Genomic DNA, 57,118 nt, shown 5'->3' on the forward strand with positions numbered 1-57,118 from the left:
AAATAGGATGGTTAACAGAAGAAATGAATAAAGGACTATTTAAAAATATTTTTGAAAGAAAAAAAATAGACTTTGATACAATTATCTCAAACAAAGAGTTTTTCTTGTTAAAAGATGATGGAAAAAAGAAAGGTCTTATAATACAATCTTTTGAAGATAAATATTTTTATTATGGAAAATATTCAAGAGCATTAATAAGAGAAGATAAAATTAGTAAAGACAGGAAAAAGTTGGCATTAACGAAAATTAATAGCCTTCATAGTGTTGATAAAATTAAAAATGAAATAATGTTCCCGCTACTTTACTCAAAAATAAATAATCACTTATTTTATTCTCTAGATTATGATATCAATGCAGTAAGACAAGAAGTTAATTTAATATCAAATCATTGTAGACGCTATGATCCAACATCTGCATCAAAAATAAAAAGCCATAATCAATCCTTATCACATTTAGTGAATAACCTAAATATCAAAGTAAGGAAATATAATGAACTTAATCAAGTTACAGAACATTTGAAACATAAAGATTCTTATTATAATTTAAAATCATATAGCACTCTTCCTTTAGGATGGTTAAATATTGATGGATGCCCTCTCTGTTTAAAATATCATTATAGCATAGTACCTCGAAATAAAATTCAATTGGTTAGTACTAGAGAACTACTAATTTCAAAAGAAAGTGCCTCCAAAGTACTAATTATTCGGAGCTTTGATGATGATGATCACCTCAAAGATATTATGGAAAAAACTTTAAATAAAGTTACATCCTTAAATAAAAAATATAATTTAGATAATATAGGCTCTATAGATGAAGATATAAAAAATGAAGTATTAAATCACAAAAACTCAGATTTATATGCACAATATAGATTTGTTGATGTTAAGTCTGAAGAAGATCTAATTAATACACTAAATAATTCAGACGAAAGTATTGTTATATTTGACTGCCATGGTACTGCTCTAGATGATAAAGGAAATTATGGCCTATATTTGTACGGTGAAAAAGTCAGCTTTGATTCATTAAAAACTAAAATAAATAAATTACCGCCAATTGTCATATTCAGTAGTTGTGATAGCTTACCAATAAACGCCAATCAAGATAATTCCTCTGCTCAAACCGCTATTGATTTAGGCGCTCGGGTAGTAATTGGTACTTATTTACCTATCGATGGATTTCTAGCAAGTATTGCAATATCAAGACTAATGAACAGATTAAAACAATATGTTGATATTGCTCTTAATCATGTTGAAAAATTAAGTTTTAGTAATATATTCCAAGGATGGATGTTGATGGGCTATACTCTTGAAGTCTTGCAATTAATGAATAATGATAAGTTAATAGAAGATGGTCATTTCCATAAAATTCATTTAGAGGTTAATTGCATTATCAACCCATTAGATCCCAATTGGTTTGAAAGATTTTTAGAAATATTAAAGAAAAACATAAAAATTTTCTCAAATCGTGATGATGTTCTCAATTATTTATGGAGTAATATTGCTGTAACAGATTCTATGAAATATGTTTGTTTAGGTTTTCCTGAAAAAGTTTTTATAGTAAATAATACTAAAGATTTTGATTCTGACTTTCATGACATAATAGAGTAATATTTATATATGAAACTTCACTATGGATTTTCTCAAACCTAATTAATATTAGTAAAATAAATATTCATCTCTATCATTTAAATACCTCATGTTAATGTTATTGGATAGGGATGGATATTCAAATTAAGTAGTGTATAGAATTATAATGAAATCCAAGAACTATTGATAATCTTTAGTAAATTAAGTGCATATTTAATTTCATAAAGATACATCTAAAACAAATATATCAATACGACCTTTTAAGTCACTTGGTAGTTCGTTCTCTAAAATGACTTTCAATTCTTGAGCTGAACTAACACCATGATTAGTTATATTCGCTACTTTTTCATCAGGTCCAAACCAAAGGACAAAATATATTCCTTGCTGTTCAGCATGCGGATGTATTGAATACCTTTGGGATAATTGTGCTGAAGCAGCAGTGTGGAGTTCAGAATGCCATTGGCCTTTTGATTCTAATACTAAGAGCTTTCTTTGATTATCAATTATTTTAGAGAAAGTTATATCACAACGATTGGCATTTTGAAGTTGATGCTCGGGTGTGATGGTAATCCCTTTTGGCTCTAGCCTTAATCGCAATCTATCTGCGACACGCAATGTAGCATCAACCTCACCCAGTCGTTTAAATTCAATCTTTCTAGCAGTTATATATTGCTGATTATAAAAAATATCTTTGGAGGTTGTTTCACTACCATTCAAGTCAGCTTGAAATATTCTTAGTTCTTCAAGAATTAATGCTCTTAAACTCTCCACTGTAATCACGCCATCATTATCTAAAAAGTTAACGACTTCTTCTGAAGATGGAGCCTTAAAATTTACTAGAGCAAGGTTTCGAATAAGGGTCGAACGTATACTCTTTAAATCTAATCGCATGCCTTCAAATCGTGGATCTGCAATTAAGTTATTCACAATTGATAACGTTGATTCAGAAATATGCTTGGTAAAGTTCCAAATTAAATTACTTAAAAACCTGTAAGCTGTTTCATTTGGGGGATCTCCTGTTCCCCAAGAATCAGGTAAATCAACTTTTGGCCATTTACCTATAAACTCATCTAAAATCCACCATATTTTAGTAGGGGTTAATGCTGGCCAAAATGGATGATCACCGTCACGAATACCTTCAGCTCTATCACTTAAAATAAATATAATTTTTTCTTGTTCTTTTAAATGCTCCCAATAAGGCTCTGCCTCTTGTTCATCAAGAAAGAAAAATGCTCTGATGAACCAAAATACTAGTACCGAGTTTTGATGTTCAAAATTGCTTGTAGTTTTTTTTAGCTGTTTATTTAATTCATCACATCGTTCTACAATTAGATCTTTCAATTTATTTTTATCACAAAATTGAGCACTTAGATCAAATAGTGTTTTTGTCGTATCTAAACTGATATTAGAATATTTAGATAACCATTCTAATGGTAGCGAAGTTTGAAACTCTTTGAATGTATCATCATAACGCAACCAACTTACTTGTGTGTATTTACAGTCATTATAAGTCAATTGAGGTTCAATATAATCTTTTATAAATTGTAGTCGACTCTTAGAATCTGGAAAAATAATTCGATCGACCTCAATTTTTAGTACATCTCGTTCTTCATTAGAGACCGCACGATGATGCATGTCAATTCCAGTACGTAATGCCTGTAGCAGTTCTAATTTAATACCTTCAAGACTTCCATGTTCTCTAAATATTTGAACACATGCAGCATATAATATAACCTCTGAATGGTAACTAGTAGAAGAGCATTGAGCCTTGGCAAGCTCACTTAAACTTGGCACATGAGGTTCTATAAATGGTAAACAATTTTTGAGAGCATTCGTTACTAACTTCCCATCACCAAACTCAACTTCTATTCTTTCAGGCTTATTTAAAATATGTGTTGCAAACCCAATCAAGCAACTCCAATGATTTCCACTTTCTACTAATGCACGATTTTGTTGTATATACAGAATATTTTCATTTCTAATCTTTTGTCTTTGGAACTTTCCATTTTTCACACGACGACTATTAACTATTCTTTGTGTTTCCAAATAGCTTTTTTTAGCAGCTAAATTTTTTTTAGTCCATGCCTTTAAAAATTCATTCTTTTCTCTGGCCTGAACCTTTGCATATCTGCGTAACTCATATATAGATTCATTTCTATTTGATGCATGAAAATGATGAGTCTGAACAAAATAAGACCATAAATTTGTATTATTATTTTCAAAAGCCCAATCTAGAATGAAGTAATAGTCTTGTAACTTTAAACTCAAACCAGAATGGGTATAAGATGATAACGTTTTCCAACTTACTTGATGTACATCTTCAATTGAAGTAATACCATCAAATGCTAACCTGATAAGGTTTTGGCGAAGATTATCATCGTTTTTTAATACTTTTACAGCAATGCTATCTTCTTCACGCTTTCCATTATGGAAATTTAGATTTTTTAACCAAAACCATATTTTTTGAGGATCATAAGAATTTGTTTCTAGTTCAAAATAACGATCAAGAAGCACTCCGATAATTTTACTTATTCCATTTCGACAATAACAATCATATTGTTCTTTCTTACATGTACAATAAAGATCATGAGATAATTTATCTAGAAGATTTACAACTAACTCATAATCAAGATTGATAATGAAATTTTTAATAAAATAACGTTCACCTATAGTTATCTCTCGTCCAACATTTTTATTTGGATATAAGAAAGTACATTTTTCTAAAAATCTTAAAATTACTTCAAAAGAAAAGGATTTGATATTAATTCTTTCTATCAAACGCGCAACAATATTTAAGGATGATTTTGTACCTTGTTCTATAAGCCGATTAATGGTCTGTGCTGCTTCATAATTAACTATTTCCGTTAATCTTATTCCTGCTAATTCTCTTATATATTTATCAATGGCCTCGTTCATTAGAATTTCTTCCAACTCAGGTAACAAAGATTCAAGAATTATGGATTTTTCCATTAATTCTAAAACTAACCCACGCAATAATCCTTTATCTGATTCTGCTAATATGTATTTAACAGTGGTTACGGAATCATTGTCAAAAAATCCTGAAATAGAAAAAGTTCTCCACATATCACTTCTACGGAAATAAGGATCTTCTTCAACAAGACATATTAATTTTTCTAATACATATTTTTTTGATGATGGTAGAAGCTGAGAGGGATCTCCGTTGGCTAATACGGCATAAGGATCAATATTGATTAATGTCTCTTGTATAAACTTATCACCTAAAGCAGCCATCCATGCAACAAGTCCTCTCAACTCATCACGTACAATTCCATTTGGCGCAATTATTGATAAACATTGATGAAGTGAAATATGATTACGATCCGCATTAATTTTTTTTACTAAATAATTAGCAGCTGTAAATTCAGCAATAATTTTATGACTTGGCTGATGTATGCTCTCATTTTCTGCTAACTGAAAAAGTCTGCTAGATAATACTGATGAATATAAATCTATATTATCCAATCTAATTAATGTATCTATTCGAGGGTACAATGTATCTGAACCATCTACATTAGTACTTACACCCTCAGATCCAGATAACAGTAATTTCGCAAATATTTCTTCAGTACTTTCTATTTTTTTTAGTAATGGTAAATCATTTCTTACATTGAAAGCATTGTTTGTCTCTTTTGCCAAAGCCTTAACTGCTTGACTAAATATGGATTTTCGATCAGAAAACACTCTACTGCTTTCAATATAGGCATCTGCAAAAATCTTTAAAAACTGTGGGTTTGAGAGTAGCTGTTCTAAATTATATTTCTTTACTTCAGATACAAATATTTGGAAATTTTCCTCAGCTTTATAATTTTCAAATATTTTCTGCTGTTCATATTCGTTAAAGGGATATAAACGGAAAACTCTAGGTTCGATTTCAAAAATGTCTCTAACTAAACTAGTATAAGACTCCTCCCATTCACTTGATCTACTAGAAATAATTAATTGCCTTGGCTCTAAATCGGCAACTTTACCAAGTAAATTACTTACAGCAGATTGATCTACTCTTACCAACTCATCTAGAGCATCAATAATTAAAATTGAATTTTTATCATGATTGTTTCTACTGTTAAATATATTAGCTGTTTTCTTTTTTATACTTAAGAGACTCGAAAAACTTTCCAAAAGAGATGATTTACCTGCACCCGGCTCGGCTAAAATAATGATTATTTGAAAAGATTCTATAACTTCATATTCAGTATATTCTTTTTCATGATCATAAATCTTTCTCGGTAGATAGAAGTTAGTAGTCATATCAGATTTAAAATATTCATTGGTTAAAGATAGCAGGGATAATCGTTTTCACTTTTACATATTACTCTGTGAGTTTTCTTCTTCGGTCGATTTTAGGGTTATTTTTTTCTAAATTCGACCAGATTTCAGCTTCTATAAAAATATCCATAATATATCTGGGATTAGTAGTAGTTTCTTCATAATTCTCGAACAATAAATGAAACTTAGTCACATATTGATTCCAATTTATTATTTGAGTCAAATCTTCATTAGGGAATACTTTTTGGAGTGCATCAATCCAAGAATCACCAAATTTTTGCCATTGTTCATATGTAACAAACTCTACCTCAGATTGAGAGTTGTGTAATTCATAAGAAATTCGTTCAGCATGGATTTGATTTATATATTGTCGATCTACTTCTGAAAGTAATTTTGCTCTACTTTTAGCTTCTCTATATATTTTATCATTAGATGAGTTGTGTATCCTACATGTTAAATTGTATTTTTTCTTTGTATATTCAACTTGGGAATATCTTTGTGGTCTTTTATTAGATGAGCGTCTGAAGCAATATGAACACCAATTAATTGGTTGATTATCATTAATAGTGATTTTTTTTCCATTATCATCACTACTATAAAAAATATTTGTGTCTTTAACGTTAGATAAAGTGAAAGTGATGTCTGAAAGCAATTTTAAAAATGAAACGGCTTGTTTCCATTTGTTCAAGTCAAATGGACTGACGTTTTTATTGCCAAATTCTTTATTGAATTGGTTTAATGATTGCTGTAAAGCATAGTCTATTTCTAATAATGAATCATATTTTTTATATAATTTTATAACAACATTTGAAAATTCATAACAAGCTTTCTTATCTATTAGCTCCGCGTCTAACTTTAAAGAGATTCCAGCATTCTCTAAATCTCTTTTGATTTCTTCAAACTCCTTGCCATAGAGTTGAAATTTGGCAACAAAAAGCTCAGAAATTTTTCCCAAAATATCTAAATTTCCGAAGGATTTTTCACCTTTTCCTGAGCGACCTACATAGACAAAATTTTCATTCAAATAGTTTAGAAATTCAGCAAACTCAATTTCACAGTCAGCAGCTTTTGCATCATTTTTAAATTCTTCATTATTAAAATATGAAAAAAAAATATTTTTAGATTCAATCAATTATGTATTTCCCGAATTTTTCCCATGAAAGGAAAACTCTAAATTATTAACTTCATATCGTTATTTACAAAGGAGTAATAACAATGAAGACAAACTTAAATTTCCAGATTCAAAACTATTTGAATATTTCCTACACCAGACCCCCATGAGGGGGATGGGCCCCGTAAATCCTAGCTCTAATCGTAATCATTTTACACAGTTAACTTGTCAATTCAATGCTTTACAGAATGTTACAGCATTACACCGTGGTGAAGAAAATGAAAACTAAGCCAATTGCAGTACGAGTGCCACTTGCACTAGCAACATCTCTAGAGAGACAAGCAGAGCGTGAATCAGTAACAGTTGCAGATGTTATACGTCACATATTAGCCAAAAGCCAACAAAGTGAACAAGACAAAGTAATTGATGCACTTACATCTCTAGCATCTCAGATGAAATTACTCCGTCAAGGGCAAACCCAAATTATCTTCAAACTTAATGAGTTTGAAATTGAAAATGGAGAAGAAAAGTGAACCGATTGAATAAAAAACCAGAGTGGCGCGTTGAAGATGGTGCTGCAGTTGCAGGTATTACTTTTTTAATAATTTCCATAGTACTTGAATACTTTTCATGGAATGTGCAGATACCATTCACCCGTGATATTGCTTGGTCTGCATGGCCTCATCTTCCAGCAGCAATTTGGGGATGTACTTTATCTACACTTGGGATACAGACAAAATCATGGCTGGATATTGCGACAATGCTAAATATTTATGGGCATAAGACCATGTTCCTTTGGCATTTTTATCTACCACTAGTATTGGCATTACCTATCTCTTGTTTTTTAGGCTTTCTATGTGCAAAGCCACGCGATCAATATCATGCAAGAGGAAGTGTTCTGTTAACTGGCACAGAAGCTATTAGTTATGCCCAACGCGTAGTAAATGCTACTGATAAGAAATATCAAAGTTCTGATTTACCTACAGGTATGTTGATTCACCCACAATTTCGTCTACCTGAAGAAAGTGAAACAAAAGGTATAGCTTTTATCGGTGCACCGAGTGCGGGTAAAACACAGATCATGAAAAAGATGTTGATTGATACATTAGAGCAACAGCCATATGCAAAAGTATGCTTGCTCGATAATAAAGGAGATTTTACAGAGTTATTTGATGACGAGAATTCGCTTATCTTAGCACCTTGGGATAATCGTGGTGTTGCATGGGATATCGGGCAAGATATTCGAACAGAGTTGGAGGCTGGATTATTAGCTCAATCATTGGTTCCAGCTGCCGAGGGTGATAATGCTGTTTTTAGTGATGCTAGTCGCGTTGCTCTCACAGGATATATCGTCTGTTTACAACATACACATGGTGTGAATTGGGGCTGGGAGCATCTAGCTGAATGTATTGAGTGGACACTTGAGCAAACTATTGAAGAATTTCGACGCTTTTACCGAATTGGTCTTAAAATTTTTAAAGAAGGTAGTAGATCCAGCGATAGTGTTCATTTCAGCCTAATTGCAAACTTATCCTTTTTGCGCCAACTTGCACAAGCATGGCCTACAACAACTGATGGATTTAGCTTACGAAAATGGATTTGTGATGATTCAGAAGAAAAACCAATCTTATTGTTACAGGCAAGTAAAGCATTTCCAACGATCAGCGATGCTTATATATGTGCCGTGCTAAATGTATTAAGCAAGTTGATTCTATCGCCAACTTTTGCTGATTCATCTACTCGAAGAATCCATTTTATTCTCGATGAAATTGCTCAAGTTCCATATATTGAACAACTTAAGAATCTTGTTGCTCTTGGTCGATCAAAAGGCGCTTGCATTTGGTTGGGTATTCAAGACTTTGATCTGCTAGTAGACCAGTATGGTCAGTACGAAGTTAACTCACTGATTGGCATGATGCAAACTAAGATTATTTTGTCAATGGGATCAGGCACAGGAGCCGACTTCTCTTCTAAGCTAATAGGGGATCGTGAAATTTTCACTGAAAATTTTGATGAAAATGGTCATCGAATTCCACTTACCCAATGTCAACGCCTTGTTGCACCATCCGAAATTTCGCAACTACCATCTCCTACTCTAAAGCACGGTATACAAGGTTGGATGACAGTGACAGGTTGGAATGCTGTACTACGTCTTACATGGCCAATTACAAATTTCCAGAAAATTCGTGAAGGTATTGAACTAGCAGACTGGATTGATCGACCACCAGTTGAAGATGCATCAAATCATGTTTTACAAATTGATGTAAATACAGGAAAAAAACGCTTGATCAAAAAGTCGATACCTCAAGGTTGAGATAAGCAATGATGACTTTTAAACCTCTCTCTAATACTGCGCAAACTGCACAGTATTATGAGAACTCAGCAGTCGATGACTATTATGAACTTGGCAGTGAACCTAATGGCTACTGGCTTGGGCAACTTAAATCAGCATTATATTTGGATGGTCACTTGCGTTCTGGTGAGCTAGGAAAATTATTACAAGGTTTTCACCCAACTACGGGTGAGGCTTTGGCCTCAAATGCTGGAATTGATCATAAAGGTGGCTGGGATATGACATTTTCCGCACCAAAAAGTGTCTCAGTCGCCTGGGCCTTGGCCGATCAAGAGACCCGTTTTGCTATTGAATATGCGCAAAAAAAGGCAGTTGAACAAGGGGCTAAATTCCTTGAGCAACATGCATTTAGCAATCGAGACCGTGGTAATTTGACTAACTCAAACCATCAAATCATTGCAGCTGCATATGAACATAGTACGAGTCGTGCGCAAGATCCTCAATTACATACGCATGTCCTTGTTGCAAATCTCGGCTTACGTAATGATGGCTCAGTATGTGCAATTGATTTTGATTCGCGCTGGAAATTAGCAGCTGGTGCAGTATATCGTGCTGAATTAGCACATGAGTTACAGCAACTCGGTTTTCAGATTGAACAAGATATTAAAAGGTCTTTCTCAATTAATGGAATACCCCCAAAATTATGTGATGCTTTTTCTAAACGACGACAAGCAATCGTAGAGCAAGCAGAAAAATACGGTGTGACAAGTGTCCAAGGTATGCAGATTGCCACTTTTGCTACCCGTGAAAGCAAGAGAGGTGAAATTTCACGATCTGTATTGTTCCAACAATGGCAAGCCAAGGCAACAGCATTGGGTTATCAACCTGATCTAGTTCAACAATGCCAAATTTATCAACCGATTCAAAGCAAGATGCTAACACCAATGGAGATTTTTACTAATCTTCATCAGCAGATGTCAACTTTTACATCACAGCAATTACATCATGCTATCGCTGTGGCTGGTCAAGGTCATCTGAATGGCGATGGTATTCACCAGTATATTGGTGAAATATTGCAGCATCCTGAATTAGTTCGGTTGCAATCCATTAACCATAAATTGGATCGAGGTCTTGATCAAACCGAATTGCGTTTTACTACTCAGACACAATTGATTTTAGAACAAAAATTGCTAGATCAGTCTAGAAATCGCCAACATGAAACTATGCATCAAATTCAGGTTGATCCAATCTTAATAGAACAATCAAAGCTGACGGTAGAACAACAACGGGCATTTGAGTATATCACTAGCAAATCTGGTGGCGTCAAAATCATTCAAGGTATGGCCGGCACAGGGAAAGGCTACTTGCTCGGTGTTGCACATCTAGCGTGGGAACATGGAGGTTTAGATGTACGAGGTGCAACTCTTGCAGCGAAAGCAGCCAAAGGCTTACAAGAATCCACACTAATTCCATCTCAGACTTTGCATTCATTGATTCATGAACTAAATACTGAAAGCACAAAACTGACTAGTAAAACCGTATTGGTGATTGATGAAGCTGGCATGGTTGGGTCAAGACAATTGGCACAAATACTTGATTATGCAGATCAAGCAAAGGCAAAAGTTGTTTTGATTGGTGATTCACAACAACTACAGCCAATTGATGCCGGTGGGGCTTTTCGTTTACTTACACAAAATCTAGGTTATGCATCCCTGCAAAATATTCAGAGGCAAAAAATGCTAGAAGACCGAAAAATTGTGATGCAGCTCGCCACAGGTCAAAGTGAGCAAGCATTAGCAGCCATGCGTAAGCACGGCAGCTTGCACGTACAATCTACACAGGAAAAAACTATAGAAAATTTAGTTGAGGACTGGTGGCAAGCCAAAATTGAACAGCCATCCGCATCTGCTTTGATGCTCGCAGGAACACGCAGTGATTTATACCAACTAAACCAAGCTGCACGTTTAAAAATGCATAAATCAGGACAGTTGGGTGCAAGCTGTGAAGTTGAAACCATTCTCAATAATGTACATTCCTTTCGTGAATTTGCAGTAGGTGATCAAATCATATTTTGCAAAAACCAACGCAGGTTGGGAATAACTAATGGTGATGTCGGGACTCTGAAAAAGATTCAGATGAATCAAGATGGTCATTGGCAATTTCAGGTTGAACGAGAAGATAGCAAAATAGTTGAATTCAGTTTAACTGATGATGCAAACATAAAATCAGCTTATACCGCAATTGACCATGCCTATGCAATTTCGGTGCATAAAGCACAAGGGATGACTGTAGACCATGCATTTGTACTCTCTTCAGATGCAATGATGGATCGAGAATGGAGTTATGTTGCAGCTAGTCGTGCCAGAGAGAAAACCCATTTTTATTGTTCAGCAGAAATTGAAACACTGATGGAAGTGAATATGAGACGATCAAGACAAAAAGATACGAGTCTAGATTATACCGTAAGCTCTGAAGCTCAGCATCAGCTCGAACTATAAAAATAGGTAAAGCACATGCAAACGCTCAGTCTAATTGAGGCAGCTAAATTTCTTCGTATGCATCCTGAAGAATTACGCAGGAGAGCAAAAATTGGTCAAATTCCAGCAGCTAAACCTGCAAAATCATGGGTTTTTATCGAAGATGATCTTGCTGAATATTTACGCTCGTTTTATGCTAATTCAAGGCAAGCGTTGCAAGTGACTTTACCAATGGAGTTAAAACAATGTCACTTATCAAACGCAACAACATATGGTGGGTCGACTTCACCACACCGAGCGGTAAGCGAATTAGACGTACTACTGCAACGGAAAATAAAGTCGAAGCGCAAGAATTCCATGATCGATTAAAAGCTGAATTTTGGCGAGTACAAAAGTTAGGTGATAGACCTACTTATACTTGGGATCAAGCTGGTATACGTTGGTTAGATGAAACTCAGCATAAGAATACCCACCAAGATGATGTCAGTAAATTAACTTGGTTACAGCAGTTTCTTCGTGGGAAAATCCTAATGGACATTTCTCGCGATGAAATTATTTCGATAGGTGAAGTTAAAAAACGAGAATCGAGTGCTGCAACTGCAAATCGATACCTTGCCTTAGTTCGAGCAATCCTTAATAAAGCTTGTAACGAATGGGAATGGATTGATAAAGCACCGAAAGTAAGAATGTATAAAGAAATCAAACGCCGTGTTAGATGGATTACAGCTGAGCAAGTTAAGATTTTACTTGATGAGCTACCTCCCCATCAGAAAATAGTAACGGTATTTGCTCTTTCAACTGGACTCAGACAAGCCAATATTTTAAATCTTACTTGGCAACAAGTTGATTTAAAGCGAAAAACGGCATGGATTTACGGTGATCAAGCAAAAGGTAAAGAAGATATCCATGTTTCGTTAAGTGAACATGTAGTTAATTTACTTAAAACTCAGCTTGGGAATCATCCAGAATATGTTTTTACATACCGTAAAAAGCCTATTGCAAATATAAATACACGGGCTTGGCGGAAAGCTTTAGAACGAGCTGGAATAGTCAACTTTCGTTGGCATGATCTAAGACATACTTGGGCGAGCTGGTTAGTGCAAAATGGCACACCCTTATATGATCTTCAGGAGATGGGTGGTTGGCAAAGTTCTGAGATGGTCAGAAGGTATGCTCACTTAGCTCCAGCAAATTTAAGTAGACATGCTGAAGTCGTAAGTTCCATACTTTATGGCACAAATGTGCCGCAGCATGAAATTAAAAAGGACTTACAGTTACTGTAAGTCCTTGAAAAATATGGTGGGCCCAGACAGACTTGAACTGTCGACCAACGGATTATGAGTCCGCTGCTCTAACCAACTGAGCTATAGGCCCTGATAAGCTGAATTTGTTATATATCAACAAGTTCAAGCGAGGCAATACTAACGAAGATTTTTTCAAAAAACAAGCATTTTTACTTTCACTTGCACAGTAACACAACAATTACTGAGCATATTTTAAAGGAGGATTATTTTTCCTTAGACTCCACCCCACCCTCCTGTGAACAGATTGTAAGTTTTATAGCTAAAAACCTTTATAGTAAGTGTTTGAAAGATTCAAATGAGAGCTAATATTTCACTCCTATAAATTAAGAAGAGTAAAACTTAAAAAACAGAATGATTAATACACAATTTTAAATATTCAACACCTTTTAAATGAATGATTGTGGACTATAATTTTTTAAAAATGCAAAAATTAAATCCTCATCCACTCACGTTTTTGAAATTCAAATCATGTGAAAAAGATGAAAATCTTATACCTAAAAAGTATTACTTTAATTTTTATTTAGATTGGGAAGAAATATTTTTTAAAATCCAACTATAAAGATTTTTCCAGCTTCGACTGCAAATCACTGCTAAAGACTGCGTTCTTTTTGCTCTTCAATGCGAATTTCGATTAAAGACCATACAACAACCAGCATAAACAAACAAAATGCTAATAGAAAAGTCGAAACATACATCATTCTTTTCAATCCTCATTAAACCTAGGCCACATCGCGCCCTGTGTTTAAAAAATTTTATCTTCGACAAAAGTCTAATAGGTATTTTTTCATCTGAATAGTCACTATTTAGTCTTATTTTATATAACTTGATACATATTAAATCTTTAAGCTTAAGATTTAATATATAAAAGCAATTAATACACATATTTCATCCATCATATAATGCGTATCCATTTGGTTATTTTTAATTCATTAACACTTGACTACATACAAGAACAGGCAGAAATTAGCCAACTTTCATATAGTCAAATATCCCCTACATTCATGTTAAAAAAATTTATCGGTGAATCTGCATTTAAACTTGCAGGATGGAAATATCATGTTGAACCAGATGTACTTGAAGATAAGCAGGTTATTGTTGGATTTGAACATACATCCATGATGGATGCCGTGCTTTCACTGGCACTATTCCAGATTTATGATATAAAAATTCATACCCTGATTAAAAAAGAATTATTTAAAGGTCCCATGAAGCCTTTATTAGAAGCTATTGGGGGAATTTCTGTTGATCGAAAAGCAAATCAGGATATTGTTTCACTTATGGTTGAGCATTTTCAGCAGAATGAAAAATTCAATCTGGTGATTGCACCTGAAGCGACCCGTGCCAAAACGGGTGAATCTAGAAAGCCCATCCGTACAGGTTTTTGGTATATTGCCAAAGCCGCTGGTGTACCTATTGTTTTAATGTATGCCAATTCGCAAACCAAAGAAGGTGGTATTTTAGGCAAGATTTATCCAACAGAAATTAATCACGACCTGGCTTTGTTAAAACAGCTTTACAGAGAAAAAGTTGGACTGGATATTGTGATCCCTGAACCTAAAAACTAGTTGCTATTTGTTTAAAAACTCAAAATCTAGCTCTTTCTAAGAAAAAAGGGCTTATGGTAGAATTTGCATAATCTGATAGGCATAAGGCCAATCTACAAGGAGCATATTTCGCATGGCGGGTCATTCCAAGTGGGCTAATACTAAGCATCGTAAAGCAAAACAAGATGCGAGCCGCGCTAAAGTATTCACAAAATTCATTCGTGAAATTGTTACAGCTGCCCGTTTAGGCGGCGGTGATGTTGCGTCTAACCCACGTTTACGTGCTGTCGTTGAAAAAGCATTAGTCGCAAATATGACACGTGATACCATCAACCGTGCAATCCAGCGCGGTGTTGGCGGTGAAGAAAATGCCGATTTAAAAGAAATCACTTATGAAGGTTATGGTGTAGGAGGTGTTGCAGTTATTATTGAAACAATGACTGATAACTTAAACCGTACTGTGCCTGATGTTCGTCACTGTTTCTCTAAAACTGATGGTAACTTAGGTACTGCTGGCTCAGTTGCTTATATGTTTACTAAACGCGGTGAGATTACTTTTGAAGATGTTTCTTTAGAAGATCAAATCATGGATGTGGCTTTAGAAGCAGGTGCTGAAGATATTGAAGTTGATGAAGATGAAATCTTGGTCATTACCACTCCGGAAAGTTTTGGTACAGTTCAAGATGCTTTAGCCGCTGCCGGTCTTAAATCTGACAATGCTGAAGTTGTGATGAACCCTTCAACTAAAGCCTTAATTTCAGATATCGATCAAGCGAAAAAAATCGTCAAAATGATTGATATGTTTGAAGATCTGGATGATGTTCAAAACGTTTATACCAACGTTGAATTCACAGAAGAAGTGTTAGCTCAATTAGATGATTAATTCTTTTTCCACATAAAAAAACGCACCTGATGGTGCGTTTTTTATGTGCTTTAAAGGCATTTTTATATAAAACTGCTACCTAAACTATAATTTCAAACCCGGTTCAGTAAGCCACTACAATTCAATACCTTGTATTCCTTAATCACAAAACTGGAATGTAATGCAACCACATGCTCAATTTTACCGATGCGTTTTAACAGAATTTCACTATAATTTTCCATATCTTTAGCCACCACTTCGACAATAAAGTCGGCGGATTGCCCGGTCACTAAAAAAGCCTTAATGACTTCAGGAATGCTTTCCAGTTCTTCTAAAAACTTGGCAAAAGTATCCGTATCATGTTTATTTAAAGACACCTGCAAGAGCACATGTAAACTGAAACCCAGCTTGGCATAGTTAATATCACGCTTTAAATGGGTCATGATATTGGCTTCAATCAGATGCTTGATCCGTCGATGAACCGAACTCACTGAGAGGTTAATACGCTCAGAAAGCTCATTCAAATTGACATCTTCATGACTCAATATTTCAAGAATCTGTTTATCAAAACGATCTAGTTCCATTTTGTACTCTTTTCAATAATCGATAGCTACGCAAAATATTACATTAGCTTTGTGATATAGCAATTATTTATTTTTCACAAAATTTTAAGATTATGAAAATATTTTCCATAAGCCTTCCAGCTCATAAAGAAAGATCTTGACGCCTACTTAAAGTACCCTGAGCCACTCAAAAATAAAAAACACTCAATGTTAATTTTAATTATATATTAAAGACTTATATCGAATTTAACACTCATTCAGTCAAGTGTCCTGCTCCGGATCATCACTCATCTTTTATATTTGAATAGAAATAGATTAAAAGGAAGATGTTCGACCAAAACAAAAAAATACAGTCATTTGATTTGCAATAATACGCGCTATAGAGTGCGTATTATTATCGCTGGCTTTTAAACTCCACGCCAATCGACCCGTGCATTCCGTTCAGTGTGATAGATACGCAGCACATATTGTCCCAAGGGTAATGCCATTAAATGTTCTTTATACTGTCGAAATTCTTCAGATAAAGTTTCGCCCTGTTCTTTTTCCCAAGGTGTCCCGGGAATTTCCAGAATAGGTGCAAGCATCGAACAGACCGCAATATCAGCAAGGCCAAGACGTTCACCGACAAAATAACGCCCATGATTCTCTATCAATCTTGCATTTAAATTCTGGATGATGCTATCCATCTGCTGTTTAGATTCGGCCACCTTGTCTGCATTTAGTTGATAGCCTTTGGAAAGTAAGGCTTTGATAAGGGGTTTGGAATATTTTTCAAACTGGCGTAGATATCCCTTTTCACCAATTAAAATATCTAAGGATTCTTCACTTTCCGACAAGGTATGGGCAAGCCCCCAACGGCGCACATGTCTACCCAGTTCGTTAGCAAGCCCATTGATTTCCAAAGCCAAGTGACGTTGTTGTGGATCGGCACGCAATAAAGAGTGTTCCGGATATACCTCATCCAGATATAAAGCTATTTCAGTCGAGTCGGCAATCCAAAGATCTTGATCACGTAAAATAGGCAATTTGTTCTGCCCTGTTTTTAGCTGTGCAAAAGCACGATGTACACCTGGCACCAAATTTTGTGCGACATAATCCAATTCTTTATGATCGAGCAACCAGCGCGCTTTTTCACAAAAATGAGATAAAGGAAACTGGTATAAAATTCGCATAAAAACTCCGCTTTTATTTTTTTAGTTCTGCCAAGTCAAAACCATCTAATTCAGTCGGATACTTTAGTCACCCTATCCCGGAATTACAATGTGCTTTTTATCCAAAATATCATCTTGGTACTATTAGTCATACGCTTTTTATTTTTATACATTTTTTTGTCTTGATTATCTTTAAAGCAGATATAAACCCATAAACTTCAAAAAATAAATGTTTAAAAAAATTCAAATCATGTTGTTTTTTAAACACTTAATATATGCAAAATAAATAAAAATCTTGCAGTTTTTATCTTAAACAGGATTTTTCATAAGCTTTGCAAAAGCAATTGCTTAATTTTGAACTGAATTACTTGTAGCGTTCTGATATCGATTTAAGGTGTCATTATGTTTCGTTTAATTTCTGAAAATGTTCATGTAATTGAAAACGATCTTGAAGCTATTCATGCTGCGTATCATGTCGCAGATTTTGCTTTGGAAGGTCGCAATGAACGTGATCAACAGCGTTTATTGCCTTTTGCTGAAATTGATCTATTCAGCCAGAAAGGCTTAGGTGGTATTCGTATTCCAAAGCAATTTGGTGGTGCTTTCGTTTCCAATAAAACATTGGCACATGTATTCCGCATTCTGAATAAGGCCGATTCCAGTGTAGGACAAATCCCACAAAATCAGATTGCGCTGTTGAATATGATCCAAATGATGGGTACAGAGCAGCAAAAACAGTTTATTTATCAAGAAATTTTACAAGGTAAACGCTTAGCCAATGGTGGGCCGGAACGTAATACCAAAGATACCAAAACCCTGGCAACCACATTAACTTTTGAAAATGGGCGTTATTTTGTCGACGGCGAAAAATTCTATTCAACGGGCAGCAGTTTTGCTCACTGGCTCGCGATTAAAGCTATTCATCCAGAAGGTTATGTAGTACTGACTATCGTCAATGCTCAGGCCAAAGGCGTGAAAGTGATTGATAACTGGAATGGCTTTGGGCAGCGTACCACTTCAAGTGGCACAGTTAGACTTGAGCATGTTGAAGTTGATCCGCTACTGATTTTTGATGAACGCCTGCTTTCCAGTCAGCCCAATTACCGCGGCGCGTATTCACAGTTATTACAGGTTGCCATTGATGTCGGTATTGCTGAAGCGGCCTTTGCTGATACCGTGACGGCGGTGCATAAAGCACGCCCGATTGTCGATGCACAAGTGGAAAAAGCCAGCTTTGAACACTATACCTTGCAGGAAGTCGGCAAGTCTGCGGTGCTATTGGATGCTGCCATTTTGCTGCTTGATGAAGCAGCTGAATATCTGGATGAACTGGATCGGCTTGAATCAGTCACTGATGAACAGGCGGCCAAAGCCTCTATTTTAGTCGCTGAAGCCAAGATTTATGCCAATGATGCTGCACTGCATATCTCGGAAAAATTACTGGAACTTGGCGGTAGCCGTTCCAGTCTGAGTCAGCACAACCTGGACCAGCACTGGCGCAATGCCCGTGTGCATACCCTGCATGATCCGGTGCGCTGGAAATTGCATGCGCTTGGGGATTATTACCTCAATCACACCCTCCCTGCCCGCCACGCCTGGATTTAAGGATATTTGTCATGACTTCATATCAAAACATTATTTCATTTCATCCCGAGCAATTGGCGCATGCACATATTATTCAATCCGATGCAGAAGCGCTGGAAATTGCACGCAATCTAGCGCAACAGTTCAAAGCTGGAGCCATTCAGCGCGATGCCGAGCGCATTCTGCCTTTTGAAGAAATCGAAGCCTATAGCCAGTCTGGGCTCTGGGCCATTACCGTCCCAAAACAGTATGGTGGTGCAGAGGTCTCTAGCTATACCGTAGCGCAAGTGATTGCACTGATGAGTGGTGTAGATGGTTCCATTGGCCAGATTCCGCAAAATCATTTTTATGGCCTGGAGATCCTGCGCAATAGCGGCACCGAACAGCAAAAACAAAAACTCTATAGCGAAGTGCTAAAAGGTGCGCGTTTTGGCAATGCCCTGGCCGAGTTTAAAACCAAAACTGCTGCACAGCGTCAAACCGCGATACGCAAAACTGATCAGGGCTATGTGATTAATGGCGAAAAGTTTTATTGCACCGGCAGTTTATTTGCCCATCGCATTCCAACACTGGTGGTCGATGAACAAGATCAGCAGTTCCTAGCTTTTGTTCCGCGTAATAGCCAAGGTTTGACTTTAATCGATGACTGGAGTGGTTTCGGGCAACGTACCACAGGCAGCGGCACAGTGAAATTCAATAATGTGCAAGTGCTGGCTGAAGATGTAGTGCCATTTGATATTGCCTATTCAGAGCCAACCATCTCCGGCCCGTTTGCGCAATTGCTGCATGCCTCTATTGAAACCGGTATTGCCCGTGCCGCCTTTGAAGAAACTTTAAACCGTGTGCGTCAGGCCCGTCCGTGGATTGATTCTGGCGTAGATCAAGCCACCGATGACCCACTGACAAAGTTCGAACTGGGACGGATTGTCGCCGATGTACGTGCCTCTGAAGTTTTACTGAAACAGGCCGCCCGTTCAATTGATGCCGCCAGACCCGCACCGACCGCAGAAAATATCGCCAAAGCATCATTAGATGTGGCCAAAGTACGTGCACACAGTACCGAAACTGCCTTAAAAGCATCATCCAAACTGATTGAACTGGCCGGTAGCCGTGGTAGCCAACGCGAAGATGGTCTGGACCGCTTCTGGCGCAATGCCCGCGTGCACACGCTGCATGATGCTTCGCGCTGGAAATATTATTTCATAGCCAATCATATTTTAAATGGCGTATTGCCACCGCGCCGAGGGACATTGTAATGACAACAGCATCACAATCTGTACCCAAGAAAATCTTGTTAAATGCTTTTGATATGAACTGTGTCGGCCATATCAATCACGGATTATGGACCCATCCGCGTGATGAGTCGCAGCGTTTTAATGAGCTGAGCTACTGGACAGATTTAGCCCAAACCCTGGAACACGGCCTGTTTGACGGCCTGTTCATTGCCGACATTACCGGGGTGTATGATGTCTATCAAAACAATATTGACCTGACTTTAAAAGAATCAATTCAGTTGCCGAGTCATGACCCCAGTACTCTGGTTTCTGCCATGGCAGCGGTGACCCAGCATCTCGGCTTTGGGGTCACAGTCAATTTAAGTTATGAGTCGCCTTATCAGTTTGCCCGCCGTTTCGCCAGTCTGGACCACCTGACTCAGGGCCGTATTGGCTGGAATATTGTCACTGGGTATCTGGACAGCGCACAGCGATTAATTGGTGAAAAAGGCTTAAAAGACCATGACCTGCGCTATGAGCAAGCCGAAGAGTTTGTACAACTTTGCTATAAATTCTGGGAAGGTTCCTGGGAAGATGAAGCCGTTGTAAAAGACAAGAAAAACCGGATATTTACCGACCCTGCCAAAGTACATCAGGTCAATCATCAGGGACAGTTTTACCAAAGCCAGGGCGTGTTTCAAGTTTCCCCTTCCATTCAGCGCACCCCGGTGTTATTTCAGGCAGGTGCTTCACCGCGTGGAATAGCATTTGCCACCCAACATGCGGAAGGCATGTTTATTGGCGGTGATCAGCCTGCAAAAATCAAAAAGCAGGTCGATCAGATTCGTCAGCAAGCTGCCGATCAAGGACGTCATCCTGAAGATATTAAAATCTTTGTCGGCATTACCGTGGTGACTGCGGAAACTGATGAACTGGCACAGCAAAAGCTGGATGAATATCGCGCTTATGCCAGTCCTGAAGCAGGTTTGGCGCACTTCTCCAGTTCTGTCGGCATTGACCTGTCCAAATTTGACGATGATGAAGCGATCCCTTACCAAAAGACCAACAGCATTGCATCAGTCAACAATAAATTTAAAGAACAGCACATCAGCAAAAATGATTTAAAAGCTCAGCATGTATTAGGTGGTCGTTATCCCCTGATTGTCGGGAGTGGTGCAACTGTGGCTGAAAAACTGATTCAGCTGATCGATGAAACCGGTATTGATGGCTTTAACCTGACCCGCACCGTTGCCCCTGAGTCACACCATGACTTTATCCGTCTGGTGATTCCTGAATTGCAGCAGCGTGGCCGTTATAAAACAGCCTACGAACACGGCAGTTTAAGACACAAACTGTTTAATCAAGGCAACCGACTGTCGACCTCACACCCAGTTCAGCAATTTCGATGTCCAAGCTCCGCCTCAACTTCGAACTCTAACTTAAAGCAAAAACAATCCGCATAAATTTTGAGGTGCAACATGGCACAAACAGCAAAAACCAAACTGACCATTATCGGGGTGATTATTGCCGCAGTCATTATTGGACTGGTGGTCTGGAATCAACAAAAAAAAGCCGCTTCGGATGAACTGGTGATTGGCATTAGCCCTTCATTTGCCAAGCCTTTACAGGTGGCAGCAGTCGAGGCCAAACAGCAAGGCCTGAATGTGAAACTGGTGGAATTTTCCGACTGGAATACGCCCAACATTACCCTGAATCACGGTGATATTGATGCCAATTTCTTCCAGCATCACCCCTTTTTGGATAATGCCAAAAAAGAAACCGACTTTAAAATCAAAGCCTTTGCCAAAGGTGCAGCCACGCATGTGGGTTTGTATTCCAAAAAAATCAAAAGCTTTGATGAGTTAAAAGATGGCGCGAAAGTTGTGGTTCCAAACGACCCTGTAAACCAAGGCCGTGCTCTACTTTTATTGCAACAGGCAAAACTGATCACCCTGAAAGACCCTAAAAACCATCTGTCTAACCTGAAAGACATCGCAAGCAATCCGAAAAACTTGCAGTTTGTTGAAGTCGAAGGTCCACAAACCGCACGTGCAATTGATGAGGTCGACCTGGCTTTTGGTTATCCGCACTACTTGCGTTTAGCCAAAACCGCTGATCCCGAACAGGCACTATTATTTGACTCTAACAAGGACAACCGTTATGCCATCCTGTTTGCCGTGCGTGAGGATTACCAAGATAAAAACGACAAGCTGAAAAAATTTGTCGAGATCTATCAAAACTCGCCAAAAGTGAAACAGGCTTTGGATGCAGATTTCGGTGCCAAACTCTGGTTCCCGGGCTGGAAATAAGGAGAATACGATGGTGAGTTTTGGTTCACAGGTGGACTTCTCTGTTCCCCATATCAAGATCAGAAACCTGAACAAATATTATGAAGTACAGGGTCAATCGGTACATGCCTTGAAAAACATCAACCTGGATATTCCGGAAGGCAAAATTTTTGGCATTATCGGCAAAAGTGGCGCAGGTAAATCTTCATTGCTCCGAACTTTAAATGGTCTGGAACAGATCAGTGAAGGTCATATTCACATTCACCAGCAAGATCTGGCTGAACTAAAACATGCTGAACTGATCCGGTTGCGTCAGCGTATTGGCATGATCTTCCAGCACTTTAATTTAATGTCGGCCAAGACCGTATGGGAAAATGTTGCCCTACCCCTCAAAGTCGCCAACTATAACAAAGATGAGATTGAAGCTCGGGTCAATGAAGTCTTGCAACTGGTCGGTTTGAGTGAAAAAGCACACAACTATCCGTCCCAATTATCGGGCGGACAAAAGCAGCGTGTCGGGATTGCCCGGGCGCTGGTTCACCATCCGGAAATTTTGCTGTGTGACGAAGCTACTTCGGCCTTGGACCCGGAAAGTACTTCTGTGGTGCTGTCCCTGCTCAAGGAAATCAATCAGAAACTCGGCATCACCATTGTGCTGATTACTCATGAAATGCAGGTCATTCGTGAAATTTGCGATCAGGTGGTGGTGATTGAACATGGTGAAATTGTTGAAGCGGGTGAAGTGTGGTCGGTCTTTTCTAATCCACAGCAGCAGATTACTCAGGAATTGCTAAATCTGGAACAGCTGGAATTGCCTTTTTCGCTAACGCCAGAGATTATTGCCGACAGTTCACATAGCATTTTAAAACTGCGTTATGCCTCCAGTGTTCAGCATTCACCAGATTTGAAAGTGATTTTCGAGCAGTTCGATCATCCAGTTCATCTCTATCAAAGTCATATCGATAGCATACAGAACCATCTGGTCGGCAGTTTTATTGTGGCAATCCCCGATCTGCATATAAATACCACACTACTCCAGCAGAAATTAAAACAGTACATTGCACAGATTGAGGTCATTGGCTATGCACGACCAGCTCATTGATTTATTACTTAGCGGCACTATTGACACTTTGTTGATGGTGGGAGTATCTGCCCTGGTTGCCTTTTTTATTGGCTTGCCCATCGCTGTCATTTTAGTCAGTACTGCCGAACATGGCATCTATCCTTCCAAAAGCGTCAATCACGCTTTAGGCTGGGTAGTTAACATTACCCGTTCAGTACCGTTTTTAATTTTAATGGTAGCACTCATTCCATTGACCCGCTGGATTGTCGGCACCAGTTATGGGGTCTGGGCTGCGGTAGTGCCTTTAACCTTGGCAGCCACACCTTTCTTTGCCCGCATTGCAGAAGTCAGTTTACGCGAGGTCGATCAGGGTCTGATTGAAGCCGCCCAAGCGATTGGCTGTAACCGCAAGCAGATCATCTGGCATGTGCTGCTACCTGAAGCGCTGCCCGGGATTGTGGCAGGCTTTACCGTGACTTTGGTGACCATGATCAACTCATCGGCGATTGCTGGTGCCATTGGCGCAGGTGGTTTAGGCGATATTGCCTACCGATATGGTTATCAGCGTTTTGATATGCAGATTATGCTTGCCGTGATTGTCGTGCTGGTGATTCTGGTCATGCTGGTTCAGGCCACGGGCGATTCCATCTCCAGCCAACTGGATAAACGCAAAATTTAAATCCCTATCCATTTTATGAGTTTTCAACAAAGCATCCAGCCATGACCTGACTTTGTCATGGCTTTCATGTAAAATCAGCGGCAATTTTTAAATAACACGTTGTGAGTCATTTCATGGGTTTTAATTGCGGTATTGTCGGCTTGCCGAACGTTGGTAAATCTACACTTTTCAATGCATTGACTAAAGCTGCTATTGCTGCAGAAAATTTCCCGTTCTGTACCATCGAACCAAACACCGGTATTGTTCCTGTACCTGACCTGCGCATGGACAAACTTGCGGAAATCGTTAAACCACAACGCGTGCTTCCAACCACGATGGAATTTGTGGATATTGCCGGTCTGGTTGCAGGTGCATCTAAAGGTGAAGGTTTGGGTAACCAGTTCCTCGCAAACATCCGTGAAACTGATGCGATTGCACACGTGGTTCGTTGTTTTGAAGATGAAAACGTGATTCATGTAAACGGTAAGATTGATCCTCTGGATGATATTGCAACCATCAATACCGAACTTGCACTGGCTGATCTGGAAACTGTGACCAAAGCCGTAACGCGTTTGGCTAAATCTGCAAAAGGGGGCGACAAAGATGCTGTTGCCACTAAAGCGGTACTAGACAAAATTTTGCCTTTACTGGATGAAGGTAAACCTGCCCGTGCAGCCAATCTGGATGATGATGAACGCAAACTGGTACGTGGTTTCGGTTTAATGACTTTAAAACCAACCATGTATATTGCCAACGTGGCTGAAGATGGTTTTGAAAACAACCCTCATCTGGAAGCGGTTAAAAAATTGGCCGCTGAAGAAAATGCCATTGTGGTTCCGCTGTGCAACCAGATTGAAGCTGAAATTTCATTGCTTGAAGATGAAGACCGCGCTGAATTTTTAGAAGCAATGGGCATGGAAGAACCAGGCCTGAACATCGTGATTCGTGCCGGTTACAGCCTGCTTGGCTTACAGACTTACTTTACTGCGGGTGTGCAGGAAGTTCGTGCCTGGACCGTCAAAGTCGGTGCTACTGCGCCTCAAGCAGCGGGTGTGATTCATACTGACTTCGAAAAAGGCTTTATCCGCGCTGAATGTATTGCTTATGATGACTTCGTGCAATACAACGGCGAAGCTGGCGCGAAAGAAGCCGGTAAATGGCGTTTGGAAGGTAAGACTTATGTGGTTCAGGACGGTGACGTGCTGCACTTCCGTTTTAACGTTTAAACCATTCTGACGTTTCAAAACAGTTTAAAGCCAGCATGATGCTGGCTTTTTTATTTAGAGCTGTTTTCAGTTCAGATTCACGGTCTTGGCATCCATTACAGCGCGTTGCTTACGAGCTTCTGCCAGCATACGTTGCTCCAGCTCTTTCCGAAACCCGAACATAAACACCATTTCAGCCAAGACAAATAAAGGGCCGATCGCCAGACCAATCACATCATCCATAAAAGCCGGTTTTTTCTTTTCATAAAAATGGCCCACAAACTGGAATACCCATCCCACCACAAAAATGCCAATACTCAAGCTTAACCAGACCGTCGTATCCAGCTGCGCAATCCTGTAAGCAGATGGATAAGCAAGCGCATAGATGAGCAACATGATCAGGCCAAAGATACGGTCCAGACTGAGATAATACACTATACTTGCCAGTAGTAATCCTAAAGCCAAAGTCAGCTCGACACCTGAAATGACCACACCGGCATGTGCAGTCAGACACATGATTGAAAATACAATCAATGGAATACCCACAAAATGGGTATAAATATTTTTCTGGTCCAGATGATAGGCGGCATACTGGCTCAGTAATTGTTCTAATTTGGTCATGACCGTCTTCCTTGTTAGACTTATATTTTCATTTCACTATATAAAAAAATACCAGGACAAGTTGTCAGCTAGCCGACAACTCAGATTAAAAAGGAATAAAAATGCTCGAACCCATTTATATTAAACATTTAGAGCAGAATATCTGGTTTGCACAATTGCCTGCGGTATTTAAGGATTTTATTGTGAACTGTGCTGTGCAGCAGCGTTTTGACAAGGAACAAAGCATCTTCCGTTCAGGAGATATATTTAATGGGATCTATGCCGTTTTAGAAGGTGCGGTTCGCCTAGGTTATATTGACATTCATGGCAAGGAATCGGTGGCTGCCATTGTTGAACCGGTTATGTGGTTTGGCGAAATCTCGCTGGTGGATGCCCAGCCCCGTTCGCACGATGCGATTGCAACGCAAAAAAGCCTGCTCCTGCATATACCGAGTACCGCACTACAATCCCTGCTGCAACAACATCCAGTTTTTTGGTATCACATTGCGCAACTGACCAGTCAAAAATTGCGCTTTGCTTTTTTAGAACTGATTTCCATTCAAACGCAAAGCATCAGCCAGCGTTTGGCACAACGCCTGATGTTTATTTTAAATGGCTATGGCAATCATTTAAGTATTGAAAACAATGTCATTCATTTATCCCAGGAACAACTGGCACAAATGCTGACCTGCTCCCGACAAACCATCAATCAGGAACTACAAGCGTTGGAACAGCAAAATATTTTGTGCGTATCTTTTAAGAAAATTGAAATTTTGGATGTAGCGGAACTGCATCGCATCGCGCATGCCTTTCCCAATACTTAAATCGGAAGATGAATGAAATTTTAAACTATGAAAATAATTCAGAGATGTATACCGTTGCAGCATAAGCCATTTTATGGCCAAGCATGACAGGTGAATAACTTGCCTGATGATGGATTTATTTTACACATCGTGCTTATGAACGTAATTGGCACACATTGACATCATCAAAACCATTGGTGCATGGCGCAACTTCATATTCATTGTCCGATGATGACTGGATGGCTTGTAGCGGCTCTGCAGCTGTGGCAACACTACTCAAAGCACTTATAACGACAGCTATACTTATAGATAAAAACACTTTATTTAACATCATTATTACTCCTGATCGTTACTAAAGTTAAATACATTTAGAATTAAATTGAATTTTTCATCATAAAAACACAAATTATTATACATAATTTATCATTTTAAGATAATTCTATATATTTATCAGATTATCGTTTTATTCTCTTACTCATTCTTTAAAACTATAACAAAAAGAAAATACCATGACATTTAAGGCATAAAAAAACGAGGCCTTTGCCCCGTTTTTATTTTTTAAACTCCGACCTTTTTCGGATCGGTATTGCCCAGCTGCGGATGCTCAATCGCATCCTTACATTGCTGTTTATCACGTTCGTAATCGGCCTGTTTCTGGGCCACTGAGCTAGATTGATCCATCGTCTCACGCGCCCAGATTTCCAGACTGGTCAGGGCTTTACGGCAGAGCGCATATTTACCTTCAGTCACGGAATCAGTCATTTTGACATTAATGCGCCAATCCGTGCTGAGCTTGCGTGCAGGTTTACGGACCTGTTCTTCCAATACATCCAGTTTTTTGGCATAGACCAAACCATCCACCTGATTAATGAATTTCCAGGCTTCGTTGGCATAAGTGGTGGCATCATTGGTCAGCTTGGGTGCCGGCTTAATTTCAGGTTTTTCAGTATTCTTACTGTCATTTCCACAAGCCTGTAGCAAAACACTACTGCATAATAAAGAAACAATCAGCATTCCACGCGTCTTCAACATCCTCATATCAGGCTCGCTTAGATAAACAATTCGGCACTATGCTAGTGAATTCGAGTACAATACTCAATCATCATTTGACCTGTTGTTCAACTCTCCCGCAAAGGTGTGTCGTGTCTGAGCACAAAATCCCTCCAGTTCAAGCTGCCGGCTTTTGGCAAGGTGCTAAAGACAGCCAAGCCATTATTTTTACTTATCTTCCTGTTTCATTTGCTTTTGGTGTTTCGGCCAGCCAGTTCGGTTTTAGCTCTTGGGAAGCACTATTTCTATCCTGCTCCATGTATGCCGGTGCCAGCCAGTTTCTGGTCGTGGCTTTACTGGGTAGTGGTACATCTATATGGATGACTGCCCTCACCGTGATTGCGTTAGATATTCGTCATGTACTTTACGGTCCGGCCTTGCAAAACCTGATTCAGGACAAGCTGAATTTAAAGAAAACTGCCGTCTGGGCTTGGGGCCTGACCGATGAAGTGTTTGCCTCGGGCATGATTAAACTGTCACAACGCCGTCAGGAATGGTCAGAGTCCTGGATGCTGGGCTTGAGCCTGTTTAGCTGGATGTCCTGGGCTTTAGGTTCTTTCCTGGGTGGATTGTTTGCCGACCAGGTCAGTGCCTTACCGCAGTTTTTACAAGCCGCGCTGGATTTCTTGCTGCCAGCCTTATTCCTCAGCTTCCTGCTCGCTGCCTTTGAAAAGAAACATACCTTTATTGTCACGGTCTGTTTAATTGTTTCCGCGATTGCCTGCTATTTCATTAATTTGTCAGCAGCCATTTTTATTGGCATCTTATCCGGTATTTTGGCTGGCCTATTTAAACACTATGTTTTAAAACAGCATGATGATGCATTGGGAGAAGCCCATGAATCTTGAAATTATTCTGGTCGGGATCATTGTCGGCATTGCCAATTTTGCTTCGCGTTTTGGTCCTTTTTATGTCATTCAAAAACATCAGCAAAATTCTCAAAAGCGTGGCTCAGTCTGGATCAGAATAGCTTTAGGCAGTATTGGCATTGCCGCGATCAGTTCCATGCTGGTGGTGGCAACTCTCCCCCCCTTGATGGAAAGCCCCAATAAAAGCTTCGCCATGCTTGTAGGTTTCCTGACCTTAACCGGGCTCTATTTTAAGTTTAAGAAGATTGTCCCGGCGACTTTAACCGCCGCCTTGACCTATGGTTTGATTTACACTTATCTGCCCGTTTCCTTCTAAGTGTTTTAAAAGTCTCCTCTTTTTAAAGGGGCGACTTAGCGGGAGTTAAAATTAAGGCTAGAGATCACTTTATAAATAAAATTGTTGGACAATATCATTATTTTATGTGAATCCGGGCTTAATTCACCAATCAGTTCTGCTATGCTAAAAGTCCATAAAATCAAGCATGGATGATTTACATGAGCGTGACTATTGGTACTCCCCTTCAAGCTTCTGCCTTTAAAGTTTTGTTATTAGGTTCAGGAGAGCTTGGTAAAGAAGTGGTGATTTCTCTGCAACGTTTAGGTGTAGAAGTTCATGCAGCAGACCGTTATGACCATGCTCCTGCCATGCAAGTTGCACATTATGCTTATACCTTGAATATGGCAGATGCCGAAGAACTCAAACAACTGATTGAAAAAATCAAACCCAATCTGATTGTGCCCGAAATTGAAGCCATCGCAACTCAGGTTCTGGTTGAAATCGAACAACAAAATATTGCCACCGTGATTCCTTCAGCAAAAGCCGTCAACCTGACCATGAACCGCGAAGGCATTCGCCGTCTGGCAGCAGAAGAACTGGGCTTGCCGAGCTCAGCTTACCGTTTTGCCGACTCGATTGAATCATTCCGTGCAGCCTGTGATGACATTGGCTATCCCAACTTTGTTAAACCGGTAATGTCTTCTTCCGGCAAGGGACAATCACGAGTTAAGAACTTTGATGAAGTCGATGAGGCCTGGGAATATGCGCAAACCGGTGGCCGGGTCAATCAGGGTAAAGTGATTGTGGAATCACAAATCGATTTTGACTTTGAAATTACCTTGCTCACAGTTCGTGCCAAAAATGCTGAAACAGGTGAAATCGAAACCCAATACTGCGACGCGATTGGACACCGTCAGGACTCTGGCGATTATGTCGAAAGCTGGCAACCTCAGGCCATGACTCCAGTGGCTTTAGAAGAAGCTAAGCGCATTGCACATAAAGTCACGGCTGCTTTAGGCGGCTGCGGTATTTTCGGCGTGGAACTGTTTGTCAAAGGCGATAAAGTATGGTTTAGTGAAGTATCTCCACGTCCGCATGACACAGGGCTTGTTACCCTTGCATCGCAATTCCAGAGCGAATTTGAATTACATGCACGTGCCATTTTAGGTCTGCCGGTAAATACATCTCGTCATAGTGTTGCAGCCAGTGCCGTCATTTATGCAGGCGTTGATGATCGCAATTTGTCTTTTTCTGGCTTAAATCTTGCTTTAGCCAACCCAAACACCGATTTACGCCTTTTTGGTAAACCCGAAGGTTTTAAACGTCGTCGTATGGGGGTCGCAACTGCACGTGCTGAAACAACAGATCAGGCACGTAAACTTGCACTAGAGACTGCGTCTCAAGTCAGTGTTCAACAAAACTAAACTTGTAACCTTATTAACGGACCACTGTTCATGATCAATACTTCTCCACTGCTGAATTACGTTAAAAGTAACCATGACATTCAGGCGATCAATCAATGGCGCACCGATGTTGAAAATCAGCTTCAGGAAAGTTTTGAAAATGGACAGTCAATCCGGGAAATTATCCTGGCCCGCTCCCATTTGATTGATGAAGCCCTGGAGTTTCTCTGGAGACATGCTGAACTTGACCAGACCGATCTGGGCCTGTTTGCCGTGGGTGGTTATGGCCGTCGGGAAATGCTGCCTTATTCCGATGTCGATATCATGATTTTATCGGAAAATGATATTACTGCCGAGCAGGAAAAACTGATTTCTACTTTTATCTCCTCGCTTTGGGATGTCGGTAATTTCAAACCCGGTATTAGTGTACGCACCATTTACGAATGTGTGGAACAGGCCACCAATGATTTGACCGTCGCGACTGCGCTGATTGAATCGCGTTTAATTAGTGGTAACCGGCATTTGGCCAAATGGCCACGCCGTATTGTTTCGCAAACCTGGACCGATAAAACCTTTTTTGATGCCAAAATGGATGAGCAGGCAAAGCGCTATGCTCAGCACAACAATACCGAAAGCAATCTGGAACCGGACATTAAAAATGCGCCGGGAGGCATCCGCGATATCAACCAGATTGGCTGGATTGCCAAACGTCACTTCCGGGTCAACCGTATTTATGACCTAGTGCATTTAGGCTTTATTTCAGAGTTCGAACTGGGTGTGCTAGAAGAAGCTGAAAGCTTTTTATGGGAAATCCGTCATCATCTGCACCGCCTCACCAAACGCGATGAAAACCGCTTATTGTTCGATTATCAGCGTGATATTGCGGCCCTGTTTGGCTATACACGTGAAGAAGATAAATCGCCGAATTATCCGATTGAACAATTCATGAAGCGTTATTATCGTAGCGCACAGCAGGTATCCACCTTAAATGAAATGCTGCTGGCTTACTTTAATGAATCTGTGATTACCCCACGTTTGCCCAACTACGAACGTAAAATTGAAGAAATTAACGAAAATTTCAAACTGGTCGATGGCAAACTAGCGGTACAGCATCATAAAATTTTCTCGGAACGTCCCAGTGCAATCCTGGAAATCTTCTATTTATTGGCAAATCGCCCTGAAATTGAAGGCATCCGTGCCCGCACTTTACGTCTGCTCACCCTTGCAGCCAAACGCATTAATCAAGATTATCGCGATAATCCCGAACACCAAGCCCTGTTTATGGCGATCATCCGTTCACCGCATCGCCTGTATGATACGCTGGTGGCGATGAAACGTTATGGCGTGCTCGGCAATTATATTCCGGCCTTTGGGCAAATTATGGGGCTGATGCAATATGACCTGTTCCACATCTATACCGTAGATGCCCATACCCTGTTATTGCTGCGTAATTTAAACCGCTTTAAAGAACCTGAATTTGCCAAAGATTTCCCGGTGGTCAGTTCAGTGTTCCAACGTCTTCGCCGTCGCGACATTGTTTATCTGGCGGCCTTGTTCCATGACATTGCCAAAGGCCGTGGCGGTGACCATAGTGAACTGGGTGCAGAAGATGCGATTGCATTCTGCCGGAAACATGGCTTTACCGAACGTGAATGCAATCTGGTGGCCTGGCTGATTCAAAGTCATTTACTGATGTCGATGACTGCACAGAAAAAAGATATTTCCGATCCGGATGTAGTTCAAGATTTTGCTGAAAAACTCGGTGATATGGAGCATCTGGATTATCTGTATACCTTAACTGTTGCAGATATTAACGCGACCAATCCCAAACTCTGGAATACCTGGCGTGCTTCCTTAATGCGTCAGCTTTATACCCATGCACGGGATGTGATTCGTACCGGTCTTGGACATCCGGTGGATTATCAAATGCTGATTGAAGACACCAAATTTGCTGCCAGTGAATTATTGGTCAATGACTTCTCTCTGGCCAATGTCGAAAAAGTCTGGCAAGAACTGGGCGATGAATATTTTATTAAAGAATCAGCCGATGAAATTGCCTGGCATACCCGTGCCATATTGCAGCATGGCAACAACACCGAACCTCTGGTCTTGATGCGTGCCCATCGCCAGTCGGCACAAGATGCGGTACAGATCTTTATTTACACTCAGGATCAACCGAATCTATTTGCCACCACCGTTGCCATTTTGGACCGGATGAATCTGGACGTTCAGGATGCACGGATTATCACCGCATCAACGGCCTTTAGTCTGGACACCTATGTGGTGTTAGATCGTTTTGGTACCTTGCTGACCGACCCTGAGCGTGAACAGACGGTTATTGATGCTTTGGTCAAGGCGTTAAGCGAGTCAGATAAATACCCGGGCTTAATGCAACGTCGTATTCCACGCCAATTACGCCATTTTGATATTGAAAATACCGTGGATATCACCCTGAATGCCGCTTTACAGCAAAACATGGTTGAAATTGCAACGCTCGACCATCCGGGTTTACTTGCTAAAGTAGGTGGTTTATTTATGATGCAGGGTTTAGATATTCATTCTGCTAGAATTGCTACCTTGGGTGAGCGTGCAGAAGATATTTTCTTTGTCACCAAAAAAGATGGTAAGCCAATGACTGATTCAGAAGCTGAAATTTTTGCTGCCCAATTGAAGTCAGCTCTGGATGAAGCCTCAAGTCTAGTCTCTGGTCACCACTAACTTAAATTTACGCGGTATCGATTTCATGAACTCAAGTTTGTCATTATTGCATCCTTATCCTTTTGAAAAGTTAAATAAGCTTTTTCAGGATATCCAAACTGCAGATTTACCCCTTATTGCCTTATCAATTGGTGAGCCAAAGCATCCGGCACCCGAGTTTGTAAAACAGGCCATTATTGACAACTTCCAGCATTTATCGACTTACCCGAACAGCAAAGGCTTACCTGAATTACGTCAAAGCATTGCCAACTGGCTCACACGTCGCTTCAAGCTCAATAGCATCAGTGCAGAGAGCAATGTATTGCCAGTTTCTGGAACTCGTGAAGCCATTTTTTCTTTTGTTCAGGCTTTAGTGAACCGTGAAGATACCCCTTATGTGGTGATGCCAAATCCTTTCTATCAAATTTATGAAGGTGCAACCTTGCTTGCGGGTGCCAAACCTTACTTCATTAATTGCACAGAAGAAAATAACTATCTGGGTGATTTTGATGCGGTTCCTGCAGAAGTGTGGGAAAAAACTGCATTGCTATTTGTCTGTACCCCAGGCAACCCGACTGGTGCAGTATTGTCAAAAGAGCAATTTAAAAAACTGATCGCACTTTCAGACCAGTACAATTTTGTCATTGCCTCAGATGAATGCTATTCAGAACTCTGGTTTGATGAGGCACCAGTAGGCTTGCTTGAAGTCTGTGCTGAAATCGGCCGTGATGATTACAAAAACTGTGTGGTGTTCCACTCCCTGTCTAAGCGTTCAAACCTGCCGGGTATGCGTTCCGGCTTTGTTGCCGGTGATGCCACTTTACTGAAACCATATTTACAATACCGTACCTATCATGGTGCTGCCATGCCGGTTCAGCACCAGCTGGCGTCAATCGCGGCATGGGATGATGAAGTGCATGTAGAAGAAAACCGTAAGTTGTACCGTGCCAAATTTGAATTATTCCAAAATGAACTGGGGCATTTACTGCCACTGAAAAAACCGGATGCAGGTTTCTATTACTGGTTAAAAGTAGACAATGATGAAAATTTTGCCAAAATGTTGATGGAAAAAGCCCATATTAAAGTCCTGCCTGGCCGTTATCTGTCACGTGATACTGAGCAAGGCAATCCAGGTGAAAATCATGTTCGTATGGCATTGGTCGCCGATATCGCACAATGTGAACAAGCCATTCAGCGTCTTAAAGCCATTCTTTAATGAATTAAAGGGACAATAAGATCAAGCATCATCCACTGTTTCACCAGTGGATGATTGGCTTATAGCGTATGGATTAAATGACCTGTTGATTGCATTTGTGAAAATGAAATAGATTTCTAAGTCTGTAAAATAAAATAGGGCGATTCATGAATCGCCCTATTTTATTTATTTTCTATTATTCCAGCTTACTGCGCTAAAGCTGCTTCAATTTCACTTTCCAGCTCTTCAGGTTTAGTGGTGGGTGCGAAACGATTGAGCACCTTGCCATCTTTGCCAATCAAGAATTTGGTAAAATTCCATTTAATGCCATTGCCTAAAATTCCTTTACTGTTATTGGTCAAATAGCGAAATAAAATGTGCGCTTCAGGCCCTTTTACATCCACTTTGGCAAACATCGGGAAACTCACGCCGTAATTTTTTTGGCAGAATGCACCAATCTGTTCATTGGAACCCGGATCTTGCCCACCAAACTGATTACAGGGAAATCCCAATACCTCAAACCCCTGATCTTTGTATTTTGCATACAACTTTTCAAGACCAGCAAACTGGGGAGTAAAACCGCATTTACTTGCGGTATTTACAATTAATAAAACTTTACCTTGATAATCGGTAAATGATTTATTTTTTCCATCTAACAACTCAGCCTCAAACTGATAAATGTTGGTCATGGATAGGTTTCCTCGTCACTTTTTTCTTGTGTTTTTAATTCTAAAGAAGCTGAATTTACGCAATAGCGCAATCCTGTAGGTTGTGGACCATCTTCAAAAACATGGCCTAAATGTGCGCCACAATGATGGCAAACAATTTCAGTTCTGACCATACCATGCGTCGAATCCTGATGTTCTTCAATGACCGAACTATTTACAGGGCGATAAAAACTTGGCCAGCCACTACCACTGTCATATTTAGTTTCGGAAGAGAATAATTCTGTCCCACAGCAACGGCAAAGATAAGTCCCTGCCTGCTTGGTATTCCAGTATTTACCGGTAAATGCTGGCTCCGTCCCCTTTTGTCGCGTAATGCGAAACTCTTCTGGTGATAACTCTCTTTGCCATTCTCTTTCTGTTTTATTGAGTTTTCCCATGATGACGTCCCTTTATATCGTGCTATTTAAAATAGGATAATCGTATATTTACGTCATTCAATCTTAAATTTCTAGTCTTTATTCAACAATTTACAAAATCAATATAATGACTCAAAAAGCAAAAAGTAAGCAAATATAAAATCATGGTAAGCAATTCTGAAAATTAAATGCTTTTTTGTAAGCAAATTTAGTGTTAGGCTTAATCCTACTCTTGCTCAGGATTAAAAAATGTCGCAGAAAAAGAGCGTAATTTTTAAAAATCTGCTGCCTGTGATTAAACAATATCAACAGACAGGTTTTACGCATGAAAAAATTGTTGCTTTACTCAGAGATGAACATCATCTCGATCTGGTAACAACCGAGACATTTAAAAGCTATTTATACCGTTATGCAAAAGTGACCTCCACTCTTTCCGAGAACATAAAAATGCCGAACACTTTCCACACCCCACGCGAAATTAAAAAATCGTCTAAGCTCGAGCATGTATGCTACGACATTCGCGGACCTGTGTTACGAGCGGCCAACGAAATGGAAGAAGCCGGGCATAAGATTATTAAACTGAATATCGGTAACCCTGCCCCATTCGGTTTCGAAGCGCCGCAAGAAATTATTAATGATGTCGCTTTAAACCTGCCCAATGCGGTAGGTTATACCGATTCAAAAGGGATTTTCCCTGCGCGTAAGGCAATCTGCCAGTATTACCAGCAAAAAGGCATTCTCAACATGCATGTGAATGATGTGTATGTAGGTAATGGGGTGTCTGAACTGATCGTAATGGCGATGCAGGGCTTGCTGGATGACGGCGATGAAATGCTGGTGCCTATGCCGGATTATCCATTATGGACAGCTGCCGTAAACCTGTCTGGTGGTACCGCAATTCACTATAAATGTGATGAGGAAAACTTCTGGTATCCAGACATTGCGGATATGGAAAGTAAAATCACACCCAATACCCGTGGTATTGTGATTATCAATCCAAACAACCCGACGGGTGCAGTATATCCACGTCATGTATTGCAACAAATTGTTGATCTGGCAAAAAAATATGACCTGATTTTGTTCGCTGACGAAATTTACGACAAAATTATTTATGATGGCATTGAGCATGTTGCTGTTGCTGCACTTGCCGGTGACCAGCTCTGCATCTCGTTTAATGGTCTGTCTAAAGCGTATCGTATTGCAGGTTTCCGTTCAGGCTGGATGGCCATTACCGGTGATAAATCACGTGCCTTAGACTATATTGAAGGCTTGGACATGTTGGCATCGATGCGCCTATGTGCCAACCATCAGGCGCAATATGCCATTCAAACTGCTTTAGGCGGTTATCAGTCGATTAATGACCTGATCCGTCCGGGTGGCCGTTTATATGAGCAACGCAATATTGCCTGGGAAATGCTAAATGACATTCCGGGTGTCTCTTGCGTAAAACCGGAAGGTGCCATGTACTGTTTTCCTAAACTGGATCCGGAAATTTACCCAATTGAAGATGATGAAAAATTCATGCTCGACTTATTGCGTGCGGAAAAAGTGTTACTGGTTCAAGGAACCGGTTTTAACTGGCCGACTCCAGACCATTTCCGCGTGGTATTCTTGCCGGCCGAAAATGAATTACGTGAAGCGATTACCCGTTTAGGTCGCTTCCTGTCAAAAATGCGCTAATGTCCTGATTTCGGAGATTGCTAAAAAAACCGCGTTTGATCACGCGGTTTTTTTTGTGCCTGCTGTTAGCCAGTGCTAGTCTTTGAGCGGATTGCCAAACTGTTTTAAATATTCAGCACCTAATTCTCTAGAACCCTGATTATTAATATGATTACTGTCTTTATTCCGATATAAAGGCACATGATTAATCATAATTTTACACGCCTGCTGATCACACATTGCCTTGGTTGGATCAATAATTTTCAGGTCAGGGTATTGCCGTTTTGCCTCTGCAACAATTCGGTTAAATTGTAGTAACTGTGTCTCATAATTCTTTCTTGAGATACTACATGGCGCATGGGTATGTAAAATTTCATTGCGAAGGTTACAGTCTGCCGGCACCCCGTCTCTATCTAGCCGAGGGACATCATTCAGCAGAATGACCTGATCACTGGACTGAGAAGCAATCCTCAAGGCTTTCATAAAACCGGTTTTAAATATCTCTGCATTGGAATGATGAACACCATCTTGCAGTTTCACTTCACCATCAAAATATGGCACATAAGAACCGGCTAAAATAATGGTGCGGTAATGTGTTTTTGCAAGATGGGCAGTAATCGCATCATTTCTTAATTTAAATTCGCTCAGCTCTTCCCAGCGATTAAAATTAGATTCAAAACGCCGCACTCCAGGTAAATAGAAGGTTGAACTTTGTGTGACATCATAACCGCGTAAATTGGCATCTTTGGCCCAGACATCCAGCATTGCGCTATAAGCGTTGGCATGCGAATCACCAATCAACAAAAAATCGATAGCCGTTTTCCGCTTGCCCAATACACAGTCATCCTGTTGTGGTAAAGCTTTCGGGTCCTCAATATCCATACATTTATTTCGGATGATATGGGCAAATGAGTTGAGTGCTTCCTGTTTAAGATAAACAGAATGTGGAAACCGGTCTGGAAAACCCTGATTGATATTGACGGTCTTGGCAATGGCGATAAAACTAAGGGCTGGCAGCAGAAAACCAATAATGATCACCTTGTAATTCGCCGCCATCACAAAACGTTTGCTGGGTTTTTCGATGAGCTGATAGGTTAAAAATGCCAACAGGATGGACAATAATACAACCACCACCTGATTTTCGACATTTAATGGCTGCATATAAATGCCGAATAACACGATAATCGGCCAGTGCCATAAATACAAGGGATAAGAAATTCTTCCGATCCAGGTGCTTAAACGATTGCTCAGTAACACATTACTTGAGGGTGAACATTGCCCGAGATAAATGATAAATGCAGTTGCCAAACACGGGATCAGCGCCATTGCGCCAGGAAAAGGTGTCTGTTGGTTAAAATATACTGCTGTGGCAAACAACGTGATTAAGCTACCCCAAACCAGACTTTGTCGTAATTTTTCCGGAATTTTGAGCTGAGGCAGGAAGCCAATCAATGCACCAATCAGCAACTCAAAGGCACGTACCGGCATACTGTAATAGGCCTTCTCTGCATTTTGCATTAACGTGTGCTGGGCATAAAATAGTAAAGTCACGATTAATGTCGTGATGATGGCCCAGGTATATTTACGCGACACCTTTCCAACAAACAGCAACAACAATAACGGCCAGAAAATATAAAACTGCTCTTCAACCCCAAGCGACCATAAATGCAATAAAGGAATACCTTCGGCATCCTGACTAAAGTAATCTCCCACCTCATTGCGCATATAGATATTCGCCATGAGCAGAGTGGCATACATCACACTGTCAAAATATTGCGTCAGATCCCCAGGTAGCATCACCTGCCAGGCAATAATACTGACAACGCTGAGTACGGTAAAATAAGCAGGTGCCAGGCGTACCACACGTTTCTTGTAAAACCGTGCAATAGAAAACCGTTTGCACTGAATATCGTGGGTTAAAATGAGGGTAATTAAATAACCTGAAATGACAAAAAAGATATCCACACCAATATATCCTCCTGAAAAGAAAGATAATCCGACATGGTTAAAAATCACCAATAAAACGGCGATTGCCCTTAAGCCATCGATATCAGCACGATAGGAGAAATTCATCATTTCACAAAGTATAATAAAGAAGCAAAATTGTATGCCTTTATTCAGAAAACTCAATTTACAAAATAAAAGATTTATATCTTGGCCAATTTTATAGAACCACTCTTAAAGATTACTTAATCACGTATGCATGCGTGTTTTTATAGTGTTTATTTGTTCTGATCCTGTTTATTGTTCGGTACACATGCTATTTATATGATGAATGAATAATAAATACTGTGAGTACATGGATGTCCTCAACCAATATCAAGCTTAGTCTTTTTTTATGCCTCAGTATGTGCTTGGGGATTGGTATTTTACGTTTCTCCTATACCGCCTTGTTACCCAGCACGCGTGAAGCGTTTGATTGGTCAACAGGTTTTGCCAGTCTTTTAGGTAGTGCCAATTTACTCGGTTATCTGATGGGTGCTTTTGCAGCCATGCGACTACCTCAAAACAAAAGCATGACCCTATATATTCAGATAGCTGCAATTGCCGGAATGTTCAGTTTAATGTGCTGTGCATTTTCCGGTTTTCCGCAAGCCTGGTATATTTTTTGGCGTGTAATTTCGGGAATCAGTGGCGGCCTGCTGATGATTTTATCCCCGAGTGTGGTGGCACAATGCTGTGAGATTCAGGACCGTTTTAAAATCAATTTTATTGGTTTTAGCGGAATTGGTCTGGGAGTTTTATTGGCGACCCTGTTCCTGCCTTATCTGGACCAAATTTCCATACAGACTGCCTGGCTGATTTTATGTGGTTTCGCGCTGATTATTTGTGCCTGCTTAAGTATTTTACTGCAACAATTTAAGCATCATCTGTCTGCACAAACAGTGCAGGCTCAATCTAAAACTCCACTCAACACAATCTTTTATAGTTTGCTGGTTGTGTATGCCTGCAGTGCATTTGCCTATATTCCACATTCATTATTCTGGATTGACTACCTGAGCCATGAACTGGGTCTGAACCTGTTCTGGATCAATTTCAACTGGATTCTGTATGGCTTAGGAAGTGCTTTCGGGGCTTTTACTGCCTATTCACTGGCAAGAAAATTTGGCAATTTTTTCGCCCTGAAAATTCTTTACAGTCTGTATATAGTAGCCATTTTTATTGCAACCTTAAACACCAGTTCAGTGCTGACTTTTGCTTCTTCCTTTTTTACCGGCATGCTCAATCCGGCAGTGGTGTTTTTAACCTCCTATACCATTCTGCAACTCTATGGTCTGGCGTATAAAAAGCTCTGGAGTATTGCCACACTATGCTTTGCATCTGTGCAGCTGATTGGCGGATTAAGTTTTAGCACTCTGCAACATTTTGGCGTGACTTATCATCAACAGTTTGTCTTGGCTGCGATAGTTTTATTATTGGGAACATTACAACTGGTCTGGCATACTCGTACAGCTAAATTCAAAACCAGTGAGCCAGCATAACCTGTTTCGATTCAGGCAGATGGCATACATATGCCTGCTGCACCACCAGATACCGGGACTGACCTCCAAAAATGAGCATAACGGTCGCAATAAGATGCATACTGACTTTCTTGCTCGCGTTTGTTCGATGCTAGAACATACCGCTTAACTATTCATGCTATTGTGCAGATTGCATGATAAATTTCGCTCCTGATCTATAAAACATCGTGTACCGTAACCATAAAAAACCCGCGACATGCGCAGGTTTTTTTCATACAGATTCAGGTCAAATGACTTATTCCATATTGTTAATGACCGCCTGACCAAATTCCGAACAACGTAACAAAGTCGCGTCCGGCATTAAACGTTCAAAGTCATAGGTCACTGTTTTATTGGCAATCGCACCGGAAATACCCTTGATGATCAAGTCAGCCGCTTCAGTCCAGCCCATGTCACGCAGCATCATTTCAGCAGAAAGAATAATTGAACCCGGATTGACTTTGTCCTGACCGGCATATTTAGGAGCAGTCCCGTGAGTCGCCTCATACATCTGGATGGCTCCGCCGATATTGGCACCCGGTGCAATCCCGATACCGCCCACTTCGGCAGCAAGCGCGTCAGAAATATAGTCACCGTTTAGGTTCAGCGTGGCAATCACCGAGTAATCGGCAGGACGCATCAAAATTTGTTGCAGGAAGGCATCCGCAATCACATCTTTAATGATAATGTCTTTACCAGTTTTAGGGTTTCTGATTTTAACCCATGGCCCACCATCCAGAAGTTCGCCACCAAAACGCTCAAGCGCAACTTCATAGCCCCATTCCTTGAATGCACCTTCGGTGTACTTCATGATGTTGCCTTTGTGAACCAGCGTCACGCTTGGCTTGTCATTATCAATCGCAAACTGGATCGCTTTACGAACCAGACGCTGAGTACCTTCTTTAGATACCGGTTTAATCCCGATCCCGCAATTCTCTTCGAAACGGATTTTTGTCACACCCATTTCTTCTTTCAGGAATCGAATGATTTTTTTGGCTTCTGGTGAATCTGCTTTCCATTCAATACCTGCATAGATATCTTCAGAGTTTTCACGGAAAATCACCATGTCCGTCAGTTCAGGATGTTGAACCGGAGAAGGTACGCCTTCAAACCAGCGCACTGGACGTACACATACGTACAGGTCTAATTCCTGACGTAATGCAACGTTTAGAGAACGGATACCGCCGCCAACCGGGGTTGTTAACGGGCCTTTAATAGAAACAACAAATTCACGAAGAGCTTCAAAGGTTTCTTCCGGCATGTAAGTGCCGTAGATTTTGTCTGCTTTTTCGCCGCAGTATACTTCCATCCACTCGATCGAACGTTTACCAGCGTAAGCTTTTAGAACCGCAGCATCAACCACTGCTTTCATGGCCGGTGTAATATCTACACCAATACCGTCACCTTCAATAAAAGGAATAATAGGATTGTTTGGAACATTGAGTGACAAGTCTGCATTTACGGTAATTTTGCTACCATCCGCAGGAACAACGATCTTCTGATAACCCATTGTCTAGGTTCTCCCTTTGTATCTAGCGATATCTAAAAATAATTGCCGATTAGGCAATACTTTCGTCCTTTCTTAACGCATAATAGTTTAATTGAATTCCATTGTGTTTAAGATTTATACGGGAAATAACAACATTTCCCCATTGAATAAAACTTAACCTTTTTAGTCTTATGTAATTAAAGAAGTTATTTGCTATGAAAATCGTCATTCTCAATAAACCTTATGACGTCCTCTCCCAATTCCGTAAAGACGAAGCACACATGACCATGGCTGACTTCGTAGACGATCCGACTTTGCGTTTGGCGGGTCGCTTAGATATGGACTCTGAAGGTTTAGTTTTTTTAACCGACCACGGCGGTTTAAACCAATTTATTACCAACCCGGCCAACAAGAAGTTTAAAACCTATCTGGTACAGGTTGAAGGTGATGTCACTGAAGAAGCGCTTGAACAGCTGCGTAAAGGGGTTGAACTGAAAGATGGTATGACCCTTCCGGGCAAAGCCATTAAAGTGCAACAGCCAGAATGGTTATGGGACCGTGATCCACCAGTTCGTTTCCGTGCATCTGTGCCCACCTCTTGGATTGAAATTTCAATCTGTGAAGGTCGTAACCGCCAGGTTCGCCGTATGACTGCTGCGGTAGGTTTTCCAACTTTACGTTTGATTCGTACGAAAATTGGTTCTATTGATCTTGTTCAATTGGGTTTACAACCAGGTGAAACCAAAGAAATCGAGCCTTTGTTATACCCGGACTTTAAAGATGTACCTGCGGAAGAACCTTACCGTTCACGTTCTTATGTGAAAAAACCGGGTGGTACAGGCGGTAAGCCAATGGTTCGCAAGAACAAAGATGGTTCCGTGAAGAAGTCATCTGGTACGAAACGTATCTGGCAAATGGATGAAAGCGAGAAACCGCGTCGTAAGACCAATGGTACAACGCGTCCGAATACCAAAGCACCGCGTGGGCGTGGGCGTGGTCGCGGTTAATTTTTAGTATTCAAATTAAAGCTCACGAAAGTGGGCTTTTTTCTTTAATAAGTATTATAGATTTAACTTGTCATATGCTTCATCAACTTGGCTCAATATATAGTACGTCTTAATCTGATGCCAATTATTTTCTTCCTTGAAAAATCCTGCAAAATAACTGGTTCTTCTCTTTTTATTGATTTTTCTTTAGATAAATAAAAAACCGACGCCTAAGCATCGGTTTTACATGAAGTTTAAAGAGTATACAAATTAAGCCTTTAACCACTTCTCAGCTTTGGCCTGATCTTCAACTTTGAGTTCAACTTCCGTCAATTCAGAACCACCCGCCTGAACTTCAAAAGTCATTAACTCATCACGGCGGAAAGCTAGTACAGTGTACGTTCCCTCTTGTTTTGCATATTTTTCAACAAGTTTAGTCGTTGCTTTCAAGCCATCAATCGCGATAACAACATCTTGGGCAGAAAGACCTGCTTTCCCCCCTGAACCTTCTCGACGTGCAGTTTGAATCACCACACCTTCAGGTTTATCGGCAAGCTTTAAGCCAAATGGCAAAGACTTGTCATTTTTAACGTCAAAACTTAAACCAAATTCGGGAAGCAACTGATCTAACGGCAATTCATCTGTGGTATTGATCAAATGATTGATCTGTTCAAGCCAGTTATCACCGGTCAACTCATTACACAATTCGAAGATGGTACGTTCATTAACTTGAACACCATTTTGCGCATTTTTATACAATTTACGCATTAAGGCATCCAGGCTTGAACCGCGCAAACGCAAGCCCAAGTCCAGACACAGCGCTACTAAACAACCCTTGTTGTAGTAGCTGGTGCCGGCGTTATTGGAGTTTTCATCCTGACGGTAGAATTTAACCCAAGCATCAAAACTTGAATCTGCAACGGTTTGAATCGCGCGTCCCGGATTTTGTAAATAGCGGTCAATCTGTGCTTTTAACAATTTCAGATATGATTCTTGAGAAATCACCCCACTACGTAGCAATATCAAATCGTCATAATACGAAGTGAAACCTTCAAAAATCCAAAGCAGCGAAGTGTAGCCTTCTTTGTTTAAATCATAATTGACGAAATTTTCAGGACGAATAAATTTTACCAACCAAGAGTGGAAATATTCATGACTGCATAAACCCAGGAAACGCTGATAATCCGCTGATGGTTCAGCAGGTTCATCTGCTTTAGGCAAGTCATCACGCGGGGTAATCAGACTGGTACTGTTCGGATGCTCCAAGCCTCCATAGCTATTGCCTGTCGCCATAGTCATAAAGGTATAATCGCTAAATGGTGCAGAACCAAACATTGAAATTTCAGTGCTACATATTTTTTCAATGTCTTGCTGCATACGCGCCGCATTCATGGCATGTTTGCCAGACACCACAAATTCATGCGGGATACCATTAGCTTCAAAGCTAAAACGTGTTTGTTCTGCCAGCTCAAAGGGTGAATCAATCAACTGGGCATAGTTATCCGCCTTTAAGGTATAACGACCTTTAACCAGACTTTTAGCCATTAAACCGGTTGCCAGCTGGAAATGTTTCAGTTCATCTGGAAGGAACACTTCAACTTCAACCGCTTTATCTTCCTGCCCTTCTAGTCCCAAACATGCACAGGCCGGATTCACATAGAGACGTGTTTGGTCCACATAGGCACCGCGTACAGACAAGTCATAGGCATAGACATCATATTCCACCGTAATCAGTTCATGATCGGTATTAAATAAACGCCATTTATTCTTCTCAAATTTCTGAATTTGTAAAATGCGCCCATCTTCATCATAAGCACGAACTGACTCAATATGCTTTGAAAATTCGCGAATCAGATAGCTACCCGGAATCCAGGTCGGTAGAGAAAGGACTTGAGTTGGATCAGCTAAAAAGCGAAGTGTCACGTGAATAAGATGCTGACGATAATCGTCAAATTCGATTTGATAATGCAACATAATGGGCAATATAAAATATAAAAAAGTTAACTTAACAATTAGCTTAGCATTTTTTGTCCGGCAATGCTGAACTGTCGCAATTGTCTGCAATTCCGACTAGCCATTCTTAAAAAAAAGGCATAGCATTCCTCATATTTTTTGCATTTCTACCACCAATGGATTGGTAAATAAGGAAGATCATTGAAAGCTGTCATCTATCTCCTCGCATCCTTAAGTTTATTGTGTTCCACGATAGTCAATGCTGCATTACTCAACCTTGTTCCTGAAAGCGTTGAAGCCCAGGCATGGACCATTCTTGATACCCAATCAGGTCAAGTCATTGCAGAGCACAATAGCCATGAGCAACGTGCACCGGCATCCATGACCAAAATGATGGTTGCGTATATTGCATTGAAAGAAATTGAAGCCGGTCATTTAAAAAAGGATGAAATCATCACGGCGACACCAGTGGTAAAAATGGTGCAGTGGGATGAGTCGCAAATGTATCTTAAACAAGGTGATCAGATTACTGTAGATCAGCTTCTGGCAGGTTTGATCGTGATGTCAGCCAATGATGCGGCAGTGACCTTGGCAGAACGTATTTCAGGTACTGTACCAGCTTTCATCCAACGCATGAATAAAGAAGCCAAAGCCTTAGGAATGAAGGATACGCATTTTGCCAATGCACCAGGCGTGACCATGCCGGACCATTACTCATCTGCTCATGACATGGCCCTGCTGGGTCAAGCACTGACCGTTCAGACGCCTGAATATCTGCATTATTCAGTCATGCCAAGTTTCAGCTATAACCAGCGTTTTCACCGCGCAACCAATCTGGCACTCAAGTTTGACCCAAGTGTGGATGGTTTAAAAACAGGTTTCACTAAAGCGGCAGGTTATAACCTGGCTTTGACTGCACACCGCCCTACTGGTAATCCTGCACTACCTGAACGTCGCCTGATTGTGGTGGTGATGGGTACAAAAAATGCATTAAAACGTGCAGAAGTTGCCCACACCCTGATGGATATGGCCTATACCTATACCCGTAATGAGGTCGCGATTAAAGACAAGCAGCTGATTGCTGAATTGCCGGTGGTGAAATCTACTTTAAAAATGTTTAAACTGGAAACCAGCAAACCGCAAATTGTGACGACGTCTTTATATGATCAGCCTTATGCGATTGATCTGCAAACTTATGATACGGTCAATCAGCGTGTTATGCTGAATACAGGCAATGGTACGATTCAAGCCATTGAGCCCTTACAAGAAACCAAGACCCACTTAAATGTTGAAATCACGGAAAAATACCTGACTGCTCCTTTAGCCAAAGTTATGCAACTGGCCACCGTGCAGGTTTATCAAAATAACCAGTTGATCCGCACCATTGCCATTGAAAATGATGTGCAAATTGAAGAAGCCAATTTTTTCCAGAAAATTGCCCTCTGGTTTAAACAGCTTTTTAGTTTTTTCTCAAGCGATGACATTCGGGTCAAAATTTATCCTCTACGCTAAAGGATGAATAGTTTTGACTTGAGTCAGATGACAGAACAATCTTATTCATAAAATAATCATTTGGATAAAAGTAATAAAAAGAAGATGGTAAGTATATATCATCTTCTTTTTACTGACCAATAATGACTGCTAAATGCCTGACAGCTCAAATTCAACTTTCCTCCCTGTCCCCGTATAGTATGCTCAAATTTCCCACTCAAAGTCTTGTCGTGTTGTTAAACCATTATCAAACTACTGGCGTATGACTGGACAAATCAAGAGCTCTGGATTTTGTCACAAGAAAAACAGCTAAAAAGATTAAAATTTCATTGAAATTAAAAAAACCATCCCCACTATTAAAAAAACACCATAAGAGTGGGAAAAATGCAGATTTTTGCTAAATCTAGTCTACAAAACCTACTTTTCACTTTATGATGTACCCTTAAAAAATTGAATGGATCAATAACATGACTGCTATTGCAAATGACCTCGTGGTTTCTTTCCACTACACGTTGACTAACGCAGAGGGCGAAACTCTCGACCAATCACAAGGTGAACCACTTGCATATTTGCACGGTGCGGGCAACATCATCCCTGGTTTAGAAAACGCTTTAGAAGGCAAAACTGTTGGTGAAAAATTCACTGTAAACGTTCCTGCTGCTGAAGGTTATGGTGAATACAACCCTGACCTCGTACAAGAAGTTCCAGCTCAAATGTTCCAAGGTGTAGACAACATCCAACCTGGTATGCAATTCCAAGCTCAAACTGATGATGGCGTTCAAATCGTGACTGTTAAAGCAGTTGAAGGCGACAACGTTGTTGTAGATGCTAACTTCCCACTTGCTGGCCAAGATTTAACTTTCGAAGTTGAAATCGTTGAAATTCGTGCAGCTTCTGCTGAAGAATTAGAACACGGTCACGTACACGGTGCTGGTGGTCATCACCACTAAGATCGCCCGCGATCATAAAAGGCAAAGTTTTGACTTTGCCTTTTTTATTGCCTTGAATTTTTTATCCCATTCAATTATCCGCAATCATTTCAGTGAGCAGGGCAATTTTTCAGCCATCTCTTTAGAACTGGCTAAGCTGTTTTAGGCGCTGCATATCGATAATCCTGATCTGGCTATAATTCCACTCTACAATGCGTTGCTGGATAAAATATTGTAGTTGCTTGTTTAAGGTTTGCCGGGACACATGCAGTAATTCGGCAAATTCCTGCTGGCTCATTTTAAATTGAATGGTTGATTTTTCCTGACCTACTGGTCTTGCCTGTTGACCCAAGGTTATTAAATGACGTGCAATTTTTTGCGTCATATTCGCAGTTTGCAGATAACGGTTTTTCTCCATCAAACCATACATCCGTTCACTCAGTAATTGAATGATCTGCCACATGGCTTGCGGCTGCTGTTGTAATTGTTCCAGAAAAACCTGACCTGAAATTACAGCCACTTCAACTACTTCTACTGCATAAAAATCAAAATTCAGCGGTTTTTTCTGTAAAAATGGCACCAGATTAAATACCGAATACATTTTCACATAATCACTGACTTTAAACTCGCCATCACTGAGCAGCCAGCCAATCTGCATCCGTCCGGACAACAGTACATAGATATCGTTCATTTTTTGCTGATAATGCAAGATCTGTTGCTGTGGTAAAAAACGCAGATATTTCACATGCTGCAATAAGGTTTGATGGGATTGTGCATTGAATGCAGAAAACACTGCATCCTGCCCAAAAATCTGCTGTAATTTTTCTGCGCGACTGAGCATATGAAATTTATGATCTCATTCAAAATAAAAAACCTAATATATAAATACTAGGTTTTTTATATGCTTAAACCAACCAACTTTTAGCGCTATGTATATCTCGAATTCAGATCACTACGAGTCCATACAGCCTAAATCAATACATCTAACCATTAAGATGCTTTTTCTAAAATTTGACCATTTTCAAAGGTAAAATTGGAAATGTCCTGTTTAACCACTTTCTTCAGGTTCACACTTGGGCGACCATCTACACCAACTGGAATATCCCCTTCAATGGTAACACGACGCACAACACGCAGCTCATCCCCATAATCATTAATCGCACGGTGCTGTGTGGCACGGTTATCCCAGATGGCAACATCACCTACACTCCAGCGCCAACGCACAATGTTTTCTAAATTCACGGCGTAATCCTGGAATAAATCAAACAGGCGGCGTGAATCCTGGCTGTTATAACCTACAAAGCGTTTAAAGAAGTGACCCAATAACAGGGTCTTTTCCCCACTTTCAGGATGCACGCGCACCAATGGATGCTCTGTTTCATATTCGGTTGAATTGAATAGCGCACGATATTTTTCTGCATCAATACGCGGGCTTGTGGTTACTTTAGAAGCATAGTCATAGTCGTTGCTATGTACTGCCCGTAAACTGTCTGCCAAAACTTTCAGTTCTTCTGGCAGATCGTTATAAGCTGCTGTGGTATTTGCCCAAACCGTATCACCCCCTGCTGTAGGCGCAACTATACTGCGTAAAATGGAAGCCTTTGGATAATCTTCAATAAAGCTGATGTCGGTATGCCAGGTATCTGCCCGCCCACCACGTGAATCCAGCTCAAGCACATGTGCTGTTCCACTTTTGACCGGAACGGTTGGATGATTCAAGGGCTTGCCCAATAAAGCGGCAAAGCCTTCCTGTTCATCATCAGTTAAATGCTGTTGGTTTTTAAAGAAAATAGCTTTGTACTTGATTAGAGCATGGTTAATTTCATGGACCGTGTCTTGATCTAGAGTTGAAGACAATTTAACCCCTTCAATTTCAGCACCAATACACCCGGTAATCGGTTTTACCTGAATATGTTGATATTGATAGTTCGGATCATAGGGTTTGGTTTGATTTTGGCTCATGGCGATTCCTTATATTTCAATTTTTATTGCAACGTTATGTTGTTGAAATACAGTCTGCCCTGAATAGGCCATAAACACTGTCAAAGCGTTGACAGTGATCAGCATAATACCTGCTGAAGTTTTGAACTTTCCTGATTTAGAATTTTGAGATTAGATTTCTCAACCCTAAAATTATTCAGACAATTAAAAAATACAAGCTATTAAAAAACATAAAAATGTCAAATTTTTAAAGCGATTTATTGATGATCAAGTCAAAACATTAAGAAAATAATCTGGAGAATAACATGCACCAGAGCTTTGTCGTTTCAGCATTGATGATGTGTTGTCTCGATAAAATCATTAAGCCTTAATTATTTTTATCTGTACATCAAAATAGCCCCTAAATCGGGGGCTATTTATTTTAAAAAATTATAGATAATTGCCTTCACGTTCTGGCTGATACAACACTTTTTCAATTTTCACTTTCATTAAATGACCATCTGGCTGCGGCCATTCAATTTCCTGACCCTCAGCCAATCCTAAAATTGCTGCACCGATTGGTGCAAGTACATTCACCTGTCCTTTCTCACCCAGAAAATCATGTGGGTAAACCAGGGTTATCGTAGTTGGTTCATTCGCAGGGGCAATGGTAATTGATACCCGTGCATTCATTGTCACCACATTTGCCGGCATATCCTGCGGGGCAACTACTTGAGCACGTGCAAGCTCATCTTCCAGATGCTGCATGGTTGGCGTCAGTTTAGACTGATGCTCAAGCATCGTTTCTAAACGTTCCAGATCTTGTTGTGAAATAATAATAGTGGGTTTAGCCATTTATCTGATTCCTTTGGACGAACAATGTCATTACAGCAACAGCAAAATATTTATAGCTTTTATAGGGGGATTTATTCTGTTATAGCAGAAATACCAGCTTTGAAAAATATGACTTTTAATATATATAAAAAAAGCCCCCTTGAGGGGGCTTTTCTCAAGTCAGAACTTATTTTGCGTAAACAGGGAATTTAGCGCATACAGTTTCAACTTTCGCTTTTACAGCGTTAATTACAGCTTCGTCGCCTTTGCTGTCCAGGATGTCTGCGATCCAGCCAGCAAGTTCACGTACTTCAGTTTCACCGAAACCACGAGTTGTAACAGCTGGGGTACCGATACGGATACCAGAAGTCACGAATGGAGAACGCGGGTCGTTAGGTACAGAGTTTTTGTTCACAGTGATGTGAGCAGCACCTAACCAAGCGTCAGCGTCTTTACCAGTGATGTCTTGCTTGATTAAAGACAACAAGAACAAGTGGTTTTTAGTACCGCCAGAAACTACGTCATAACCACGAGCGATTAATACTTCAGCCATTGCTTGAGCGTTCTTAACCACTTGTTGTTGGTAAGTTTTGTATTCAGGAGCCATTGCTTCTTTAAAGCAGATTGCTTTCGCTGCAACAGCGTGAACAAGTGGACCACCCTGGTTACCCGGGAATACAGCTGACTGTAATTTTTTCTCGATTTCTTCGTTTGCTTTAGCAAGGATTAAACCTGAACGCGGACCACGAAGTGTTTTATGCGTAGTCGTAGTCGTTACGTCAGCAATTTGCACTGGGCTTGGGTAAACACCAGCAGCAACCAGACCAGCTACGTGAGCCATGTCTACAAAAAGGTAAGCGCCAACTTTGTCCGCGATATCACGGAAACGCTGCCAGTCTACAACTTGGCTATAAGCAGAGAAACCAGCCACGATCATGCGTGGTTTGTGTTCTACAGCTAAACGTTCAACTTCTTCGTAATCGATTTCGCCAGTTTCCGGGTTTAAACCGTATTGAACTGCATTATAAGTTTTACCAGAGAAGCTTACTTTTGCACCGTGAGTCAAGTGACCACCGTGAGCAAGACTCATACCCAAAACTGTGTCGCCCGGGTTAAGAAGAGCTAAGTAAACAGCTGAGTTTGCTTGAGAACCAGCATGCGGTTGAACGTTAGCATAATCAGCACCAAAAAGTTCTTTAGCACGGTCAATTGCCAATTGTTCAATAACGTCTACATATTCACAACCGCCATAATAGCGTTTGCCTGGGTAGCCTTCTGCATATTTGTTAGTGAGTTTTGATCCTTGCGCTTCCATTACTGCTGGTGAGCAATAGTTTTCAGAAGCAATCAACTCGATGTGCGCTTCTTGGCGAGCATCTTCATTAGCGATTGCCTGAGCGATTTCTGGATCAAATTCGGCAATAGAGATATTGGCAAACATTAGCGAGGTCCTATTAAATTAGGGCTTTTAAGCCGTGCTAAGATTGGCGCGTATTGTAGCATGAAGTTTATAAATGTTGAGAATGAACTTTACTCAGTTTTAAATAAAAAAATGCTCATGATTAAAAAACATGAGCATATATAGTCAAAACAAATTACTGAATTGGCATCAGAGATTTTACATCTGCAATAATATTAGGAATATTTAAAGCATAGACCGTTCCATGATCCCATTTCGTTGCAGCTGATTCATCGGTCAAATAACGGATATTGGTGTTTTGTTGTATCGCTGAAGAATAAAGTACGTCAGTCACTTGTTTCGGAACGGTAGGGTCCAATGATCCCTGATAAATAATCACTGGCGTGGAGACTTTAACCTGAAGGGGCTGCGAATCTTTTTCCAAAAAGGTTTTAACTACAGGAATACCCATAAAATTCATTTGAGTACGCGGGTAATTATTTATATTGACTGAACCCTCTGTTGCCACGTAATCATCCATCCCTTTAACAAATTCCTGCTCTAACAGATCATAGCAATCAACTTCTGCATTTTTCGCAATATTATCCGTAGGAGACTTAAAAACCTGACTATATTGCAAATCAGGATGAGGATTACGCAGTCCTGCTGTAATTAATGCAGTAAATGCATCCAAAGATGACAACGTTTTAATTTTTTTATTCAGGTCGGTTTCTTTTCCCGCAGCACTTTCCCCTGCTGTCAAAATAAGCGCAAGGTTAGAAGCTGGAGCGAGGGCCACTGTTCCTTTATAGACCAAGTTAGAGGCGCGTGAAGCATATTGGGCCGCACCTAAGGCAGCTTGTCCACCTTGTGAATGTCCTACTGCCATCCATTGGTTGGATGCTTTTGTCCCCAAATAATGGCGCGCAGCGACAACCGCATCCGTAATAGAATAGGCCTCGCTTTTTACATTCAAGAAAGGATGGAGCTCATTACCATTTGGTTCTCCCAAACCTTCATAATCAGGAGCAACCACCACATAACCTGCAGTTAAAAGTTGAGCAATCATTGCTTGAATATAGATATTCAATGCATTTCGACTCGGTGCACATTGATCTGCCACACCCGTTGTACCATGCGCCCAAACCACAATTGGCCAACCTTTTGCAGGCACAGCCGTTTTCGGTGTAAAGACCAATGCAGTTGCCTGAACTTGTTTAGCATTAACCCCCAACATTTTATAAGTCATCACTACGCTTTCACCCGCCACGCTAGTCATATTTGTTTTGTTATAAACTGTGGGGGTAGAAACGACCGGGTTCTGAATATCATTGACCGGAATTCCATTATTTGGACTGTTGAAGACCGAATCACCATTTCCACTTCCACACGCTGTTAAAAGGATGACCGAACTACTGATAAACACCGTTAATAATGTTTTTTTCATTTTTGCATTTCCTTATATCTTTTTATTTTGATGATTTAAGTAATCATGAATACAAACTATTACCTTTATTTAATATTTGAACAATGCGATTTAACATCAAATAAAAAATTTAAAAAGAGACTGAATTCTTATTAATACAAATCAATGATTTTTATAAATTTTATTTTTTTACTTTTACAAATATCAAACACTATTAATTTAACAAAATATGTCTGCTTTTATTTGTCTGATTCCAGGCTTGCGTGGAGTTAGGCTATAGAAGTATTAAAAAAATCGTGAGCAAAGTGGTCTCTTCTTATGCGGCACCGATAACTAATCAACAAAACTGACCTATAAAAGCCGTCATCTAAGCGATAGCGTACAGATTAGTGAATTCATTAAACAGAAACCCAAAGGTATGCTTACGATTTCTCAAATAAACATTGATCAACATGACTGGCTATCCTGATATCCATCTCAAGCCTGTATTTCGAGTGATGCTTTCGAAGCAGTGTATTTAACCAGCAGTCCAGTACAAAAATCAGCATGAACAGGGAAAAGAGCCTATTTTCAGTTTGTATCGGTATCTTTGAAAATGGTAAATTGACTCAAACAATCGCAACAGTTATGGATCTGTCATGCAAGCAATTATTCTCGATACCGAAACCCATACTTTAAATGGACAGCCGATTGAGATTGCTTATGCACCGATCCAAATTCATGACAGCAAACTTTCCTTAGACAAGAGCAAAATTTTCGACCAGCTTTATAGTGTCGATGAACCGATTTCGTATGCAGCCATGGCAGTGCATCATATTCTGGAATCCGAGCTGGTGGGTCAGCCTCACTACACGACTTTCAGCCTTCCACAGGAAACCACGTACATTATTGGTCACAATATTGATTATGATATTCGTGCCATCGAGAAATGCGGTGTAGATACCAGCAATATAAAAGCCATTTGTACCCTTGCCCTGGCACGTTTAGTCTGGCCGGATGCTGAAGCGCACAATATTTCTGCCCTTATTTATATGATCAGCAAAGGCAGTGAAAAAGCCCGTGAAATGATTAAAAAAGCACATCGTGCCGATATGGATATTATCTTAACCGCCAATATTTTAATGCATGAAATCCATCATTTAAACATTCAAAATATTGAAGAGCTTTATCTGGCATCGGAAGACGCGCGTATTCCTCGAACCATTAATTTTGGCAAGCACCGAGGCACAGCAATAGCAGATTTACCTGCAGACTATATGCAATGGCTGCTTCGTCAGGAAGATCTGGACCCTTATTTGCGCAAGGCTCTAGAGAAAACCAGTATTGTTACACTGTAATATAATGATTTGTAATATTATTTAATATTCCTGTCATGATTGCCCCCTACAATCAGCCTTAATTTATTGCAACGTAAATTAAAGCATGACTCAATTTCATAAAACTGATTTAGGCATTGAAAGTTTAAAACAGCGTTCAATGAATCTGAATGCTCGTCAGCGCAGACTGTTACTATTGATTGGCACCGATGATTTTGATCTGCTTTCTGAACAATTCAGGCATCGTATCGCGCCACCCGAATTACTCGAACAGTTGCTGGAAATGGGACTGATCAGCCGTGCGGCTAACCCGTCCATTGAAACACCCCTGACATCCGACAACCTAGATACAGAAATTAAAACCAGCCCTGCGCTGCAAAGCACTCAACTTAAGGATCACTCTGCCGAAGAAATTTTTGTTCCCAGCATTTCCCCATCTTCAATCGCGGAGGAAAAAGCTGAGCAGGCATCCTGTCAAAATGAAGTGCAAACAACGCTAGAAATCCTTGATTTTGAACAGGTCAAGCAATTCATGGCTGAACTGCTGCAACGTCATTGCGGTTTAATGGCAAAACAGCTGATTAGCCGTATTCTGTCTGCTGACGATTTACGCAGTTTAAAACAGTGCCAGATGCAATGGATTACCACCCTACAGGAAAGCCGCATCACTCCACAGGAATTAAACCGCTACCTCAATCAGATCAATTTTTCTCTACAGAAGCTTCCAAGCTGATCAAGCTTAAGAGCTTTTTTATGTTTCATTATTTATTTAAGGTCTTAGCTATCTAAAACATATTTATTTTTATACTTATAAAACAATAAGATTTGATTTATTACACAATAACTAGATTAAATAAGAACCTATGGCGTGATTCTAAATACGACCTTAGCTGAATAGTAAAGTATTGCTAAAAACCGCATATATTAACTATTTCAGGGGAATTCATGATGACATCCTTACATTATTTAGAATTTCATCCGGCAGACCATCCCGTATACTTAAAAAAAATAGGTAATTGGGTAATAACATTTTTGAGTCCTAGAGAAGATCTGACCCATATCCAACTTGCGATTACCAGTGTGTTGCCACGCCAGGTCAGTGAAAACCTGCAACCTGTTCGAATCATTATTAATCAAACAGAAATTGAAAATCGCTGGTTAATCCAGCAAATCATCTGTTATAACAGTGCTCAAGGTAAGGATGAATTATTCAGTTGTAGTGATGCGATTGGAATCAAAGTTATTGAAAACCTGATAGAAGAGTTTAATAAATATGACGTTGAACTTAGTTTGATTTAAATATTGCTCCGTAACTCCATGTATTGATTATTTTTAATCATATTTTTATTTTTTTATAAAAACTCACCTTTAATGGTGAGTTTTTATCATATTTTCATTATTCAATAATACGATAAATACTCTTGGAAATACGGCTTTCAAAAAGCAGTTCAATACTTGGACGAATAATTTCACCTTTGACCACGATATGTTCGATCTTTTGAAATAATGAGAGTTTATGCAAAGCTGAATTTTCCGGAATTGTCTGTAATAATGCCTGTACTGCATGAATATTGCTAAATTGGTCTTTAACCTTTATCTCTATTAATTGGCTCATATTATTCCCTGCTCTCTTTATTTAAATAAACTTTTTATAGCATAAATTTTATTTATTCATAATTTAGAGATGTTAGATTTTTTGGCAATGTAATTTTTTATAAACAAATAGATGATATTTCTCTTAAACATGTTATTTAGAAAACGTTTAATTTTTATAATAAATCACCTCGATCAATTTCTTCAATTATCTAAAATAAATTCTAGAATATTGGTTCATTGGAAATTTTTTTTAGCCCTAAAAATAAGAAAGCCCGCATTACTGCGGGCTTTTATGTTGGAAGGCTAGTGCTGATTTTTTGCTTCAACCCGAAGGTTGCAAGCTCAACAAGCTGTCATTGATCCGTCCAACCACTTTGTAGCGTCTCTCGACCTACTGTATTTTTAATATAAAACTCGAAAATGAAATAGGCAACCCTGCTCAACATTTATACACAACAATTCAAAGAAACTATTATTGTATATTTTATAAATGCGTGGATAATAGATGCTGTTTTCATATTAGTTCGTATCTAATAGTTTATCTCTGCTATTTTTAGCTCAATGACAGTAAATACACTCACTGCAACGAATTCTGTACCCAATATTACCTGACAAGCTTTTCCATCTGTTGAAAAAATGCCTGCAGTTTTATCTGCAATACTGATTCTGGGAATCACAATGAGGTCTTGTCCTTTAGAATATTCCGGATATCCAAGCACAATAGTAAAGTCTGTAGAATCAATAAATATAAAATTTCCGGCTTTTCACTTTTAAAATTTCATCTAAATTTCCCCCATATTTCTTAGATTTGATTGGTCAAATTCATACAAAAATGGGTTAAATCATTCCGTATAAAGTACATAGCAATACAGTCTACTATTTTGTGAAATTATAGGACTTACGCACTATTATTTATAGATTCTCTGTGGTAGCAGATGATTTTTATCGAGAATAAAGTCATCAATGAAGTTTTTGATCATTGGTCTAAATAATTTCTTCTGCCAACGATATACATTTTCAAAGATCCGCTCAAACTGGTTCTTTTGTATCTCGACGTAGGCCATCAAGGCTGCAAAAATATGATTCAAAATCAGTTTAGATCGTCTTACTTGAAACTTTTCAATATGACAAACCTGTTTAATCACTCGGTGATATTGCTCTATTTTCCAATGACTTGAATGTAATTCATGAAAACCCTCAAAGGACAATAAATCATCTTGATCTTGATGCACAATATAAAACCTCTGCTGTTCTTTTAACTGAGTCTTAAATAATTGTACAAAGCCAAAATCTTTGAGCCAGACTACTTGACCCTGATGGAAATCTGGCAATAAACGCAGTTGAAACCATTGTCCTTTTTCTGGGGAAACCTTACGGTTACAGTCGATACCAAACATAAATCGAATACCATATTTTCTTATGGTTTTTAGATTTCCAGTCGATGAATACCAA

48 protein-coding genes and 1 tRNA gene (1 of these 49 only partly in view) are annotated in these 57,118 nt (G+C 39.8%); 29 read left to right on the top strand and 20 right to left on the bottom strand.

The annotated features are described in order from the left end of the window. Window positions 1-1,607: the 3' portion of a hypothetical protein gene (locus FTT87_RS00545; RefSeq protein ID WP_180174143.1), read on the top strand. Its footprint begins 544 nt before the window's first position; only the last 1,607 of its 2,151 coding nucleotides appear in the window; its start codon lies off the left edge, out of view; its stop codon occupies window positions 1,605-1,607. A gap of 198 nt (window positions 1,608-1,805) precedes the next feature. Here the strand turns inward: FTT87_RS00545 and FTT87_RS00550 are convergent, their stop codons facing one another. Then, window positions 1,806-5,855, bottom strand: a complete 4,050-nt coding sequence (locus tag FTT87_RS00550) for a hypothetical protein (RefSeq protein WP_180174144.1) — start codon at window positions 5,853-5,855, stop codon at window positions 1,806-1,808. Window positions 5,856-5,916: 61 nt separating this feature from the next. After that, window positions 5,917-7,005, bottom strand: coding sequence for a hypothetical protein (locus tag FTT87_RS00555; protein WP_180174145.1), 1,089 nt, complete (start codon window positions 7,003-7,005; stop codon window positions 5,917-5,919). A gap of 257 nt (window positions 7,006-7,262) precedes the next feature. Between FTT87_RS00555 and FTT87_RS00560 the strand changes: the two genes are divergently transcribed. The 5 genes from FTT87_RS00560 to FTT87_RS00580 are packed head-to-tail and all read left to right on the top strand — an operon-like array spanning window position 7,263 to window position 13,037. Next, window positions 7,263-7,517, top strand: coding sequence for a hypothetical protein (locus FTT87_RS00560; protein WP_180174146.1), 255 nt, complete (start codon window positions 7,263-7,265; stop codon window positions 7,515-7,517). Further along, window positions 7,514-9,298: a type IV secretion system DNA-binding domain-containing protein gene (locus FTT87_RS00565; RefSeq protein WP_180174147.1), complete on the top strand. Its 1,785-nt coding sequence runs from the start codon at window positions 7,514-7,516 to the stop codon at window positions 9,296-9,298. Before FTT87_RS00560 ends, FTT87_RS00565 begins: the two co-directional genes overlap by 4 nt. Window positions 9,299-9,306: 8 nt before the next feature. Beyond that, a complete protein-coding gene (mobF, locus tag FTT87_RS00570) occupies window positions 9,307-11,775 on the top strand; it encodes a MobF family relaxase (protein ID WP_180174148.1) in 2,469 nt (822 codons plus the stop codon). 15 nt (window positions 11,776-11,790) lie between these two features. Continuing rightward, entirely contained in the window at window positions 11,791-12,123 is a 333-nt protein-coding gene (locus tag FTT87_RS16200; protein ID WP_373423487.1) for a helix-turn-helix domain-containing protein, read from the top strand. Beyond that, window positions 12,009-13,037, top strand: a complete 1,029-nt coding sequence (locus FTT87_RS00580; protein ID WP_373423488.1) for a tyrosine-type recombinase/integrase — start codon at window positions 12,009-12,011, stop codon at window positions 13,035-13,037. Before FTT87_RS16200 ends, FTT87_RS00580 begins: the two co-directional genes overlap by 115 nt. Window positions 13,038-13,051: 14 nt before the next feature. Here FTT87_RS00580 and FTT87_RS00585 read toward each other — a convergent pair. Beyond that, a tRNA-Ile gene (locus FTT87_RS00585) sits at window positions 13,052-13,128 on the bottom strand. Between the two features lie 931 nt (window positions 13,129-14,059). Between FTT87_RS00585 and FTT87_RS00590 the strand changes: the two genes are divergently transcribed. Both FTT87_RS00590 and FTT87_RS00595 read left to right on the top strand, forming a co-directional pair. Continuing rightward, on the top strand, window positions 14,060-14,623 hold the full coding sequence (locus tag FTT87_RS00590; RefSeq protein WP_086195139.1) for a 1-acyl-sn-glycerol-3-phosphate acyltransferase: 564 nt from the start codon (window positions 14,060-14,062) through the stop codon (window positions 14,621-14,623). Between the two features lie 112 nt (window positions 14,624-14,735). After that, window positions 14,736-15,485, top strand: a complete 750-nt coding sequence (locus FTT87_RS00595; RefSeq protein ID WP_086195054.1) for a YebC/PmpR family DNA-binding transcriptional regulator — start codon at window positions 14,736-14,738, stop codon at window positions 15,483-15,485. 92 nt (window positions 15,486-15,577) lie between these two features. On the opposite strand, the gene FTT87_RS00600 is transcribed toward FTT87_RS00595, so the two are convergent. Both FTT87_RS00600 and FTT87_RS00605 read right to left on the bottom strand, forming a co-directional pair. Next, window positions 15,578-16,048 carry an Lrp/AsnC family transcriptional regulator gene (locus tag FTT87_RS00600; RefSeq protein WP_086195053.1) on the bottom strand — a complete coding sequence of 157 codons (471 nt, stop codon included), beginning with the start codon at window positions 16,046-16,048 and terminating at the stop codon, window positions 15,578-15,580. 386 nt (window positions 16,049-16,434) lie between these two features. Beyond that, complete coding sequence (locus tag FTT87_RS00605) at window positions 16,435-17,199, bottom strand: glutathione S-transferase family protein (RefSeq protein ID WP_180082419.1); 765 nt, start codon at window positions 17,197-17,199, stop codon at window positions 16,435-16,437. A 381-nt stretch (window positions 17,200-17,580) separates the two neighbouring features. Between FTT87_RS00605 and FTT87_RS00610 the strand changes: the two genes are divergently transcribed. The 7 genes from FTT87_RS00610 (at window position 17,581) to ychF (ending at window position 25,211) form a co-directional block, all read left to right on the top strand. Then, window positions 17,581-18,783 carry an SfnB family sulfur acquisition oxidoreductase gene (locus FTT87_RS00610; RefSeq protein ID WP_180081035.1) on the top strand — a complete coding sequence of 401 codons (1,203 nt, stop codon included), beginning with the start codon at window positions 17,581-17,583 and terminating at the stop codon, window positions 18,781-18,783. Window positions 18,784-18,794: 11 nt separating this feature from the next. Beyond that, window positions 18,795-20,018, top strand: coding sequence for an SfnB family sulfur acquisition oxidoreductase (locus tag FTT87_RS00615; RefSeq protein ID WP_180043501.1), 1,224 nt, complete (start codon window positions 18,795-18,797; stop codon window positions 20,016-20,018). Beyond that, window positions 20,018-21,439: an LLM class flavin-dependent oxidoreductase gene (locus FTT87_RS00620; RefSeq protein ID WP_180174149.1), complete on the top strand. Its 1,422-nt coding sequence runs from the start codon at window positions 20,018-20,020 to the stop codon at window positions 21,437-21,439. The genes FTT87_RS00615 and FTT87_RS00620 overlap by 1 nt, the downstream gene beginning before the upstream one ends. A 15-nt stretch (window positions 21,440-21,454) precedes the next feature. Beyond that, window positions 21,455-22,285 (top strand): MetQ/NlpA family ABC transporter substrate-binding protein, encoded by an 831-nt coding sequence (locus FTT87_RS00625; RefSeq protein ID WP_180081037.1) that lies wholly within the window; start codon window positions 21,455-21,457, stop codon window positions 22,283-22,285. A 10-nt stretch (window positions 22,286-22,295) separates the two neighbouring features. Continuing rightward, complete coding sequence (locus FTT87_RS00630) at window positions 22,296-23,366, top strand: methionine ABC transporter ATP-binding protein (RefSeq protein WP_180081039.1); 1,071 nt, start codon at window positions 22,296-22,298, stop codon at window positions 23,364-23,366. Then, the gene (locus tag FTT87_RS00635; RefSeq protein WP_180081041.1) at window positions 23,347-24,006 is read left to right on the top strand and encodes a methionine ABC transporter permease; all 660 of its coding nucleotides are present in this window, start codon (window positions 23,347-23,349) and stop codon (window positions 24,004-24,006) included. Before FTT87_RS00630 ends, FTT87_RS00635 begins: the two co-directional genes overlap by 20 nt. A gap of 113 nt (window positions 24,007-24,119) precedes the next feature. Further along, complete coding sequence (ychF, locus tag FTT87_RS00640) at window positions 24,120-25,211, top strand: redox-regulated ATPase YchF (protein ID WP_086195044.1); 1,092 nt, start codon at window positions 24,120-24,122, stop codon at window positions 25,209-25,211. Between the two features lie 66 nt (window positions 25,212-25,277). Here ychF and FTT87_RS00645 read toward each other — a convergent pair whose 3' ends face one another. After that, entirely contained in the window at window positions 25,278-25,811 is a 534-nt protein-coding gene (locus FTT87_RS00645; protein WP_180043511.1) for a DUF962 domain-containing protein, read from the bottom strand. A 101-nt stretch (window positions 25,812-25,912) separates the two neighbouring features. Here FTT87_RS00645 and FTT87_RS00650 point away from each other — a divergent pair, with 101 nt between their 5' ends. After that, window positions 25,913-26,614 carry a Crp/Fnr family transcriptional regulator gene (locus FTT87_RS00650; RefSeq protein WP_180043513.1) on the top strand — a complete coding sequence of 234 codons (702 nt, stop codon included), beginning with the start codon at window positions 25,913-25,915 and terminating at the stop codon, window positions 26,612-26,614. A 133-nt stretch (window positions 26,615-26,747) separates the two neighbouring features. Here the strand turns inward: FTT87_RS00650 and FTT87_RS00655 are convergent, their stop codons facing one another. Then, window positions 26,748-26,927, bottom strand: coding sequence for a hypothetical protein (locus tag FTT87_RS00655; protein WP_180043495.1), 180 nt, complete (start codon window positions 26,925-26,927; stop codon window positions 26,748-26,750). A gap of 224 nt (window positions 26,928-27,151) precedes the next feature. Then, on the bottom strand, window positions 27,152-27,631 hold the full coding sequence (locus FTT87_RS00660) for a hypothetical protein (RefSeq protein WP_180043515.1): 480 nt from the start codon (window positions 27,629-27,631) through the stop codon (window positions 27,152-27,154). Window positions 27,632-27,735: 104 nt separating this feature from the next. Here FTT87_RS00660 and FTT87_RS00665 point away from each other — a divergent pair, with 104 nt between their 5' ends. The 5 genes from FTT87_RS00665 (at window position 27,736) to dapC (ending at window position 34,105) form a co-directional block, all read left to right on the top strand. Then, on the top strand, window positions 27,736-28,491 hold the full coding sequence (locus FTT87_RS00665) for an AzlC family ABC transporter permease (protein WP_086195040.1): 756 nt from the start codon (window positions 27,736-27,738) through the stop codon (window positions 28,489-28,491). Continuing rightward, window positions 28,481-28,828 carry an L-valine transporter subunit YgaH gene (gene ygaH / locus FTT87_RS00670; RefSeq protein ID WP_180043517.1) on the top strand — a complete coding sequence of 116 codons (348 nt, stop codon included), beginning with the start codon at window positions 28,481-28,483 and terminating at the stop codon, window positions 28,826-28,828. The genes FTT87_RS00665 and ygaH overlap by 11 nt, the downstream gene beginning before the upstream one ends. Before the next feature lie 170 nt (window positions 28,829-28,998). After that, window positions 28,999-30,213 (top strand): formate-dependent phosphoribosylglycinamide formyltransferase, encoded by a 1,215-nt coding sequence (purT, locus tag FTT87_RS00675; protein ID WP_180043519.1) that lies wholly within the window; start codon window positions 28,999-29,001, stop codon window positions 30,211-30,213. Window positions 30,214-30,243: 30 nt separating this feature from the next. After that, window positions 30,244-32,910 carry a [protein-PII] uridylyltransferase gene (gene glnD / locus FTT87_RS00680; RefSeq protein WP_180043521.1) on the top strand — a complete coding sequence of 889 codons (2,667 nt, stop codon included), beginning with the start codon at window positions 30,244-30,246 and terminating at the stop codon, window positions 32,908-32,910. Between the two features lie 25 nt (window positions 32,911-32,935). Then, complete coding sequence (gene dapC / locus FTT87_RS00685; protein WP_180174150.1) at window positions 32,936-34,105, top strand: succinyldiaminopimelate transaminase; 1,170 nt, start codon at window positions 32,936-32,938, stop codon at window positions 34,103-34,105. Between the two features lie 185 nt (window positions 34,106-34,290). Here the strand turns inward: dapC and FTT87_RS00690 are convergent, their stop codons facing one another. Together FTT87_RS00690 and msrB are read right to left on the bottom strand one after the other, a co-directional pair. After that, window positions 34,291-34,773 (bottom strand): glutathione peroxidase, encoded by a 483-nt coding sequence (locus FTT87_RS00690; RefSeq protein WP_180081043.1) that lies wholly within the window; start codon window positions 34,771-34,773, stop codon window positions 34,291-34,293. Then, the gene (msrB, locus tag FTT87_RS00695; protein WP_180081045.1) at window positions 34,770-35,189 is read right to left on the bottom strand and encodes a peptide-methionine (R)-S-oxide reductase MsrB; all 420 of its coding nucleotides are present in this window, start codon (window positions 35,187-35,189) and stop codon (window positions 34,770-34,772) included. Before msrB ends, FTT87_RS00690 begins: the two co-directional genes overlap by 4 nt. A 228-nt stretch (window positions 35,190-35,417) precedes the next feature. Here msrB and FTT87_RS00700 point away from each other — a divergent pair, with 228 nt between their 5' ends. Beyond that, on the top strand, window positions 35,418-36,848 hold the full coding sequence (locus tag FTT87_RS00700; RefSeq protein WP_180043527.1) for a pyridoxal phosphate-dependent aminotransferase: 1,431 nt from the start codon (window positions 35,418-35,420) through the stop codon (window positions 36,846-36,848). A gap of 75 nt (window positions 36,849-36,923) precedes the next feature. Here the strand turns inward: FTT87_RS00700 and FTT87_RS00705 are convergent, their stop codons facing one another. Further along, on the bottom strand, window positions 36,924-38,900 hold the full coding sequence (locus FTT87_RS00705; RefSeq protein WP_180174151.1) for an acyltransferase family protein: 1,977 nt from the start codon (window positions 38,898-38,900) through the stop codon (window positions 36,924-36,926). Between the two features lie 230 nt (window positions 38,901-39,130). On the opposite strand from FTT87_RS00705, the gene FTT87_RS00710 reads away from it, so the two are divergent. Then, window positions 39,131-40,309, top strand: coding sequence for a YbfB/YjiJ family MFS transporter (locus tag FTT87_RS00710; protein WP_180081049.1), 1,179 nt, complete (start codon window positions 39,131-39,133; stop codon window positions 40,307-40,309). 274 nt (window positions 40,310-40,583) lie between these two features. Here FTT87_RS00710 and icd read toward each other — a convergent pair whose 3' ends face one another. Next, window positions 40,584-41,837, bottom strand: a complete 1,254-nt coding sequence (gene icd, locus FTT87_RS00715; RefSeq protein ID WP_166170251.1) for an NADP-dependent isocitrate dehydrogenase — start codon at window positions 41,835-41,837, stop codon at window positions 40,584-40,586. Between the two features lie 194 nt (window positions 41,838-42,031). On the opposite strand from icd, the gene FTT87_RS00720 reads away from it, so the two are divergent. Then, window positions 42,032-42,823, top strand: a complete 792-nt coding sequence (locus FTT87_RS00720) for an rRNA large subunit pseudouridine synthase E (RefSeq protein ID WP_166170249.1) — start codon at window positions 42,032-42,034, stop codon at window positions 42,821-42,823. A 249-nt stretch (window positions 42,824-43,072) separates the two neighbouring features. Here the strand turns inward: FTT87_RS00720 and FTT87_RS00725 are convergent, their stop codons facing one another. Continuing rightward, entirely contained in the window at window positions 43,073-44,776 is a 1,704-nt protein-coding gene (locus FTT87_RS00725) for a M61 family metallopeptidase (RefSeq protein ID WP_180043532.1), read from the bottom strand. 180 nt (window positions 44,777-44,956) lie between these two features. Here FTT87_RS00725 and FTT87_RS00730 point away from each other — a divergent pair, with 180 nt between their 5' ends. Continuing rightward, complete coding sequence (locus FTT87_RS00730) at window positions 44,957-46,267, top strand: D-alanyl-D-alanine carboxypeptidase PBP6B (protein ID WP_180043534.1); 1,311 nt, start codon at window positions 44,957-44,959, stop codon at window positions 46,265-46,267. Between the two features lie 446 nt (window positions 46,268-46,713). Then, on the top strand, window positions 46,714-47,196 hold the full coding sequence (slyD, locus tag FTT87_RS00735) for a peptidylprolyl isomerase (RefSeq protein ID WP_092819263.1): 483 nt from the start codon (window positions 46,714-46,716) through the stop codon (window positions 47,194-47,196). A 121-nt stretch (window positions 47,197-47,317) separates the two neighbouring features. Here the strand turns inward: slyD and FTT87_RS00740 are convergent, their stop codons facing one another. The 5 genes from FTT87_RS00740 to FTT87_RS00760 form a co-directional block, all read right to left on the bottom strand. Further along, window positions 47,318-48,016 (bottom strand): Crp/Fnr family transcriptional regulator, encoded by a 699-nt coding sequence (locus FTT87_RS00740; RefSeq protein WP_180081051.1) that lies wholly within the window; start codon window positions 48,014-48,016, stop codon window positions 47,318-47,320. Between the two features lie 149 nt (window positions 48,017-48,165). Next, window positions 48,166-49,137: a TauD/TfdA family dioxygenase gene (locus tag FTT87_RS00745; protein ID WP_180081053.1), complete on the bottom strand. Its 972-nt coding sequence runs from the start codon at window positions 49,135-49,137 to the stop codon at window positions 48,166-48,168. A 408-nt stretch (window positions 49,138-49,545) separates the two neighbouring features. Next, window positions 49,546-49,950, bottom strand: a complete 405-nt coding sequence (gene rnk, locus FTT87_RS00750) for a nucleoside diphosphate kinase regulator (protein WP_180043788.1) — start codon at window positions 49,948-49,950, stop codon at window positions 49,546-49,548. Window positions 49,951-50,116: 166 nt separating this feature from the next. After that, window positions 50,117-51,370: a serine hydroxymethyltransferase gene (glyA, locus tag FTT87_RS00755; protein WP_086195022.1), complete on the bottom strand. Its 1,254-nt coding sequence runs from the start codon at window positions 51,368-51,370 to the stop codon at window positions 50,117-50,119. Window positions 51,371-51,524: 154 nt separating this feature from the next. Beyond that, window positions 51,525-52,775: an alpha/beta fold hydrolase gene (locus tag FTT87_RS00760; RefSeq protein ID WP_180081054.1), complete on the bottom strand. Its 1,251-nt coding sequence runs from the start codon at window positions 52,773-52,775 to the stop codon at window positions 51,525-51,527. A 617-nt stretch (window positions 52,776-53,392) separates the two neighbouring features. Between FTT87_RS00760 and FTT87_RS00765 the strand changes: the two genes are divergently transcribed. The 3 genes from FTT87_RS00765 to FTT87_RS00775 all read left to right on the top strand — a co-directional run bounded on the left by FTT87_RS00765 (window position 53,393) and on the right by FTT87_RS00775 (window position 55,369). Next, entirely contained in the window at window positions 53,393-54,091 is a 699-nt protein-coding gene (locus FTT87_RS00765; RefSeq protein WP_180081056.1) for a putative quorum-sensing-regulated virulence factor, read from the top strand. An 85-nt stretch (window positions 54,092-54,176) separates the two neighbouring features. Continuing rightward, a complete protein-coding gene (locus FTT87_RS00770; RefSeq protein WP_180043794.1) occupies window positions 54,177-54,803 on the top strand; it encodes a hypothetical protein in 627 nt (208 codons plus the stop codon). A 215-nt stretch (window positions 54,804-55,018) separates the two neighbouring features. Beyond that, window positions 55,019-55,369: a hypothetical protein gene (locus FTT87_RS00775; protein WP_180043815.1), complete on the top strand. Its 351-nt coding sequence runs from the start codon at window positions 55,019-55,021 to the stop codon at window positions 55,367-55,369. Window positions 55,370-55,466: 97 nt separating this feature from the next. Here the strand turns inward: FTT87_RS00775 and FTT87_RS00780 are convergent, their stop codons facing one another. Then, complete coding sequence (locus tag FTT87_RS00780) at window positions 55,467-55,685, bottom strand: hypothetical protein (protein ID WP_180043796.1); 219 nt, start codon at window positions 55,683-55,685, stop codon at window positions 55,467-55,469. A gap of 889 nt (window positions 55,686-56,574) precedes the next feature. Further along, the coding region (locus FTT87_RS00785; protein ID WP_180174152.1) for a transposase at window positions 56,575-57,118 on the bottom strand (544 nt) is incomplete at its 5' end.

This window comes from Acinetobacter sp. YH01022 (assembly GCF_013420235.1).
In the GTDB taxonomy this organism is placed as follows: Bacteria; Pseudomonadota; Gammaproteobacteria; order Pseudomonadales; family Moraxellaceae; genus Acinetobacter.

Coding starts and splice junctions, on each gene's coding strand:
- FTT87_RS00550 (WP_180174144.1), bottom strand. CDS start 5,855: ATGACTACTAACTTCTATCTACCGAGAAAGATTTATGATCATGAAAAA.
- FTT87_RS00560 (WP_180174146.1), top strand. CDS start 7,263: ATGAAAACTAAGCCAATTGCAGTACGAGTGCCACTTGCACTAGCAACA.
- mobF (WP_180174148.1), top strand. CDS start 9,307: ATGATGACTTTTAAACCTCTCTCTAATACTGCGCAAACTGCACAGTAT.
- FTT87_RS16200 (WP_373423487.1), top strand. CDS start 11,791: ATGCAAACGCTCAGTCTAATTGAGGCAGCTAAATTTCTTCGTATGCAT.
- FTT87_RS00590 (WP_086195139.1), top strand. CDS start 14,060: ATGTTAAAAAAATTTATCGGTGAATCTGCATTTAAACTTGCAGGATGG.
- FTT87_RS00595 (WP_086195054.1), top strand. CDS start 14,736: ATGGCGGGTCATTCCAAGTGGGCTAATACTAAGCATCGTAAAGCAAAA.
- FTT87_RS00600 (WP_086195053.1), bottom strand. CDS start 16,048: ATGGAACTAGATCGTTTTGATAAACAGATTCTTGAAATATTGAGTCAT.
- FTT87_RS00605 (WP_180082419.1), bottom strand. CDS start 17,199: ATGCGAATTTTATACCAGTTTCCTTTATCTCATTTTTGTGAAAAAGCG.
- FTT87_RS00610 (WP_180081035.1), top strand. CDS start 17,581: ATGTTTCGTTTAATTTCTGAAAATGTTCATGTAATTGAAAACGATCTT.
- FTT87_RS00615 (WP_180043501.1), top strand. CDS start 18,795: ATGACTTCATATCAAAACATTATTTCATTTCATCCCGAGCAATTGGCG.
- FTT87_RS00620 (WP_180174149.1), top strand. CDS start 20,018: ATGACAACAGCATCACAATCTGTACCCAAGAAAATCTTGTTAAATGCT.
- FTT87_RS00625 (WP_180081037.1), top strand. CDS start 21,455: ATGGCACAAACAGCAAAAACCAAACTGACCATTATCGGGGTGATTATT.
- FTT87_RS00630 (WP_180081039.1), top strand. CDS start 22,296: ATGGTGAGTTTTGGTTCACAGGTGGACTTCTCTGTTCCCCATATCAAG.
- FTT87_RS00635 (WP_180081041.1), top strand. CDS start 23,347: ATGCACGACCAGCTCATTGATTTATTACTTAGCGGCACTATTGACACT.
- ychF (WP_086195044.1), top strand. CDS start 24,120: ATGGGTTTTAATTGCGGTATTGTCGGCTTGCCGAACGTTGGTAAATCT.
- FTT87_RS00645 (WP_180043511.1), bottom strand. CDS start 25,811: ATGACCAAATTAGAACAATTACTGAGCCAGTATGCCGCCTATCATCTG.
- FTT87_RS00650 (WP_180043513.1), top strand. CDS start 25,913: ATGCTCGAACCCATTTATATTAAACATTTAGAGCAGAATATCTGGTTT.
- FTT87_RS00655 (WP_180043495.1), bottom strand. CDS start 26,927: ATGATGTTAAATAAAGTGTTTTTATCTATAAGTATAGCTGTCGTTATA.
- FTT87_RS00660 (WP_180043515.1), bottom strand. CDS start 27,631: ATGAGGATGTTGAAGACGCGTGGAATGCTGATTGTTTCTTTATTATGC.
- ygaH (WP_180043517.1), top strand. CDS start 28,481: ATGAATCTTGAAATTATTCTGGTCGGGATCATTGTCGGCATTGCCAAT.
- purT (WP_180043519.1), top strand. CDS start 28,999: ATGATTTACATGAGCGTGACTATTGGTACTCCCCTTCAAGCTTCTGCC.
- glnD (WP_180043521.1), top strand. CDS start 30,244: ATGATCAATACTTCTCCACTGCTGAATTACGTTAAAAGTAACCATGAC.
- dapC (WP_180174150.1), top strand. CDS start 32,936: ATGAACTCAAGTTTGTCATTATTGCATCCTTATCCTTTTGAAAAGTTA.
- FTT87_RS00690 (WP_180081043.1), bottom strand. CDS start 34,773: ATGACCAACATTTATCAGTTTGAGGCTGAGTTGTTAGATGGAAAAAAT.
- msrB (WP_180081045.1), bottom strand. CDS start 35,189: ATGGGAAAACTCAATAAAACAGAAAGAGAATGGCAAAGAGAGTTATCA.
- FTT87_RS00700 (WP_180043527.1), top strand. CDS start 35,418: ATGTCGCAGAAAAAGAGCGTAATTTTTAAAAATCTGCTGCCTGTGATT.
- FTT87_RS00705 (WP_180174151.1), bottom strand. CDS start 38,900: ATGAATTTCTCCTATCGTGCTGATATCGATGGCTTAAGGGCAATCGCC.
- FTT87_RS00710 (WP_180081049.1), top strand. CDS start 39,131: ATGTCCTCAACCAATATCAAGCTTAGTCTTTTTTTATGCCTCAGTATG.
- icd (WP_166170251.1), bottom strand. CDS start 41,837: ATGGGTTATCAGAAGATCGTTGTTCCTGCGGATGGTAGCAAAATTACC.
- FTT87_RS00720 (WP_166170249.1), top strand. CDS start 42,032: ATGAAAATCGTCATTCTCAATAAACCTTATGACGTCCTCTCCCAATTC.
- FTT87_RS00725 (WP_180043532.1), bottom strand. CDS start 44,776: ATGTTGCATTATCAAATCGAATTTGACGATTATCGTCAGCATCTTATT.
- slyD (WP_092819263.1), top strand. CDS start 46,714: ATGACTGCTATTGCAAATGACCTCGTGGTTTCTTTCCACTACACGTTG.
- FTT87_RS00740 (WP_180081051.1), bottom strand. CDS start 48,016: ATGCTCAGTCGCGCAGAAAAATTACAGCAGATTTTTGGGCAGGATGCA.
- FTT87_RS00745 (WP_180081053.1), bottom strand. CDS start 49,137: ATGAGCCAAAATCAAACCAAACCCTATGATCCGAACTATCAATATCAA.
- rnk (WP_180043788.1), bottom strand. CDS start 49,950: ATGGCTAAACCCACTATTATTATTTCACAACAAGATCTGGAACGTTTA.
- glyA (WP_086195022.1), bottom strand. CDS start 51,370: ATGTTTGCCAATATCTCTATTGCCGAATTTGATCCAGAAATCGCTCAG.
- FTT87_RS00760 (WP_180081054.1), bottom strand. CDS start 52,775: ATGAAAAAAACATTATTAACGGTGTTTATCAGTAGTTCGGTCATCCTT.
- FTT87_RS00765 (WP_180081056.1), top strand. CDS start 53,393: ATGCAAGCAATTATTCTCGATACCGAAACCCATACTTTAAATGGACAG.
- FTT87_RS00770 (WP_180043794.1), top strand. CDS start 54,177: ATGACTCAATTTCATAAAACTGATTTAGGCATTGAAAGTTTAAAACAG.
- FTT87_RS00775 (WP_180043815.1), top strand. CDS start 55,019: ATGACATCCTTACATTATTTAGAATTTCATCCGGCAGACCATCCCGTA.
- FTT87_RS00780 (WP_180043796.1), bottom strand. CDS start 55,685: ATGAGCCAATTAATAGAGATAAAGGTTAAAGACCAATTTAGCAATATT.